48 protein-coding genes (1 of these 48 running past the window's edge) are annotated in these 57,671 nt (G+C 55.2%); 14 read left to right on the top strand and 34 right to left on the bottom strand.

The window, feature by feature from the left end; translation table 11 throughout:
- Window positions 1-327: 327 nt before the first annotated feature.
- The 3 genes from AACY52_RS16495 to AACY52_RS16485 are packed head-to-tail and all read right to left on the bottom strand — an operon-like array spanning window position 328 to window position 2,679.
- Window positions 328-771, bottom strand: coding sequence for a DUF6527 family protein (locus AACY52_RS16495; protein WP_130184104.1), 444 nt, complete (start codon window positions 769-771; stop codon window positions 328-330).
- A complete protein-coding gene (locus AACY52_RS16490; RefSeq protein ID WP_339418553.1) occupies window positions 768-1,955 on the bottom strand; it encodes a ThiF family adenylyltransferase in 1,188 nt (395 codons plus the stop codon). Before AACY52_RS16490 ends, AACY52_RS16495 begins: the two co-directional genes overlap by 4 nt.
- On the bottom strand, window positions 1,930-2,679 hold the full coding sequence (locus AACY52_RS16485; protein WP_339418552.1) for a multiubiquitin domain-containing protein: 750 nt from the start codon (window positions 2,677-2,679) through the stop codon (window positions 1,930-1,932). Before AACY52_RS16485 ends, AACY52_RS16490 begins: the two co-directional genes overlap by 26 nt.
- A 214-nt stretch (window positions 2,680-2,893) precedes the next feature.
- Between AACY52_RS16485 and AACY52_RS16480 the strand changes: the two genes are divergently transcribed.
- Together AACY52_RS16480 and AACY52_RS16475 are read left to right on the top strand one after the other, a co-directional pair.
- Window positions 2,894-3,268: a helix-turn-helix domain-containing protein gene (locus tag AACY52_RS16480; RefSeq protein ID WP_130184101.1), complete on the top strand. Its 375-nt coding sequence runs from the start codon at window positions 2,894-2,896 to the stop codon at window positions 3,266-3,268.
- A gap of 11 nt (window positions 3,269-3,279) precedes the next feature.
- Entirely contained in the window at window positions 3,280-4,146 is an 867-nt protein-coding gene (locus AACY52_RS16475; protein WP_339418549.1) for an ImmA/IrrE family metallo-endopeptidase, read from the top strand.
- A 398-nt stretch (window positions 4,147-4,544) separates the two neighbouring features.
- On the opposite strand, the gene AACY52_RS16470 is transcribed toward AACY52_RS16475, so the two are convergent.
- Both AACY52_RS16470 and AACY52_RS16465 read right to left on the bottom strand, forming a co-directional pair.
- A complete protein-coding gene (locus AACY52_RS16470; RefSeq protein WP_130184099.1) occupies window positions 4,545-4,973 on the bottom strand; it encodes a hypothetical protein in 429 nt (142 codons plus the stop codon).
- The gene (locus tag AACY52_RS16465; RefSeq protein WP_339418547.1) at window positions 4,970-6,823 is read right to left on the bottom strand and encodes a DEAD/DEAH box helicase family protein; all 1,854 of its coding nucleotides are present in this window, start codon (window positions 6,821-6,823) and stop codon (window positions 4,970-4,972) included. Before AACY52_RS16465 ends, AACY52_RS16470 begins: the two co-directional genes overlap by 4 nt.
- 647 nt (window positions 6,824-7,470) lie before the next feature.
- Between AACY52_RS16465 and AACY52_RS16460 the strand changes: the two genes are divergently transcribed.
- From AACY52_RS16460 to AACY52_RS16450, 3 genes are all read left to right on the top strand, one after another.
- Entirely contained in the window at window positions 7,471-9,546 is a 2,076-nt protein-coding gene (locus AACY52_RS16460; protein ID WP_339560622.1) for a DEAD/DEAH box helicase, read from the top strand.
- The gene (locus AACY52_RS16455) at window positions 9,546-10,913 is read left to right on the top strand and encodes a DNA-processing protein DprA (RefSeq protein WP_370468030.1); all 1,368 of its coding nucleotides are present in this window, start codon (window positions 9,546-9,548) and stop codon (window positions 10,911-10,913) included. The genes AACY52_RS16460 and AACY52_RS16455 overlap by 1 nt, the downstream gene beginning before the upstream one ends.
- A gap of 1,370 nt (window positions 10,914-12,283) precedes the next feature.
- Window positions 12,284-13,141: a TniQ family protein gene (locus tag AACY52_RS16450; RefSeq protein WP_339418541.1), complete on the top strand. Its 858-nt coding sequence runs from the start codon at window positions 12,284-12,286 to the stop codon at window positions 13,139-13,141.
- A 24-nt stretch (window positions 13,142-13,165) separates the two neighbouring features.
- Here the strand turns inward: AACY52_RS16450 and AACY52_RS16445 are convergent, their stop codons facing one another.
- The 20 genes from AACY52_RS16445 to mnmG form a co-directional block, all read right to left on the bottom strand.
- Window positions 13,166-14,638 (bottom strand): TnsD family Tn7-like transposition protein, encoded by a 1,473-nt coding sequence (locus AACY52_RS16445; protein WP_339418539.1) that lies wholly within the window; start codon window positions 14,636-14,638, stop codon window positions 13,166-13,168.
- 24 nt (window positions 14,639-14,662) lie between these two features.
- Window positions 14,663-16,108, bottom strand: coding sequence for an ATP-binding protein (locus AACY52_RS16440; protein ID WP_130184093.1), 1,446 nt, complete (start codon window positions 16,106-16,108; stop codon window positions 14,663-14,665).
- Window positions 16,101-18,272, bottom strand: a complete 2,172-nt coding sequence (locus AACY52_RS16435) for a Mu transposase C-terminal domain-containing protein (protein ID WP_130184092.1) — start codon at window positions 18,270-18,272, stop codon at window positions 16,101-16,103. The genes AACY52_RS16440 and AACY52_RS16435 overlap by 8 nt, the downstream gene beginning before the upstream one ends.
- The gene (locus AACY52_RS16430; protein WP_370468029.1) at window positions 18,265-19,164 is read right to left on the bottom strand and encodes a TnsA endonuclease N-terminal domain-containing protein; all 900 of its coding nucleotides are present in this window, start codon (window positions 19,162-19,164) and stop codon (window positions 18,265-18,267) included. The genes AACY52_RS16435 and AACY52_RS16430 overlap by 8 nt, the downstream gene beginning before the upstream one ends.
- A 266-nt stretch (window positions 19,165-19,430) precedes the next feature.
- Complete coding sequence (gene glmS / locus AACY52_RS16425) at window positions 19,431-21,263, bottom strand: glutamine--fructose-6-phosphate transaminase (isomerizing) (RefSeq protein ID WP_339418536.1); 1,833 nt, start codon at window positions 21,261-21,263, stop codon at window positions 19,431-19,433.
- Window positions 21,264-21,273: 10 nt separating this feature from the next.
- Complete coding sequence (locus tag AACY52_RS16420) at window positions 21,274-22,041, bottom strand: DeoR family transcriptional regulator (RefSeq protein ID WP_314562196.1); 768 nt, start codon at window positions 22,039-22,041, stop codon at window positions 21,274-21,276.
- A gap of 227 nt (window positions 22,042-22,268) precedes the next feature.
- Window positions 22,269-23,636 (bottom strand): bifunctional UDP-N-acetylglucosamine diphosphorylase/glucosamine-1-phosphate N-acetyltransferase GlmU, encoded by a 1,368-nt coding sequence (gene glmU / locus AACY52_RS16415; RefSeq protein WP_339418533.1) that lies wholly within the window; start codon window positions 23,634-23,636, stop codon window positions 22,269-22,271.
- Window positions 23,637-23,759: 123 nt separating this feature from the next.
- Window positions 23,760-24,176 (bottom strand): F0F1 ATP synthase subunit epsilon, encoded by a 417-nt coding sequence (locus tag AACY52_RS16410; RefSeq protein WP_003195825.1) that lies wholly within the window; start codon window positions 24,174-24,176, stop codon window positions 23,760-23,762.
- A 44-nt stretch (window positions 24,177-24,220) separates the two neighbouring features.
- Window positions 24,221-25,597, bottom strand: coding sequence for a F0F1 ATP synthase subunit beta (gene atpD, locus AACY52_RS16405; protein ID WP_003233564.1), 1,377 nt, complete (start codon window positions 25,595-25,597; stop codon window positions 24,221-24,223).
- 27 nt (window positions 25,598-25,624) lie between these two features.
- Entirely contained in the window at window positions 25,625-26,485 is an 861-nt protein-coding gene (atpG, locus tag AACY52_RS16400; protein ID WP_028618578.1) for a F0F1 ATP synthase subunit gamma, read from the bottom strand.
- A 50-nt stretch (window positions 26,486-26,535) separates the two neighbouring features.
- Window positions 26,536-28,080: a F0F1 ATP synthase subunit alpha gene (atpA, locus tag AACY52_RS16395; protein WP_003195831.1), complete on the bottom strand. Its 1,545-nt coding sequence runs from the start codon at window positions 28,078-28,080 to the stop codon at window positions 26,536-26,538.
- A gap of 21 nt (window positions 28,081-28,101) precedes the next feature.
- On the bottom strand, window positions 28,102-28,638 hold the full coding sequence (locus AACY52_RS16390) for a F0F1 ATP synthase subunit delta (RefSeq protein ID WP_049710821.1): 537 nt from the start codon (window positions 28,636-28,638) through the stop codon (window positions 28,102-28,104).
- 12 nt (window positions 28,639-28,650) lie between these two features.
- Window positions 28,651-29,121, bottom strand: coding sequence for a F0F1 ATP synthase subunit B (locus tag AACY52_RS16385; RefSeq protein ID WP_008439543.1), 471 nt, complete (start codon window positions 29,119-29,121; stop codon window positions 28,651-28,653).
- Between the two features lie 55 nt (window positions 29,122-29,176).
- Window positions 29,177-29,434 carry a F0F1 ATP synthase subunit C gene (gene atpE, locus AACY52_RS16380; RefSeq protein ID WP_002555987.1) on the bottom strand — a complete coding sequence of 86 codons (258 nt, stop codon included), beginning with the start codon at window positions 29,432-29,434 and terminating at the stop codon, window positions 29,177-29,179.
- A 133-nt stretch (window positions 29,435-29,567) separates the two neighbouring features.
- Entirely contained in the window at window positions 29,568-30,437 is an 870-nt protein-coding gene (gene atpB / locus AACY52_RS16375; protein WP_049710820.1) for a F0F1 ATP synthase subunit A, read from the bottom strand.
- Window positions 30,438-30,453: 16 nt separating this feature from the next.
- The gene (locus tag AACY52_RS16370; protein WP_003177069.1) at window positions 30,454-30,861 is read right to left on the bottom strand and encodes a F0F1 ATP synthase subunit I; all 408 of its coding nucleotides are present in this window, start codon (window positions 30,859-30,861) and stop codon (window positions 30,454-30,456) included.
- A gap of 148 nt (window positions 30,862-31,009) precedes the next feature.
- A complete protein-coding gene (locus AACY52_RS16365) occupies window positions 31,010-31,882 on the bottom strand; it encodes a ParB/RepB/Spo0J family partition protein (RefSeq protein ID WP_339418531.1) in 873 nt (290 codons plus the stop codon).
- Between the two features lie 9 nt (window positions 31,883-31,891).
- The gene (locus AACY52_RS16360) at window positions 31,892-32,689 is read right to left on the bottom strand and encodes a ParA family protein (RefSeq protein ID WP_339418530.1); all 798 of its coding nucleotides are present in this window, start codon (window positions 32,687-32,689) and stop codon (window positions 31,892-31,894) included.
- An 18-nt stretch (window positions 32,690-32,707) separates the two neighbouring features.
- Window positions 32,708-33,352: a 16S rRNA (guanine(527)-N(7))-methyltransferase RsmG gene (rsmG, locus tag AACY52_RS16355; protein ID WP_339418528.1), complete on the bottom strand. Its 645-nt coding sequence runs from the start codon at window positions 33,350-33,352 to the stop codon at window positions 32,708-32,710.
- The gene (gene mnmG, locus AACY52_RS16350; protein WP_339418526.1) at window positions 33,349-35,241 is read right to left on the bottom strand and encodes a tRNA uridine-5-carboxymethylaminomethyl(34) synthesis enzyme MnmG; all 1,893 of its coding nucleotides are present in this window, start codon (window positions 35,239-35,241) and stop codon (window positions 33,349-33,351) included. Before mnmG ends, rsmG begins: the two co-directional genes overlap by 4 nt.
- Window positions 35,242-35,804: 563 nt before the next feature.
- On the opposite strand from mnmG, the gene AACY52_RS16345 reads away from it, so the two are divergent.
- The 3 genes from AACY52_RS16345 (at window position 35,805) to AACY52_RS16335 (ending at window position 39,785) form a co-directional block, all read left to right on the top strand.
- Window positions 35,805-36,311, top strand: a complete 507-nt coding sequence (locus tag AACY52_RS16345) for a sigma-70 family RNA polymerase sigma factor (protein WP_339497225.1) — start codon at window positions 35,805-35,807, stop codon at window positions 36,309-36,311.
- Complete coding sequence (locus tag AACY52_RS16340; protein WP_339560621.1) at window positions 36,311-37,255, top strand: FecR domain-containing protein; 945 nt, start codon at window positions 36,311-36,313, stop codon at window positions 37,253-37,255. The genes AACY52_RS16345 and AACY52_RS16340 overlap by 1 nt, the downstream gene beginning before the upstream one ends.
- Window positions 37,256-37,346: 91 nt before the next feature.
- Window positions 37,347-39,785: a TonB-dependent siderophore receptor gene (locus AACY52_RS16335; protein ID WP_339560620.1), complete on the top strand. Its 2,439-nt coding sequence runs from the start codon at window positions 37,347-37,349 to the stop codon at window positions 39,783-39,785.
- Window positions 39,786-39,802: 17 nt separating this feature from the next.
- Here AACY52_RS16335 and mnmE read toward each other — a convergent pair whose 3' ends face one another.
- The 5 genes from mnmE to rpmH form a co-directional block, all read right to left on the bottom strand.
- On the bottom strand, window positions 39,803-41,173 hold the full coding sequence (gene mnmE, locus AACY52_RS16330) for a tRNA uridine-5-carboxymethylaminomethyl(34) synthesis GTPase MnmE (protein WP_339560619.1): 1,371 nt from the start codon (window positions 41,171-41,173) through the stop codon (window positions 39,803-39,805).
- A gap of 79 nt (window positions 41,174-41,252) precedes the next feature.
- On the bottom strand, window positions 41,253-42,956 hold the full coding sequence (gene yidC / locus AACY52_RS16325) for a membrane protein insertase YidC (RefSeq protein ID WP_339418520.1): 1,704 nt from the start codon (window positions 42,954-42,956) through the stop codon (window positions 41,253-41,255).
- Between the two features lie 2 nt (window positions 42,957-42,958).
- Window positions 42,959-43,204: a membrane protein insertion efficiency factor YidD gene (gene yidD / locus AACY52_RS16320; RefSeq protein ID WP_083207160.1), complete on the bottom strand. Its 246-nt coding sequence runs from the start codon at window positions 43,202-43,204 to the stop codon at window positions 42,959-42,961.
- Entirely contained in the window at window positions 43,197-43,601 is a 405-nt protein-coding gene (rnpA, locus tag AACY52_RS16315) for a ribonuclease P protein component (RefSeq protein WP_026083143.1), read from the bottom strand. Before rnpA ends, yidD begins: the two co-directional genes overlap by 8 nt.
- A 16-nt stretch (window positions 43,602-43,617) precedes the next feature.
- On the bottom strand, window positions 43,618-43,752 hold the full coding sequence (gene rpmH, locus AACY52_RS16310; protein WP_003213577.1) for a 50S ribosomal protein L34: 135 nt from the start codon (window positions 43,750-43,752) through the stop codon (window positions 43,618-43,620).
- Window positions 43,753-44,337: 585 nt separating this feature from the next.
- On the opposite strand from rpmH, the gene dnaA reads away from it, so the two are divergent.
- The 4 genes from dnaA to gyrB are packed head-to-tail and all read left to right on the top strand — an operon-like array spanning window position 44,338 to window position 50,537.
- Window positions 44,338-45,849, top strand: coding sequence for a chromosomal replication initiator protein DnaA (dnaA, locus tag AACY52_RS16305; RefSeq protein ID WP_339418519.1), 1,512 nt, complete (start codon window positions 44,338-44,340; stop codon window positions 45,847-45,849).
- Window positions 45,850-45,887: 38 nt separating this feature from the next.
- Complete coding sequence (gene dnaN / locus AACY52_RS16300; RefSeq protein ID WP_049710809.1) at window positions 45,888-46,991, top strand: DNA polymerase III subunit beta; 1,104 nt, start codon at window positions 45,888-45,890, stop codon at window positions 46,989-46,991.
- 20 nt (window positions 46,992-47,011) lie between these two features.
- The gene (gene recF, locus AACY52_RS16295; RefSeq protein ID WP_339418516.1) at window positions 47,012-48,115 is read left to right on the top strand and encodes a DNA replication/repair protein RecF; all 1,104 of its coding nucleotides are present in this window, start codon (window positions 47,012-47,014) and stop codon (window positions 48,113-48,115) included.
- A 4-nt stretch (window positions 48,116-48,119) separates the two neighbouring features.
- Entirely contained in the window at window positions 48,120-50,537 is a 2,418-nt protein-coding gene (gyrB, locus tag AACY52_RS16290) for a DNA topoisomerase (ATP-hydrolyzing) subunit B (RefSeq protein WP_339418515.1), read from the top strand.
- Window positions 50,538-50,642: 105 nt separating this feature from the next.
- Here gyrB and AACY52_RS16285 read toward each other — a convergent pair whose 3' ends face one another.
- Window positions 50,643-51,365 carry a response regulator transcription factor gene (locus AACY52_RS16285; RefSeq protein ID WP_049710807.1) on the bottom strand — a complete coding sequence of 241 codons (723 nt, stop codon included), beginning with the start codon at window positions 51,363-51,365 and terminating at the stop codon, window positions 50,643-50,645.
- Window positions 51,366-51,711: 346 nt separating this feature from the next.
- Here AACY52_RS16285 and AACY52_RS16280 point away from each other — a divergent pair, with 346 nt between their 5' ends.
- Complete coding sequence (locus AACY52_RS16280) at window positions 51,712-52,590, top strand: FecR domain-containing protein (RefSeq protein WP_339427761.1); 879 nt, start codon at window positions 51,712-51,714, stop codon at window positions 52,588-52,590.
- The gene (locus AACY52_RS16275; RefSeq protein ID WP_339436896.1) at window positions 52,587-54,866 is read left to right on the top strand and encodes a CHASE2 domain-containing protein; all 2,280 of its coding nucleotides are present in this window, start codon (window positions 52,587-52,589) and stop codon (window positions 54,864-54,866) included. The genes AACY52_RS16280 and AACY52_RS16275 overlap by 4 nt, the downstream gene beginning before the upstream one ends.
- A 182-nt stretch (window positions 54,867-55,048) precedes the next feature.
- Here the strand turns inward: AACY52_RS16275 and AACY52_RS16270 are convergent, their stop codons facing one another.
- From AACY52_RS16270 to glyS, 3 genes are all read right to left on the bottom strand, one after another.
- Window positions 55,049-55,819 (bottom strand): lysophospholipid acyltransferase family protein, encoded by a 771-nt coding sequence (locus tag AACY52_RS16270; RefSeq protein WP_339560618.1) that lies wholly within the window; start codon window positions 55,817-55,819, stop codon window positions 55,049-55,051.
- A gap of 81 nt (window positions 55,820-55,900) precedes the next feature.
- On the bottom strand, window positions 55,901-56,434 hold the full coding sequence (gene gmhB, locus AACY52_RS16265; RefSeq protein WP_339419284.1) for a D-glycero-beta-D-manno-heptose 1,7-bisphosphate 7-phosphatase: 534 nt from the start codon (window positions 56,432-56,434) through the stop codon (window positions 55,901-55,903).
- A 5-nt stretch (window positions 56,435-56,439) separates the two neighbouring features.
- Window positions 56,440-57,671, bottom strand: partial view of a glycine--tRNA ligase subunit beta gene (glyS, locus tag AACY52_RS16260; RefSeq protein ID WP_339560617.1) — the 3' portion only. The gene runs 823 nt beyond the window's last position; only the last 1,232 of its 2,055 coding nucleotides appear in the window; the start codon falls outside the window, past its right edge — the gene reads right to left on this strand; the stop codon is at window positions 56,440-56,442.

Raw genomic sequence — 57,671 nt, 5'->3', positions numbered from 1 at the left:
GATAGCCTGCTCGTTTCGAATGGGCGATACCAGTTGTCCTCGGGTAGAGCGCCGAGCGTACCTGCCACTGTGAGAGTTTGTCATCCAACATGTTGCGGCTTGGATACCCGGCTATGAAAGCCATTTAGCTGAGCTAGTTTGATTTTCGGGCACGGCATTCGTGACGACCAATGGAAAATAGTCCTGGCGTTGAGTCGGGCCTATTTTCACACCCCTCAACTCACTGTGTCGGCGTAGGCATGGCAAACGAGCTGTTAAAGGAATGGGGCTCACGCCTTATTGACTAAGCCCTCCTTAGTTATCAGATCGGGACGCTCGCTAAAATCATCAGATTCTCAGCCACTTCCTCAGCTTTCCGAGCAGCGATGGAGCTTGGAGTTGCGCTTGGACGACTGGAGTTGGTTGACGGATTGCATCATCACTAGGTCGATTTGCTTGCAGTCGTGCCTTCGCCTGCTTGTCACGTCTGCGCCCTGCATCGATTGCATCTTGGGACATATCACCTGACCACTCGATGCTGCCAGAGCGAACCCAGTAGTGTGAACGGCACTTGAACGTCCAATTGCCAATAGAAGGCTTGAGCGACACCGTTTGGCCATCAAATGACATCTGCCAGTCGGTTGGAGAGAACGGTGTGATCACCTTGTTGCCGCAACCACAGGCACACAGGTGTGCTGCAGTCGCGAACTCCATTGCCAAGTAGAGCTCACCCGGCTCTAGCCTCTCCGGGAAATGCTCAACGAATTGAGGCGTGAGGCTCTTAATGCTCATGGGCGCTCCTCGCTGTTGCCCATCTCGTTCAGGTTGGTCGAGTAGGTGAAGTGATCAGCCTGGACGTTGTCGACGTAGAAACCACACAGCCGTTTCCAGGTACCAATCGCCAGTACCGCGTTGAGGGCATTCAGATCAGCAATCTGAATGTTCGAGCGGTAGACATCCTCCCCAGCGTTCTCGGTCAGCGGCATGGTGCGATTGGCGTGGTCATGATGCCCAGGTGTGAGTGTCGTGACTCGGCAAGTGCCCCAAACCTGATGCGTTTCTCCTACCAAGTGAACGCCCATTCCAACGTCTAGCAGTGAGGTGCCAGTACCACGAAGCTCCCGCACCACCAGCTCACGAACCGCCGTGTTGTCGACGCTGAGGAACACGTAGTCGAAGGCTCTGAGCTCAGCGATATTTTCTGCTGTGATCATGCACACATGAGGAACGACATTGCGATGCATCTCACCGTACACCTCGTGCAGGTACTCTACCTTCATCATCCCCCGTTCGAGATGGGCGAAGGTGACAGCGCCTGGGTAGCGGAAAGCATTGTGCTGATGGAGTGCATCACCATCGAAGAGATGGATTTCTGCCACCGGCGTTTTCGCAACCTGATCCAGGATGTAAGCACCGGTACCTCCGAGTCCGACGATTGCGACCTTCAGTCCTTTGAACTTCTCAGTAGGCGTTCCGATGCCGGCACGTGCTGACGCCGTGTCGGTGTAAGTGAACACAGTCTCTTCAACCTCCGACCGAATAGGCGCGAAGGTTTTCGCGGTAACACAGTTATCGAGCGCTTCCGCCTGGCCACTCAGAATCGAAACGTAGATCGAGACCTTCTCGTAGTAATCGGCGTAGTTGCCACTGCGGGGCTTGGCCGAGAAATAATGGTTCACGACCAGATCTGGCAACAGCGAATTCAGATTGCTATTGTTGATAATTTGCTCGAGGGGATGCCCTTGCGAATCGCAAGGGCAGTCACCAATGAAATGTGCAGTATGGTCGCTCGGTTGGCCCGCAACATCAGCCACCAGATTCAGCGCCATGACCAACATGCCTTTGCAAACCTGGCGCTGAGCATTTACGTAGGGCACGTCCCGAACCAAGAGGTAACCCTCCTTGGTGTCCAAGTTGTACCCTTCATTGCGCAAGCGCAGGAGGTAAGGACTACGACTTATCAGTTGGTGTGACATTGAAGTGCATCCCCTTCTTGATACGGACGTGTTGGCCATCGACCAGGTTGGTGAGAGAATTCCCTTCGTGCCCCTTGGCAAAGGTCACGGTGAAATGGGCATTCGGGCCTGGCTCAGCTTCCGGGTAGGCAAGCCGCACTACTTCCCAGTAGGTGAGGCTGCGGGAGTGGATGAACACAGGCAGCGTGTTGACGAAGGCCTTGATGTTGATCTCCACCGCTGCGAAGTGCTCGACACCAGGGCGCGCCAAGTCGAACAGATCACGATCCTCAATCAGTTCATCGTCATCGCCCGGGATGACCAGGAAGATGTCGTATTTCTGAGCATCCACGCCTGCCAACTGCTTCAAGGTGCGACCAGAAATGCGCTGAGCGCCCCAGTCCTGCGCACGTCCATCGATGAAGAAGCGGAAGGTACGGTCGCTCTTGAATGCCAGGAACCTCTCGATGCCGGCCAGGCGCAAGTCACTGGTTTCACTAGGGCTGAGCAGCTCCAAGTGGCCGTTGGTGAGAACCTGAAACAGCAGGTACTCGTCCACCGGACGGAGCTCCGCAGCCTCCAATACTTGCTGCCCGGTTGGAACAGGATCAGCGATCACCAGTGGCCGGTATTCCAGAGCATCATTGCCGAGCTCGATTTTGTACGGGCCGTGATCCCGTACCGCGCGGCCCGCCAAGACGGCGGCGGCCACGTCCTCAACCTCAAAATCGTTCAACTGTGACATAGGGAAAAATCCTCGTATCCGAACCAAATGAGCTGTTGCCTAGGCAGACAACACCACCGATCTTAAAAAACGACCCGGGAGTCGTTGTCCAGCCAGACAACAGTGGACTTCAAAAAAAAGCCGCTTATCATGAGTGATGAATCGCGAGCTGTTGTCTGTCTAGGCAACAGACTACTCCCGCCCGTCTGGGCATTGCAATAGGTTGGAGAAAAAAATGGATTTGGCCGGGTTCATCGCTACCATGCGTGAACGAAAAGAGCTGAGTTTTCGGGACTTGGAAAAGCGTGCAGGCGACTTGGATCACGCTTACATCTGGAGATTGGAGAAAGGAGATCGGGCAGCGCCTTCAGATGAAGTCGTCGCGCGCCTGAGCCATGCGCTCGAGCTAGATGAGCGAGAGGGTGAGGTGTTTCGTCTCTTGGCTAAGTCAGTAACCGTCGACGATGCGCTCTATGACTTGATGACTTCCCGCGTAGATCTCCCGTGGGATGTCCTGGAGGACGCCGCATCAATGAGCTTCCGAGGCGAGCGCCCCACCACGAAAGAAGCCTGGCTCAAGCGAATCAATATGCTCTTGGAAATGGACTAGAGAGGGATTTCATGGACGAAACTGTTGTAGTGGCTCGAGCTCGTAAACTGCTTAGAGATGCGAGCGTCACTTCAGCGCCAGTAGATGTAGAGGCGCTCGCCCAATCCCTAGGCTTCAAAGTTTCTCGCAAAGACTTGGAGGATGGTGAAGCAGGTAGCACATTCAAGCGCGGCGAAAAGAAATTCATATGGGTAAACGAAAGAGACAGCTTACTGCGCCAGCGCTTCACTATCCTGCACGAGATCGCGCACCACGTTCTTGAGCTCCCATCCAAGCATGGCGAGAAAGTTCCAGCTGATGAATTGGAGCGCTTCACGGGGCGCCACGAGGAGGAGGTGCTCTGTGACATCTTCGCTGCGGAGTGCTTGGTTCCTTGGGGGTTGATCCAACCACTTGCGGAGGAAAAGGACTTCAGCTTGGAGCATCTTGCCGATTTGGCCGAGCAGTTCCAGGCCTCCCGATCATGCATTGCCTCCAGATTTGCTCAAGCCTCGAATGGTCACGTAGCATTCGTCGTCGCAGAAGATGGCGTGGTCAAATATTCCATCGGTTCGAAGGCGCTTCGTGAATCGAGAGTGTGGATCAACCGGGGTATTCCGCTTCCTCAAAATTCCGCCGCAGCCAAGGCGTTCAGAGCTGGGATCGGTGGCCTGTATGAGGCGGATACCGAGGGCACTGATTGGAGCCATAGTGATGATGCTCATCGGTTCGCTTGCTTCGAGCAAGCAACCTATCACCTACCGACCAAGCAAACTCAGTCCATCCTCATTTTCGATGAGCTTGATCACCGTCCAGTGTCGAGCGGCTATCGGGCGGTCCATGACGATGACGGGTTTCTGGAAGAACTTGATGGCCGCCCGGGTTGGTCTAAGTATTGATATTAGCTTGAACGCTTCCACAAGCTCTGCCTCGACAGCGACCGAGGGCTAGCAATCCACCTATGATAGCGCTACTAGTGCACGCCAATTGTGAGCCGATGCCCATCATCGCGTTATAGCTGATGCAGAATTGATCCATCTGCCGACTTGGCGTTGCCCCCATAAGTATTCAGCCCAAAGTCAGACTTGCTGATGCTTTACGAAGTAGACACTTAGGTCAGCGAAATTTCGGCAGCTGGGTCAGCTCAGCATCAGCGGCAACAATATGACAACTTCGGGCTGGTCACGAACGATGACTTTTCCGTGATGGCCCCTGCCTGGCGCCCTCGAAAGCGGACGTTCACTGCAGCGAGATCATGACCGGTGGAGTCAGCCGCAGTGAGAGGAAGGCAGGATGTTTACGCGACTAGTTGAAGCCGAGGGGCGAGCGCAAGGTAGTCTTTGGGTATAGTCGCCAGTATTCGAGCAACGCGGGCATGAAGAAGCTTGCCAGAAAGCAACACTTCCAGCTTCTCAATACGCTCTTGGACTGCCCGAGCCCGATCCCACTGAACGCAGAATCTCTTAGTCGCTACTTTCTGCTCTACGCGTACAAGATGACGGTTGCGGTCGTAGGTGTAGCGCATCGTGACCTTACTCGAGGACTCCTCCTCGGCTGTCTCCGTGAACGTCAGCTCGAAGATCAATCCGGCAGAGGTCTTCCGTGCGGAGGACTCGACATACTCATCCTCAAAGAGGTTGTCGACCAATTCGCTCGGCTGAACACCACGAGTTACGTGAAGTGTTGTGAGCTCGTCAACAAGCGTTTTGATGGTTTCGAGACTCATTTCAGCATACCCCTAAGTTCAGCCATGATTACTTCGACATGCTCAATAGACCTGGACAGCGCGTTAGTGTCCCGTTCAGTGACCTTACCGAATTTCTTCACGAGCTTTGCGTTGATAAATCTCACCAGTATACCGTCGTTGGGCATGGTTGACTGAATCCCCACCAGGTGTCGGCTGAATTTCGGATAGAGGGTAGACGCTTTCTCGTCGATCCCTAGGTCGCTAAGCAGCGTAGCGACCTCATCCTGAGCCTTTTTTGTGAGTATCTCACGTAGTTGCTTGCGGGCGATTTCAGGCCGTTTCGCTACAAGATTGGGATCGATCGCCTGAGCAGCTTTCCTGGTTTCAGCATTGATGATGAGGCTCTTGAACTGCGCCAACGTGGCTTCATCGTAATCTGCGAGCGCAGACATGGCCTGCAGCTTTTGAGTCGCTATAGAGTCGATTTCAGCCCGCTTTTCGGAAAATATTTTGTTGAAATCCAGGTCATCAAGGTAAGAGTCTTGGTCGCTCACGAACGCATCAGATGAGGTGACACCGGCTAAGGAATGTTCTTTCCTCGTGTACTCTGTGTCGGTGATGGTGTACTCGCGCGTTCGTTGATGCTGGGCACGGTCGACTTCTTTCTGGAAAGAGCCCCACATCGAATCCAGACCAGTTTCCTCGTGATAAATCACTACCGCATTGTTGTCCACCTCAAATGCTGTGATCTCTTCAGCCGGGATTGCACGAAGCACACGGCCGATGATCTGCGCAAACGCGTTGATGCTGCGATAGGGACGGAACAAGGCAAGCACTGTGAGGTAGCGATGGTCATAGCCCTCCATGAGCATGTTCACGGAAATGACAACGTCGCACTCGTGGTTATCGATCGCCCGGAAGGCTGCATCAAGATCTGACTGCTCCATATCGCTGTGCACGATAGCCGCAGTCAGGCTCTTGGACTCGTACCAGGTCTGGAGGTCTACCGCATGTGAAATGCTGCACCCAACAGCAAGGATCTTATGCGGCACTTTTGGCGATACCTTACGTAGCTCGCTAAGATTGGCTATGCTTCGCTCAATCACATCCATAGAGCATTCAGGTGAGAGCGCTACGCTTCGTTCTAGCCACTCCTTGTCCTTCAAGGCAAGAACCTCTTCCTTAGACAGGCGAACATCCGGCTGCTCTGCCAAGGTAAAGTAGAGTTCGTGCGCATTGACGGTCTCTTTCCTCAACCACTTGACGTACCGATCCCGCATGACTTCGGAGAGAGGCGTTTCGTGGATCAGCTTTCCTGGGACTTCTTGTTTGTCACCACGGAAAGGGGTGCCAGTGATGAAAATCTTTTTGGCCTTCGCGAAATATCCAAGCGTTCTTTGCCACGTCTCTGCCGGGGCATGGTGACCCTCATCGATGATGATGAGATCGAAGAAGTCTCGCGACACGCGCTTGGTTAAGCACCCCGCCCGCTCGCTATGGATCTGCTGAATGTTTGAGAAGATGAAATGGCTCTGCTCCAAGCTAGAGGAGAGAGTCTTGGAGTTATACTCACAGATAACTGGAAGATCATCAGCACTGAAAATAATGTCCTGATTGATCCAGAAATTGTCTTCCAGAAGCTCTTGGGTCTTGCGGATGCTCTGCTTCGTTACGAGATTAGGCGTTACGATCAATACCCTGCCGTTGGCCAGCCCAAAGGGTACGATGGAGATCAGCCCACTTTTCCCGGTTCCGGTGGGCAGCACAATCAGCGCATCTTCGCCAGAGCTAGCGAAGTGATCCTGCGCCTTGATGTATGCCTCAATTTGGGGCGTACGCAGTTTGGTGTTGCCAAGAATGTTAGCCGCCGTTTCGAAAAAGTAATTCATAGCCAGTCGCGATTCCTATCGGCGGCGCGCGCCAAAGTGCCCGCATACTGAGCAAATGCTCGGTGACAGGCGAACAGAGGTATGAGGGGTTTAGGTGCAACAGAGCAGAGCATTGAAATATCCATATTTCGAGCTCGCCGTCATCAGGCTTCTGACAGCAGAGCATTTGGGCTATTAAGCATTGTAACCGACTTCAGTGGTCACGCTACGGATGCCTTGCCGACCTCTATATACCAAGCCACAGAAATGCACAGCCATATCCCGAGGATCGCTTCGCGTCCCGTACCCAAGGCAGTAGCCGTTACGGTAGTTCCGCACGTTCGGATCTGTGCGGGGTGCGGCAGGTAACTGCCGTCCCTACCGCGACCCCTCCAATGAAAATTCCAGTGGTTGTGGGCTTTTTAGGGAGAGGTCAGACTCCTTCTACCATGTGTTCGGTACCGCATTCGGCATGCAGGCATTCCTCGCAAAAAAATGCTGCTCGAAGTGTCCTGCACCGTCCGACACGCTCTGATAGGGTATGCGAGGCGGTGAGGGGCTCCTGCCCTCCGTTCGTTGCGAGTTAGCGGATTGAGAAAAGTGGATGACTCGAACCTTGCTCAGCGGATCAGCAATCACCTATCTGACGGTAAATGGAGAGCAATACCATGGAATATAATGCAGCGCGTGCTTTGGAGCTCCTGCGTTTAGGTTCGGGACGACTCGATGCTACCTTCCGGGATGGCCAAGAAGAAGCTATACGCCACATCGTCGAAGGTAAGGAGCGCTTGTTAGTCGTTCAAAAAACCGGCTGGGGTAAGAGCTTCGTATATTTCATTGCTACTAAGCTGCTAAGGGAGGCTGGCGCTGGACCCGCGTTACTGATCTCGCCATTACTAGCTTTGATGCGAAATCAGGTTGTAGCGGCAGAGCGAATGGGTGTGCGAGCGGCCACGATTAACTCAGACAACAGGGAGGATTGGGGTGCGATTGAAGGCCAGCTTATTGCTGGTGGCATTGATATCCTCCTGATATCGCCCGAACGCCTCGCTAATGAGCGTTTCCGTACCCAGGTTCTGGCGCTGGTCGCTGCACGAATCTCCCTGCTAGTTATCGATGAGGCGCATTGCATCTCCGATTGGGGGCACGACTTCCGCCCACACTATCGATTGCTGGAGCGGATGGTCAAAATTATGCCCCCCAACCTTCGTTTGCTTGCTACCACCGCCACGGCAAACAATCGGGTTATGGATGACTTAAAGGCGGTGCTTGGTCCCAACATTGAGGTTGTCTGTGGAGATCTCAATCGTGCATCGCTTTCGTTACAAACCATCCGCCTTCCTCGCCAAGAAGAGCGTCTTGCATGGCTTGCTGAACGGTTGGCCGCATTGAATGGGCACGGCATTATTTACACATTGACCGTGCGAGATGCTCTGCTAGTAGCGGGATGGTTGAAATCTCAAGGCTTTAACGTCGAAGCCTATACAGGGCAGACTGGTGATCGTCGGGAGGAATTTGAGCTTGCCCTGTCTAACAATGAAGTCAAGGCTCTTGTCGCGACACAGGCGTTGGGCATGGGTTATGACAAGCCCGATCTAGCATTTGTGATCCATTATCAGATGCCAGGTTCCGTGGTCGCCTACTACCAGCAAGTTGGTCGTGCGGGGCGTGCGTTAGATGCTGCCTACGGTGTGCTACTCAGTGGTGAGGAGGAGACTGAAATCACCGATTGGTTTATCCGTAGCGCTTTCCCGACGCAAGAGGAGGTCGCGGAGGTTCTAGGTGCGCTTGAAGATGCACCTGATGGTTTATCTGTCCCGGAGCTGCTCAGCAAAGTCAATTTGAGTAAGGGCCGGGTCGAAAAAACTGTGGCGTTGCTTTCTCTGGAGGCGCCAGCGCCTATAGCTAAACAAGGTGCTAAGTGGCAGCTTACCGCGGCAAACCTTAATCAAAGCTTTTGGGATCGCGCAGAGCGGCTTACTTCGTTGCGACAGGGTGAGCACCAACAAATGAGGGACTATGTCGGATTACCATTCGGCCAACATATGGCGTTTTTGATTGATGCACTGGACGGAGTCCCCGGTACGGTCAAGAAGCCAGCTCTACCTCCATTGCCCAGTACAGTGAGCGTTGGTTTGGTCAAAGCTGCGGTCGCCTTCCTGCGGCGTACGAATCTTCCCATCGAGCCTCGCAAAAAGTGGCCTGACGGCGGAATGCCGCTGTATGGCGTAAGGGGGCTTATTCCGGCCAATCGTCAAGCCCAGCCCGGTAAGGCTCTTTGTATATGGGGAGACGCCGGTTGGGGCAGAATTGTGCGAGATAATAGATATCTTGACGGCTATTTTTCCGATGAGCTTGTTCAGGCATGTGTCGAAATGATTAAAAACTGGGGGCCAACTCCCGCTCCGGAATGGGTTGTTGCGATTCCGTCTCTGAAGCATCCAGAGATCGTACCCAATTTTGCAAAAAGGCTAGCCAGTGCGTTAGGCCTACCTTTTTACAATGTTCTCGCGAAGACGGAGGACAGGCCGGAGCAAAAAACCATGGCAAACTCTACTCAGCAGGCCCGCAACATTGATGGGTCGCTTAAAATCGATCAGATAATTCACGCGGGACCGGTGCTCTTGGTTGACGACATCGTCAATTCTCGATGGACTCTAACTGTCGCAGCTTGGCTGTTACGAGAAGCCGGTTGCGATGAGGTTTGGCCTATGGCCCTTTCACTAACTGGCCACGATGAATGATGTCACCTCTTTCACCCAATACGCAGGCGATACTGTTGCTTACGGCACCACTAATTGTTGGACGTGGCGTGCAATCGCCAGACCTACTATCGCCTGCCGAATACAAGCGTTTAGCTAGTCATTTACACCAGATCCAGAAACAACCTGCCGATCTTCTTACCGCGGAATCCACTGAGATTCTTCGTTTATGTCGGCCAATAGCAGATGAAAGTCGACTACAACGGCTGCTGGGACGGGGCTTCTTGTTGAGCCAGGTAGTCGAGCGGTGGCAGACACGGGCTATCTGGGTCATTAGTCGAGCTGACCCTGAGTATCCGCGACGTCTCAAAGCTCGTCTTCGTGCTGATGCGCCAGCAGTGCTCTACGGGTGTGGAGATATTTCGCTGCTTGAATCGGGTGGGCTCGCTGTCGTCGGGTCGAGGAAAATCGACGACGCATTAGTCGACTACACCATGTCCATCGGAGGGCTGGCAGCTTGTGCCAACAGAACACTTATATCGGGCGGGGCTAGGGGGGCTGATCTGGCTGCAATGCGGGGTGCATTGCAGTCGGGTGGCAAGGTCATTGGTGTTCTAGCGGAAAACTTAGAGCGAACTGCCATGAGTCGTGAGGAAAGGAATTCCTTGCGTGATGGAAAATTAGTTCTTGTTTCTGCTTATGATCCTAATGCCGGCTTCAACGTTGGTCATGCTATGCAGCGTAATAAACTCATTTATGCGCTGGCCGATGCATCCTTGGTCGTGAACACGGACCATAACAAAGGCGGGACATGGGCTGGTGCTGTGGAGCAGCTGGATAAGCTCCGGTATGTGCCTGTATTTATTCGATCAACGGGTGAGCCCTCTACCGGCCTTGATGCTTTGGGTAATCGGGGGGCTATACTTTGGCCGAATCCTCAGGATGTCGAAGCCTTTAACCAAATATTTGCGATCAAGGTTTCTAGCACAGACGCGCCTCAGCAACCAAAACTCTCAATATCGTCCGCTGATGAAATAGAGAGCTTGTCGGTGTCTGAGCCAATGACAGAGTCGCAGACTTCGTTAGAAGCGTCTTGTGAACCTCTACTTCCTATAAGTAATTGCGTCGGCAGAGATGCTGTTGAGCCAACGTTGAAAGTTGTGTCTGAAGTAATGGATTCCTTCCCAAGGGTACAAGTGGATCACGCGGATTTACTTTTTGCTACGGTAAGAGATCTGATTAAAAAGCTACTGTTAACCCCGACAAAAGATGCTGATATTGCTGCGGCTTTAGACGTGACGAATGGGCAGGCAAAGGCATGGCTTCAGCGCCTTGTTGAAGAGGGTGTTATCGAAAAGCAAAAAAAACCTGTGGGCTACGTGGTTAAGCGATCTGAGTTGTTTAAGTAGCGTTCTAGGTGGTTATGCACCCTAGCCAACTCGGTCTTTGTGCCGGCGAGCTTATCCATGGGCTCGATGGGGAACCAGATGGCGTCGATGCGGATCATTTGGCAAGCTCACGCACAAAGCGTGCGCATCACTCAGGATGGGAAATTGTCATTTGACCGTGATTGATAGTTCGCCAACGAGTATCTCAATGACCGCCAGTGCCCTAGTCCGCCATTTAGGCGAAGCCTTCAACGGAACAAACGCAGGCGATAAGGGCGATCGCGTCCGCGTAGAAATACGCGGACATCATCGTCCCTAATGCTGGAGTCCGGAAGGTGTGTTCCCGGAACGCCTGCGCATATCCAAATATATCCTGTCGACTATAATTTATAGTCAACAGGATATATTTGGATATTTCCGCTGGTAGCTAAGCATCAGCACTGCAACGCTACGCTTGCGTTCACAAGCCAAGGATCGCGCCACACCGTCATAGTGCGCTCGTGCAATCAACTCTGGTGGTAATGGCAGAGCAGTTTAGCGGCCAGCGTTTAATCCAGAGATGAAAGGCAGCAAGTCAGGTAGCTGCCGCGAGCGAGTTTGTGGTCATCGGGTAGCTCCGACATGCCCCGTATCTCGTCATAGCATGAAGACCTGAAACCTGAGGACAACTATTTCAGAACTGGACGCTCGGTAAAATAAGCTGCAATCAGCTGCTTGCGCATCCCTTTGAGATAGGAATTGAGGACCGCTAACCAGAATAGGTTTTTGGCTCGGGTAACTGCTACATCTCAGTTAACGAGCTAGTGTTTTTTTGTTGGAATTCCTTCCGGTGCCTCGAGGCTACCAGCAAGTAGTCCGACAGGCTCCTCAAGCTCCGTCTGCGCCGAGACACGCAGAAAACGCTGGCCGGCGTCCGGTTTTGAAGCCAGTATGGTCCGGGCCTCGCGAATGAACTGATCGCGCATACGCCATTTGTCAGTTTTAGCCTTACGACGTCCCTTCATTTGCATCCTCGCAAGTCAGGTTCACTGATGCCGCTTATCATCCGCCTAAGACATCCACCAGAGTCCTGAAGAAGCCATCTCTGACAACGATACCAAGATCGTTGAAGGATGAATTTTCAAAGGCATTCTAAACTCAAGAAGAAACCCAGAGCAGAACGGCGTCGTAGCCTAGAAATAGCGTGTATTGGCAGCCTCAAAATATGATGCGTACCAGAATCGCCATCTAAAAAACTCACCTCCGGCGGCATCATCCCAAAATGAGACCGCTGACCGACCGAGCAGTAGTCTAGTAAAATCAGGTAAATGAGCAAACGGATAACGATCAAGTTGAATAGCCGGCTTATGCGCCTGCAGCACTGACACGGAAGGCCGATTACGGAATATTTGATGAAGATTTTCACACCTTTCCCTGGAGAGTACGTAGCGTCGGCACTGCAGAGAGGGAATGAGATGCTGGGCCTCAAAAATCTGACTGAGAAAGATTTCTACATAAAACCAGTGCCGAGAAAAGGATTCGGTTACGCCCTTGGGGATAAATGTGAATGGCGAAACCATGCCATCTTTCAATTCCCTCACTTCTTCACAGAGCGGCACGTTTCTGAAGAAGTTCTTCAGAACTTCACTTTATACCCCCTGACTACAGCACTTGGGCGCACCAGAGCAGATATAGTTGTGACCCCACGGGAGTGGAAGAAAATTTGCCCAAGTTGCGTATTAGAGGATTTTGAAAGCTATGGCACAGCATACGTTCACCGTAGGCATGTCCCCGCGTCCGTTCGAGTCTGCAGCATTCATAATCTAAAACTGATGGATACATGTACCACATGCTCAATGCCTATGAATAAACATCAGCTTTCAAAACTCGGGGTGTGCAGCCGAAAATATCAGTTTAAGTTCGTGGAATCTGACTCGTTTAGCCTAGCTTACTCAAAGTTTATAGCCGATTTATTGAAATATGATGGACCCACCACTAAGTCGCATCAGGCCGACTGGGCGATTTTTAGCAGTATTCGTTTAAAATATGGAACCGAAATAAGACAAGATGATGAGTTCATCCCCAATTTTATAAAAAGTGAGTTTGGCGTAGACGTCAAACATCCTGCTAGGACCTATTCAGACAACAATTACACCATACTTGCATTTCTCGGCTGCGAGACTGCTGAAAGATATCTTAACCTGATTTTCAAGACGGAAGAATCTTCTCGACTGGGAAAAGATTTAAAATCTTTATATTATGGACTCTAACGCGCAGCATCAGTCACGAGAAATTCAAACGTGAGAGAGAATGTGTAGCACCTCCTCAACAGTAACATGAGGCACCCTGATTCCGGCACACCGGTATACAACGCTAACAGAGCTTTGCTCAGGTAGAAGATAACGCCTCACCGCCCAGTTGATTTTACGAATTTGATAGTCATGGTTCGATTCAAGCATATCCGTCATCAGAAAGGTGCTGATAGGAAATTTATTAGGTATTTTCAAAAACTCACGGCTACGAGCAACTTTCCTCCCCAAAGCCGCGCGGTTAATCTTTTGGGGCTTTTCTTGTGTAGAAAGAATCTGGTCCCTCGCTATTAGCAGCTCTCGAGCAAGAGCCAGGTCCCTCGCATCCCAATCGACTAATTCTGGCCTTGATCGGGTGAAAGGATGCGCAGACACGTACTCGGCTAACCATCCTCTATCATGACGGTACAGCCACATATAGCCAGGCTTTTCATGGCATTTCATGCTGAGGCTGCTTGAGAAAGCTGCCCGACGCGCCTGGACTTCGGCGTGATCAAAAGTGGCACCTGGGTCATCGCCTTTACGTGCTTCTTTGTTGCAAGTATGAGCTTGAGCATCGAAAGCTCTGAGCTGCTCAAGGTCTGCCTTAAGGAGCCAACAAAGAAAGTAAAATTTCAAAGGCTGTATGACCCTCTGTCGGGGGCGCAAGACTGTAAATACCCAGTCACAGGAGTGGCAGATCTCTTGAAACTCATTAGCGAGAGGGTTAAGTAAAAGAGTCGAATTCAAAAAAGCCCGTAAAGCCTGCTCTCTAATCCTGCCGGACTTGAGAAATCCCATCTCCTCCAACCGGTGTCCCAAGAAGTTACCAGCCAGGAGCCTCTGCATATCCGTAGGATGATTGAGAGCCCAGAACTGCATCTCACTTACGATATCAACTGCAGATGCGGCAGGAGTCTCCATGATCTGCGAACCTACTGCCTCTCCCGGAAGCAGCATGCAACGCCAATCGGCTCCATTCGGAAATGTAATCGCGCGGAGTGCCTTCCCATGAAGGGGGCAAACACAACTGCCCATCGCTTGGTGAATACGGTGCCAGTAGGCCGAGCCGCAATTGCGACGGTCTTCAGTAACGCAGCTTTCGCAATACCGGAAGGACGCATGCTTGAGGAAACCTGACGCTGTGAGGCCTAAGCTCATCTTCAGACCAGTTCCGGAATCACCAGCCATCGCGATTCGCGCGGCACTGCGCTTCGCTTCACTCAAAAAAGGTTCGTAGAGAGGGAAAAGCGTAAAATTATTAATTAGCTCGTGCACCGAATATGCCCAGGCTAACTCCTTAGATAAGGTTCCCAAGCAGCATGGCAGGATTGAGCCGCAAGTCCGAGAGTACACGCCAAATAAATCCTGGCTTGTCCGACGATAACTGTGGTTTGCCGATAGTCTGTGATAGCGCACCGCTAGGCTGTAGAGCAACTCATCGGGAAACGGCTGAGGAAAACAATGCAAGCGCTCCATTGACTTGGGCTCCCGCGATTCATATCACCAGGCAGAGTCCGGATCCACCCAGCCACGCTGTTTAAGTTGCGCCTCCACATCATCGCCTTTAGAAAAGTGGGCGCTTGGGAGTTTCTCGTTGGCAACTGGAACTACTGGCTTACGGACCGACTGCACAGCCTGTATTTCAATATGCTCGACGGGTGCAATCGCTGCTTGGGCAATGAGAGAAAGGTGAGTTCTATCGGCACGGCGCGCCAGATCGTAATTCATCATCTGCGCGATCTGGTCCTTTGTAGGCATCATGTCCTCGAAATCAGCGATCTGCAATGGGTCACCGCTCCGGAGTGCCTCAACGGGCTTATGGAGGAGCCTCATCTGATTGTCGTACACCTGCTGAAGTAACGCTGGTGAGATAGAGTCGATGCCCTCCCAGATTGCGTGACGCTGAGAAAGCATTAGGAGTTTGGCTAAAAAGTCAGTGTTTCCTTGGGTGAGATCGTAGATTTTGGAAAGCAGCCGCCCCGTCAACGGGGCGGGATTTTTGGTCCAGTCGTAAGCCCAGAGTTGGGACACCAAGTGCGCCCAAAATGGATCATCCTCGGAGAATCTGTCAAAAGCGATCGGCCCCATTCCCGCCGCACGGCGAGCATTTCGTAATACACCCGAAAACAGCGGAAGCATTGCATTTGTGCCGACATAGACCAGTGGGACGCCCGCGTCATTCGATAGTGTCACGAAGAAATTGAGCAGCTTTTCACGATCCTGGCCGCCTCGAGACGAGCAAAGGTGCTGCATTTCATCAATGATAAGCGCGCCAATAGAAAAGGTTTTGCACAGTTGACTGATGTTTTGAAGCATGACACTGATGCTGCGACCAGTAGAGCCTCTGCTGGAATATTTCTCGACGCCTAATGCCGCATCCAACGAAGAGAAGAAAGCCGCACAAAACCCCCGTAACGAGCCATCGTGCGGACATTCGATCTTGAGCCACACCACCTGCGTCTCAATGAATATCTGCTCCTTGTATTTACTATGGCTGATCACCTGTGGATAAAGTTTGGCAATGGCGTTGAGTGCGGTCGTTTTGCCCATTCCGCTCAACCCGATCAGGGTCATTGTTTCTGCGGTGGACATAAATCCGTGCCCTTTGATTTCCGCAGAAGAAGGCAATCGGTGCCTTACGGTGGACGCATGCAAAGGATTGCGTCCGGTGTACCCGTACCGAATCAACTGACTGAACAAATCCTCCAGTCGCAGGTGGATTTCAAATGGTACGACGACGTCCTTCAGCCTGTTAATCCCATGGCCACGAAGTTTCGGGTCCATCGCCCTTTCCGTCTCATTAGGCCGTGCAGGGGTGTTTCCGATGCGTCTGACGACATCAACATCCGACAGAATCTTGGGGAGGCACTCAATCAGGGGATTACCATCGTATTGAGGCATGCCAGTCGAGACGTACTCAGCAGGCGCAAAACTGAAGTCACTCATGATTGGCCTCGTTATCCGCGTTGATCACCAGTTTCAGAAAAGCAGCGCTCCTGCCCGAAACAGGTTTCTCGACTACTGGATTTGAAATTTCAACTGCGTCTGGCGAGTTATTTACAAGTCGGAGTTGATTTAGATCAGCGGTATGCAAGTCACGCTCATTCTGAGTTTCTGTGGCACGCTTCGAACGCTTGTCACGCTTAAACTCAGCGTCTGATTCTGGGTTGCCTTGGGCCCTCCGTTTAGCTTTCGCCCGGTTAAGGATTTCCTCCTGACGACTCTGGAGGAGTGCTCCAGTGGCAGCATCTTCATATCGGGCGTCAGGCGAGACTTGGTTCAAAATCTTGATCATATCGAGGACCTCCTCCATCCGAAGCCCAGCATACTTAGCACGGTGCTGCGGTACGATGGTCAACGGCTCGAAACCGGCCTCAGATTTGATCCAGCAATTCTCGATCGAGTTTGGATCGTAAAAAACCCTGACGTACCTGGTTTTGAAATTGTGAGAGCGTTCCAACCACTCTGAACGGATAGCCGTTTCACACGTGTACTGCACGCCTTGAAAACTGATACCGCCTCGGCCGATGCGACACTCCTGCGAGGGCAACAACGCAATCTTCAGCTCCGCAGGCGACACGACTTTCGAATTCAGAAGATTGTTTGCCATAGACCAGTTCCACATAGCTATCGGAGTGGGCTCTACTTCCGCAGCGATCATCTCCCGGCTCAGAAGATGAGGGACGCGAAGGCTCTTGTTGTGAGCCAGAACACCGACGATGACCATTTCAGTAAACTCATCGATATCGAAGATGGCGTCCAGCTGGTAGTCACGATCACCACGCTCCATTTTGCGAGCATCTACGCCGCCCGGGGAAAATTTCAAGTCCAGCTTTTCGTTGATCAGGCGAAACCGGCTCTCAATGATACTTTTCCAGTCCGGCCGAAACGGTGGCAAAATCTTGAGGACCGTACCTAAGGTCTTTGTCATCGTCTCCCCAGCTTCACTGAGCAGCTCGGCTCGATCTGCGACAATTTCAACTGGCAGGTGGGCGCACGGCCAGTCACCCTCATCAATCTCAATGTTGTAGCGCTTGCAAAAATCTTTCTTGGCAGTGCAGGCGTTGTAGATGGCATGCCTAGCGCCATTCCAACTGGGTCCCTCAAGACCGACATGAACGCCTACAATCATCCTGGTGAACGTATCGACCACTACATACAACACTGGCCTGCCAATAAGCCACAGCCGATTGACTCGATGGACCAGATATACATCAGCAATGGTCGAGTCGATTTCGTACCGATGGCCGGCACCGACCAAACCCTCCGAGGCAGACCCGACTAGCGGACGATGGTCTTTGTTGTAACGGATTGCACCGCCACGAGTCTTCAACCTATAGAGTTCATCAAAAAACAGTTTTCCATGATGATTCAGTTGGTGGATGGAGGGATAGCTGCCGCGTATCAGGTTTCCTTTTGAACCATCGGACTTGATCGACCTATAAAATTTATCGAGCATCCATTCATGCGCTCTCTTTAGGCTGCCACACCTGCCACTGGCAACGCGACCATAAGCCAGGCGGATATGCCCCATGTGTCGCGCTTCGAGCAAAATTGCGCCACCATCGTCCACTACTACGCCACGATATTTAAGCGGTCGGCCAGGAACTATACCGGAGGCACGGTTTTTTGATTTCCCAGGCCCTCCACATGCACTTGTATTCCATAAAAAAGCGTTACGTGTCTGCCCCATGCTCCAATACCGATAAAGCAGGCGATAAATTTGTTTTCGGTCTACCCCCATCACCAGCGCATGATTAGCAACGAGAGCTCCAAAGTTAGACGTTAAAATATCGAGTGGAACCTGACCCTCCACTAAACCACGTACCAGTCCCCAATTCTTTTCCCTGCTTATTTTTTCATTCTCTCCAATCTCATCATCGCTTCGAAGCAGATGCATGGGCACCATTTCAAGATTGAGCACCGCCGCACCATTATTTATCTCTTCAACTAAAAGCGACCTTTCAACGCGCCAAGGCTTAGATGGATTCGTTCCCAATTCAATAACTAAAACAAAATCATCCCTTATGCCTAAAACCCTAACTGGTTTCTTCAGAAGCCCAGAGCTCTCACCTGGAGAAACAATACTGTTAACGCCCAGACTAAGCATGGCGGGGTACCTCAATTTTTGGTGTAACGGAAAAGGACGACTCACTAACCCAGACGCGCAAAGGCTCGGATAAGCTTATCAACCTAGTAGTTAGGTCCGTCTTAAGCCTACCCGTCCATAAAAGATGATGGAACAGCCGCTTAACACCCATATATTCGATAAAAATTGACCTTGAAGCTTTTTCTAACAGTGCTTTTAAGGGCAATTGATCAGTCGCACATCCAGCTATATATTCTAACAGGCTATTGACATTCTTATCCGTAGGCAAAGAAGGATTGATATGTGCATAACTTCTAAGAATAGTTAAGTTTTTTATTTTTATTTGCGAAAGATTTTCATGGAAAACAAGTTTCCATTCTACCTTCCTCATAGCCCAGTACTTTGCTTCGATTTCAAGCTTTTCTGCCATCCGATTCCGCTCCCTGATACCGGCTTCCTCAAACTCCTTTCGATACTTTACAGAACGCGCGGCCAGCCTTTCTTCGCCCTCTGAATCTATGAAAGTGATAAGAAAGTCTGTAGTCATAACGACAGGGACCTGAGTACCCGGGTAGACAGGGTGACGGAAGTTCAGACTCGAAGCGATCGCTTGAGTTTCAGCTTGTGTTAAAAGCGGAAATTGCTCGCGAACGTCGATGATAGAGGGATCCTGCTCAAGGATCAGATGATAGTCACGCTCAGCGTTGGATAGCAGGTGATGGCTGCGATGGAATTTCACTCCCGGCACAAGGTGAGACACGCCCCTCGATTGTATATCCCAAATCTTGATCCAGGGTTCATAGGATTCTCTTACGCCGGAGCCACGGCCTGATTTGATTTTTCTATCAATCTTCCGCTGAGTCATCAGTCTGGATGCAGCAGGTTTTCTTGGTGCAACGGGCGCAGATGTCATTTCACGAGTCGCTCATTGTTAGGCGACCCCCTCGATCAGAACGGCACAGGGCATGTGGCGTGGGGAACTCATGAGCGGGTTTAGCCAGGACAGAAGTGACAGTGGCGAGGTAGATAATGAGCCGTTATTCCTGAACCTGCCACTACCCCGGCAAAAGCGCCGGGATAGAGCCTTGTGACACACTTTAACGACTTGTGACAACCTTTATTATTGTGTGACAACCTTTATTCTTTGGAAACAGAAGGGCGCTCAAGGCGCGTGCCGTATTACTCCACCGTCACCGACTTCGCCAGGTTGCGCGGCTGGTCAACGTCAGTGCCCTTGAGCACGGCGACGTAGTAAGACAGCAGTTGCAGCGGGATGGTGTAGAGAATCGGCGACAGGGTGTCGTTGATGTGCGGCATGTTGATGACGTGAGTGCCTTCACCATTGGTCATGCCTGCTTTCTCGTCGGCGAATACCACCAACTGGCCGCCACGGGCACGTACTTCCTGCAGGTTGGACTTGAGCTTTTCCAGCAGTTCGTTGTTTGGCGCGACCGTGACGACTGGCATGTCGTCATCCACCAGGGCCAATGGACCGTGCTTGAGCTCGCCGGCCGGGTAGGCTTCGGCGTGGATGTACGAGATTTCCTTGAGTTTGAGCGAGCCTTCCATTGCCACCGGGTATTGCGCGCCACGGCCGAGGAACAGGGTGTGGTTTTTGTCGGCGAACAGCTCGGCGACTTTTTCCACGATACTGTCCATGGCCAGGGCCTCACCCAGGCGGGTTGGCAGGCGGCGCAGTTCTTCGACCAGGGTGGCTTCAACACCTGCGGCGAGGGTGCCACGTACTTGGCCCAGGGACAGGGTGAGCAACAACAGGCCGACCAGCTGGGTGGTGAAGGCTTTGGTGGAGGCCACGCCGATTTCGCGACCGGCCTGGGTCAGCAGGGTCAGGTCGGATTCGCGCACCAGGGAACTGATGCTGACGTTGCAGATCGCCAGGCTGGCGAGGAAGCCCAGCTCCTTGGCGTTACGCAAGGCGGCCAAGGTATCGGCGGTTTCTCCCGACTGCGAGATGGTCACGAACAGGGTGTCAGGCTGGACCACAACTTTGCGGTAGCGGAACTCGCTGGCCACTTCGACCTGGCATGGGATGCCGGCCAGTTCTTCCAGCCAGTAACGGGCAACCATGCCGGCGTGGTAGCTGGTGCCGCAAGCCACGATCTGCACATTGCGCACTTTGGCGAACAACTCGGCGGCTTGTGGGCCAAAGGCGTTGACCAACACTTGCTTGTCGCCCAGACGACCCTCCAGGGTGCGCTGCACCACGGCCGGTTGCTCGTGGATTTCCTTGAGCATGAAGTGGCGGTATTCGCCTTTGTCGGCGGCTTCGGCGCCGTCGCGGTATTGCACAGCTTCACGCTCGACAGACTGACCGTTAACGTCCCAGATCTGCACGCTTTCACGGCGGATGTCGGCAATATCGCCTTCTTCCAGGTACATGAAGCGGTCGGTGACCTGGCGCAGGGCCAACTGGTCGGAGGCGAGGAAGTTTTCCCCCAGCCCCAGGCCGATCACCAACGGGCTGCCACTGCGGGCGGCAACCACGCGATCGGGCTGGGTGGCGCTGACCACGGCCAGACCGTATGCGCCGTGCAGTTCTTTTACGGTGGCTTTGAGGGCGACCGTCAGGTCGCCCAGGTCTTTGAGCTTGTGATTCAGCAGGTGGGCGATGACTTCGGTGTCGGTGTCCGACGTGAATACGTAGCCCAGGCCCTTGAGTTGCTCACGCAGCACTTCATGGTTTTCGATGATGCCGTTGTGCACCACCGCCAGGTCGCCGGAAAAGTGTGGGTGGGCGTTGCGTTCGCACGGCGCACCGTGGGTAGCCCAACGGGTGTGGGCGATGCCCAGACGGCCAACCAACGGCTCACCGGCCAGGGCTTGCTCCAGTTCACTGACCTTGCCCGGGCGACGCATGCGCTCAAGCTTGCCGGCGTTGGAGAAGACGGCCACACCGGCGCTGTCGTAGCCACGGTATTCCAGGCGTTTGAGGCCTTCGAGCAGGATGGGAGTGATGTTGCGTTCAGCGACTGCGCCTACGATGCCACACATGGTGTTTCTCCTAGATGATTGCCGCGCATATAAGCGTAATGCCGCGGGCTTGGATCTGGTCGCGGGCCTCAAGCGGCAGGCGATCATCGGTGATAAGGGTATGGACGCTGCTCCAGGGCAGTTCCAGGTTGGGAATCTTGCGACCGATCTTGTCGGATTCGACCATCACCACCACTTCACGGGCGACCTCGGCCATTACGCGGCTAAGGCCCAGCAGTTCGTTGAAGGTGGTGGTACCGCGCTGCAGATCGATGCCGTCGGCGCCGATAAACAGTTGATCAAAATCATAGGAACGCAGCACTTGCTCGGCGACCTGGCCTTGGAACGAGTCCGAATGCGGGTCCCAGGTGCCGCCGGTCATCAACAGCACCGGCTCGTGCTCCAGCTCGCTCAAGGCGCGGGCCACGTGCAGGGAGTTGGTCATCACCACCAGGCCTGGCTGGTGGCCCAGTTCGGGGATCATCGCGGCGGTGGTGCTGCCGCTGTCGATGATGATGCGCGCGTGTTCGCGCAGGCGCATCACGGCGGCACGGGCGATGGCGCGCTTGTAGATCGAGATGGGTTGGGCGGCGTCGCCGACCAGTTCCTGGGGCATGGTAATTGCGCCACCGTAACGGCGTAGCAGCAGGCCGTTGCTTTCGAGGGCAGCCAAGTCCTTGCGGATGGTCACTTCCGACGTTTCGAAACGCTTGGCCAATTCGTCCACGCTGACTTCGCCCTGTTCATTGAGCAAGGTCAGGATGTTGTGGCGCCGTTGAGGGGTATTTCGTTTCGACATGGTGATGGTAAGTTTCGTTTCGAAAGATAACGAAGGCAATCAAAACCTATTGGCGAAACGTCGTCAAGTGGGGCGTACACAATTTTTAGATCAACACAAAACCAATGTGGGAGCGGGCTTGCTTGCGAATGCGGAGTGTCAGTCACGGGAGATGTTGACTGAACGACCGCATTCGCGAGCAAGCCCGCGCACATTGGATATTTATCGCTGATCAGCGTGTGGATAACTCAGGTCTTTTTGATTTTGACCGGGCGTTTCCAGCCATCAATGTTGCGCTGGCGGGCACGTGCGACAGCCAGTTGGGACTTATCCACATCCTGGTTGATGGTTGAGCCCGCGGCTGTGCTGGCGCCATCGTCGAGGGTAACCGGAGCGACCAACGAATTATTTGAACCGATAAATACATCCGCACCAATGCTGGTCTGGTGCTTATTGGCGCCATCGTAGTTGCAGGTGATGGTGCCGGCACCGATGTTAGTTCGCGCACCTACGGTGGCATCACCTAAGTAGGTCAGGTGTCCGACTTTGGCTTCGTCGTCCAACTTGGCGTTTTTCAATTCAACAAAGTTACCCACATGGGCTTTAACTCCCAATACGCTTCCTGGACGTAACCGCGCAAACGGCCCAGCATCGCTGCCCTCGCCCATCAAAGCGCCGTCGATATGGCTGTTGGCCTTGACCACCGCGCCTTTGCGCAGGGTGCTGTCCTTGATCACGCAGTTCGGGCCAATCACCACCTCGTCTTCGATGATCACTCGGCCTTCGAGGATCACGTTGATGTCGATCAGCACGTCACGGCCGACAGTGACTTCGCCACGCACATCAAAGCGCGCCGGGTCGCGCAGGGTCACACCCTGGGCCATCAGGCGGCGGCCTTCGCGCAGTTGATAGTGACGTTCAAGCTCTGCAAGCTGCTTGCGGTCATTGGCGCCCTGCACTTCCATCGGGTCGTGGGGCTGTTCGGTAGCCACCAGCAGGCCATCGCTCACGGCCATCTCGATGACGTCGGTGAGGTAGTACTCGCCCTGGGCGTTGTTGTTCGACAGACGGCTCATCCAGTCGGCGAGCTTATTGGCAGGGACCGCCAGAATCCCGGTATTGCCTTCGGTAATGGCGCGCTGAGTTTCGCTGGCATCCTTGTGCTCAACGATAGCCGCGACCTTACCGTCGGCATTGCGCACGATGCGCCCGTAGCCGGTAGGGTCATCCAGTTCAACGGTCAGCAGACCCATCTGGCCTGGCACGACATGCTTGAGCAGGCGTTGCAGGGTTTCCACTTCAATCAACGGTACGTCGCCGTACAGGATCAGCACGGTGTCGGCACTGATGAAGGGCACGGCTTGTGCGGTGGCATGGCCGGTGCCGAGTTGTTTGTCCTGCAAAACGAAATTCAGGTCATCCGCGGCCAGGCGTTCACGGACCACATCGGCACCGTGGCCAATCACCACGTGGATGCGTTGCGGGTCGAGTTGCCGGGCGCTGTGGATAACATGGCCAAGCATGGAATTGCCGGCCACCGGGTGCAGCACTTTGGGCAAGGCCGAACGCATACGGGTGCCCTGGCCAGCGGCGAGAATGACGATTTCAAGAGACATGAGTGGCTACCAATCCTGGGCGGTCCGACTTCAGACCAGAGAAGTGTTTTGCAAAAAAAGAAAAAGGGTAGCCGAGGCTACCCTTTTTAATCAATCGCGCATAAAGCATGACGGCATGGCCGCTTACTTCTTGCGGATCTGCTGGAGCGTGCGCAGCTGAGCTGCAGCCTCGGCCAGACGTACAGCAGCAGCGCTGTAGTCGAAGTCGGCACCCTTTTCGTTCAGGGCCTTCTCGGCAGCCTTGACGGCTTCCTGAGCGGAGGCTTCATCCAGGTCGCCAGCACGTTGCACGGTGTCGGCAAGTACCTTGACCATGTTCGGCTGAACCTCGAGGAAACCACCGGAGATGTAAAACACCTCACGTTCCCCGCCTTGCTTGGTCAGCGTGATCGGACCTGGTTTCAAGCTTGTGATCAGCGGGGCATGACCCATGGCGATACCAAGATCACCCAGGTCGCCGTGCGCTGTAACAAACTCGACCAGACCGGAGAAAATTTCCCCTTCCGCGCTGACGATATCGCAATGGACTGTCATAGCCATCTGATTGCCTCAACCTGATGAGCGCCCGTTTCCGGGCGCCTGGATTACAGTTTCTTGGCTTTCTCGATCGCTTCTTCGATGCCGCCGACCATGTAGAACGCTTGTTCTGGCAGGTGGTCGTAGTCACCGTTGAGGATGCCTTTGAAGCCAGCAATGGTGTCTTTCAGGGAAACGTATTTACCCGAAGCACCGGTGAAGACTTCAGCCACGAAGAACGGCTGCGACAAGAAGCGTTGGATCTTACGAGCACGGTTTACCAACTGCTTATCGGTTTCCGACAGCTCGTCCATACCCAGGATCGCAATGATGTCCTTCAGTTCTTTGTAACGCTGCAGCACGTACTGAACGCCGCGAGCGGTATCGTAGTGCTCCTGGCCGATCACGTTCGGGTCCAGCTGGCGCGAAGTCGAGTCGAGTGGATCGACCGCTGGGTAGATACCCAGGGAAGCGATGTCACGGGACAGAACGACGGTGGCGTCCAAGTGGGCGAAGGTGGTCGCAGGCGACGGGTCGGTCAAGTCATCCGCAGGTACGTATACCGCTTGGATCGAAGTGATCGAACCTTCCTTGGTCGAAGTGATACGTTCTTGCAGAACGCCCATCTCTTCAGCCAGGGTCGGCTGGTAGCCTACTGCGGAAGGCATACGGCCCAGCAGTGCGGATACTTCAGTACCGGCCAAGGTGTAACGGTAGATGTTGTCGACGAACAGCAGAACGTCGTTACCTTCGTCACGGAACTTCTCGGCCATGGTCAGGCCAGTCAGTGCTACGCGCAGACGGTTACCCGGCGGCTCGTTCATCTGACCGTAAACCAGTGCCACTTTGTCCAGAACGTTGGAGTCCTTCATCTCGTGGTAGAAGTCGTTACCCTCACGGGTACGCTCACCCACACCGGCGAACACGGAATAACCGCTGTGCTCGATGGCGATGTTACGGATCAGTTCCATCATGTTTACGGTCTTGCCTACACCGGCACCACCGAACAGACCGACTTTACCGCCTTTGGCGAACGGGCAAACCAGGTCGATAACCTTGATGCCGGTTTCCAGCAGGTCGTTGCCGCCAGCTTGTTCGGCGAACGAAGGTGCTGGACGGTGAATGCCCCAACGCTCTTCGGTGTCGATCGGGCCAGCTTCGTCAATCGGGTTGCCCAGTACGTCCATGATCCGGCCCAGGGTCGCTTTACCGACCGGTACGGAGATGGCTGCGCCAGAGTCGATTACGTCCAGACCGCGCTTCAAGCCTTCGGTGGAACCCATCGCAATGGTACGAACTACGCCGTCGCCCAGCTGCTGCTGAACTTCCAGAGTAGTTTCCGCGCCTTGTACTTTCAGCGCGTTGTAGATGCTCGGTACGCTGTCGCGTGGAAATTCCACGTCGATAACGGCGCCGATGATTTGAACGATACGTCCGCTACTCATAGCTGGATCCTCTGAATATTTGAACCGTTAAACCGCGGCAGCGCCGCCGACGATTTCCGAGATCTCTTGGGTGATCGCAGCCTGACGCGCCTTGTTGTAGATCAGCTGCAAATCGCTGATCAGATCACCGGCGTTATCGGTAGCGTTTTTCATCGCGATCATCCGCGCTGCTTGTTCAGCTGCGTTGTTCTCGACCACCGCCTGGTACACCTGCGACTCCACGTAGCGCACCATCAAGCCGTCAAGCAGCTCTTTGGCGTCTGGTTCGTAGAGGTAGTCCCAGTGGTGCTTGAGTTCCTGATCCGGAGTCGCCACCAGTGGAATCAATTGCTCCACGGTTGGCTGCTGGGTCATGGTGTTGATGAACTTGTTGGATACCACGGAGAGGCGGTCAATCCGGCCTTCCAGGTATGCATCCAGCATCACCTTCACACTGCCGATCAAATCATTGATCGACGGCTCTTCACCCAGGTGGCTGATAGCTGCAACGACGTTACCGCCGAAGTTGCGGAAAAAGGCCGCACCCTTGCTACCAACAACACACAGATCGATCTCGACGCCGTTTTCGCGGTTTACCGCCATGTCCTTGACCAGGGCCTTGAACAGGTTGGTATTCAGACCACCGCACAAACCACGGTCACTGCTCACAACCACATAACCGACGCGCTTGACTTCACGCTCGATCATGAATGGGTGGCGGTATTCCGGGTTGGCGTTGGCCAAATGCCCAATTACCTGGCGGATACGCTCCGCATAAGGACGGCTAGCAGCCATACGCATTTGTGCCTTGCGCATTTTGCTGACCGCCACTTTTTCCATGGCGCTGGTAATCTTTTGCGTGCTTTTGATGCTCGCAATCTTACTGCGAATCTCTTTTGCGCCTGCCATGTAACACCTATCAGGTTAGCAAGCGGGAGCCTTGCGGCTCCCGCTGCGGCTTACCAGGTTTGGGTGGCCTTGAACTTCTCGATACCGGCTTTCATGCCAGCGTCGATATCGTCATTGAAGTCACCCTTCACGTTGATCTTCGCCATCAATTCGGCGTGATCGCGGTTGAAGTAAGCAATCAGCGCTTGTTCAAAGCTGCCAACTTTGGCGATTTCAACGTCGGTCAGGAACCCACGCTCAGCGGCATACAGCGACAACGCCATGTCAGCGATCGACATTGGGGCGTATTGCTTCTGCTTCATCAGCTCGGTAACGCGCTGACCATGCTCAAGTTGCTTACGGGTCGCTTCGTCCAGGTCAGAAGCGAACTGGGCGAATGCCGCCAGTTCACGGTACTGAGCCAGAGCGGTACGGATACCACCGGAGAGCTTCTTGATGATCTTGGTCTGAGCGGCACCACCCACACGGGATACCGAAACACCGGCGTTCACAGCAGGACGGATCCCGGAGTTGAACATGGCCGATTCCAGGAAGATCTGACCGTCGGTGATGGAAATCACGTTGGTCGGAACGAACGCGGAAACGTCGCCAGCCTGGGTTTCGATGATCGGCAGTGCGGTCAGGGAACCGGTTTTGCCGGTCACTGCGCCGTTGGTGAACTTCTCTACGTATTCTTCCGAAACGCGGGATGCACGCTCCAGCAGACGGGAGTGGAGATAGAACACGTCGCCTGGGTAAGCTTCACGGCCTGGTGGACGGCGCAGCAGCAGGGAAATCTGGCGGTAAGCCACTGCTTGCTTGGACAGATCGTCATAAACGATCAGCGCGTCTTCACCGCGGTCGCGGAAGAATTCACCCATGGTGCAACCGGAGTACGGTGCCAGGAATTGCAGCGCAGGAGATTCCGAAGCACTGGCAGCCACGATGATCGTGTTGGCCAGGGCGCCGTTTTCTTCCAGCTTGCGAACCACGTTGGCGATGGTCGATTGCTTCTGACCGATCGCTACGTAGACGCAGAAAATGCCGCTGTCTTTCTGGTTGATGATCGCGTCGATGGCCAGAGCGGTTTTACCGATCTGACGGTCACCGATGATCAGCTCACGCTGGCCACGGCCGACTGGGATCATGGCATCGACAGCCTTGTAGCCAGTCTGTACAGGCTGGTCTACCGACTTACGCCAGATCACGCCTGGAGCAACTTTCTCGACCGCGTCGGTCTCGGTGTTGCCCAGTGGACCTTTACCGTCAACAGGGTTACCCAGTGCGTCGACTACGCGACCCAGCAGTTCCTTACCCACCGGAACTTCCAGGATGCGGCCTGTGCACTTGGCGCTCATGCCTTCAGCCAGACTGGTGTACGCGCCCAATACAACGGCACCTACGGAGTCTTGCTCCAGGTTGAGGGCCATACCGTAGACGCCGCCCGGAAACTCGATCATCTCGCCGTACATTACGTCGGCCAGACCGTGAATCCGCACGATGCCGTCAGATACGCTGACGACAGTGCCTTCGTTACGGGCTTGGGAGGTCACATCGAGCTTGTCGATGCGGCCCTTGATAATTTCACTTATTTCGGAAGGATTGAGTTGCTGCATTGCTCTGCTGCCCCTTCAAACTCAAGATTTCAATGCTTCGGCAAGATTCGCGAGTTTGCCGCGAATCGAACCATCGATAACCAGGTCGCCGGCGCGAATGATGACACCACCAATCAGGGTGGCATCCTCCGCAACTTGCAGGCGCACTTCCCGGTCGAGTCGTGCACTGAGAACCTTGGCGAGTTTGTCTTGCTGTTCTTGGTTCAATGCGAAAGCACTGGTCACTTCAACGTCTACCGACTTCTCTTGCTCGGCCTTGTACAGGTCGAACAGAGCGGCAATCTCCGGCAAAAGCAGGAGACGGTCGTTTTCGGCAACGACGTGCAAGAAGTTCTGCACTTTCACATCAAACTTGTCGCCGCACACGTCAATAAACGTGGCGGCCTTGTCTGCGCTCGTCAGTCGCGGGGCCTTGAGCACGCGCTGCATTGTGTCGTCTTGCGACACTGCTGCAGCCAGGCCGAGCATGGCTGACCAAGAGGCCAGCTGCTGGTGGGCCTGGGCGTGCTCGAAGGCTGCCTTAGCGTAAGGTCGGGCCAACGTGGTCAATTCTGCCATGATCGCCCTCGCTTAAATTTCAGCAGCCAGTTTGTTAACCAGCTCCGCGTGCGCGTTTTGATCGATTGTGGCGCCCAGGATCTTCTCAGCACCGCCGACGGCCAGAGCACCCAGTTGGGCACGCAGCGCATCTTTGACACCGTTCAGTTCCTGCTCGATCTCGGCCTGAGCCTGAACCTTCACACGGTCAGCGTCGATACGGGCTTTTTCAACAGCCTCTTCAACAATCTGGTTACCGCGTTTCTTGGCTTGCTCAATGATCTCGGCTGCTTGGGCTTTCGCTTCGCGCAGTTGCTGACCCGCTTTATCTTGGGCCAACTCCAGGTCGCGAGCTGCTCGGGCTGCAGCGTCCAGTCCATCCGCGATCTTCTTCTGACGTTCGTGCAGAGCTGCGATGACCGGAGGCCATACGAACTTCATGCAGAAAACGACAAAAATCAAGAACGCTAAGGACTGACCAATAATGGTTGCATTAATGTTCACGCCAATACCTCGCTCATTCGTTGCACAACACACCAATCACTCGAAAAACGAGTGATTAACCGGCGAGTTGACCAACGAAAGGGTTCGCGAAGGTGAAGAACAGAGCGATACCAACACCGATCATGGTCACGGCGTCGAGCAGGCCGGCGACGATGAACATTTTAACTTGCAGCATTGGAACCATTTCTGGTTGACGCGCGGCGCCTTCCAGGAATTTGCCGCCCAGCAGGCCGAAACCAATGGCAGTACCCAGGGCGCCCAGGCCGATCAACAGTGCAACAGCGATAGCGGTTAGACCAACTACAGTTTCCATCTTTCCTCCCGACTTTTACGTCGTATGGTTTAGGTTTTTTAGATTTTAAAGCGGTAAAACAAATCGTTTCATAGCCCTGGTGGGCCACCTTCCCGTTTCACCGGGAAGGACATCAGACTAGTCGAGACTGGCCTTAATGGTTCTCTTCGTGCGCCATCGATAGGTAGACGATGGTCAGCATCATGAAGATGAAGGCCTGCAGGGTGATGATCAGGATGTGGAACACAGCCCACGCCCACTGCAGAACGATGCCCAGGCCGCTAAGCCAGAGCAGGCCGCTGCCGAACATCACAGCGATCAGAATGAACACCAACTCGCCGGCATACATGTTGCCGAACAGTCGCAGAGCCAGGGAAATCGGCTTGGCGATCAGGGTCACGAATTCCAGCAGGAAGTTCACCGGGATCAGCAGGGCTTGAACAAAGATGTTCTTGCTGCCGAACGGGTGCAGGGTCAGTTCGCCGATGAAGCCGCCGATGCCCTTGATCTTGATGCTGTAGAAAATGATCAGCGCGAACACCGACAGGGCCATGCCCAGGGTAGCGTTCGGGTCAGTGGTCGATACCGCGCGAAATGGGATGTGCGGATCGCCCGAGATCAGGATGGCCAACTGAGGAATCCAGTCAACCGGGATCAGGTCGACGGCGTTCATCAGGAACACCCAGACGAAGATGGTCAGTGCCAACGGTGCAATCACCGGGCTACGACCATGGAAGCTGTCTTTCACGCTGCCATCGACGAATTCGACCAATACTTCAACGAAGTTCTGCAAAGCACCTGGCTGACCGGAAGTTGCCTTCTTTGCCGCCATGCGGAAAATCAGAACGAAGATCAGACCCAATGCGACCGACCAGCCCAGAGTATCCAGGTGGAAAGCCCAGAAACCCATTTCTTTGGCTTCTGCTGCGGAGTGGGCAAAGCCCCAGCCGCCATTAGGAAGCTGACCGAAGGTCAGGTTCTGCAAGTGGTGCTGGATATAGCCCGAAGCGGTTGTTTCTGCCATGGTTGCCTCAAACGCCCTAAGGTTTCGAAAGTCTTGTTTTCATTAGCAGGGGAGCGAACCAGCTGACCAGTTGGGTCAACACGAAGACGCCGAATACAGCCAGCGGCGCCAATGGCTTCACACCTGCAAAGGTCAGTGCAAACAGCACTGCCGTCAAAATCAGTTTCCCCGCCTCGCCAGCATAAAAAGACCGGACGATAGCCTGGGCTGCTCGGGCGCCGGAAAACCGAAAGGCCCTGTGAGCAAAATACATATTGGGCAGCAAGGCTATCAGGCCTCCGCAGAGTCCTGAATATCCGGCTACGACTCCATGCCCGTACCAAAGCGCCAAAGCGGCGATCAGTAAAATCACGAATTGAGCCAATAAAACCGGAAAAACGGCCAAGCGATGGAACGGCAACGTGTTTGGCGTGCGGGTTTCCATCACTTTTGCTCCTCAATGGTCGGCTGCCGGAAATCAATAACTTGGCATAATTTGTGCCGACAAAATGCGCGCAGAGTATAGGGGCGGTTCAGCCCCTATTCAACTGCCGGGTAGTGATTTCCGATCGCGCGCTACATGAGCAAATGTTTCAGCGGATGTGAGCAAGAACACCCTGAAGCTCATCCAGCGAGTTATACCCGATAACCAGTTGCCCTTTGCCCTTCTTGCCGTGACGAATTTGCACCGAAGAGCCTAGCCGCTCGGCCAGGCGCTGCTCAAGACGCGCGATATCCGGATCAGGTTTGGCCGTTTCGACCGGTGCAGGTTTGCCGCTGAGCCACTGTCGAACCAGCGCCTCGGTCTGACGAACGGTGAGCCCGCGTGCGACAACGTGTCGCGCCCCCTCAACCTGTTGATTTTCCGGCAAACCGAGCAAGGCACGCGCGTGGCCCATCTCAAGGTCGCCATGGGACAACATGGTCTTGATGACTTCCGGCAATGCGATCAGGCGCAGCAAGTTGGACACGGTCACGCGGGACTTACCCACCGCGTCCGCGACTTGTTGCTGGGTCAACTGGAATTCCTGCTGCAGACGCTGCAAAGCGATCGCTTCTTCGATCGGGTTGAGGTCTTCACGCTGGATGTTCTCGATCAACGCCATGGCGATAGCGGTTTCATCCGGCACATCGCGCACCATCGCCGGGATGGTTTCCTTGCCTGCCTGCTGGCTCGCGCGCCAGCGGCGTTCACCGGCGATGATTTCAAAACGGCCGTCACCAATCGGGCGCACCACGATTGGCTGCATCACGCCCTGGGATTTGATCGAATTAGCCAACTCCTCTAGCGCCTGGGGGTCCATGTCCCGGCGTGGCTGGTATTTGCCGCGCTGGATCAGGTCCAGGGGCAGGTGTTGCAGCTCGCGCTCGTCGGCCTGCACCGCTTGTTCTTCAAGCGATGTGACGGTCGGACCACTCAGCAGTGCATCCAGTCCACGTCCGAGACCTCGTTTCTTGACGGCCATGGGGATTCCTTAAGTTGGCTGGGCTGCAGCTGTGCGTGAGTTGCGGCGTTGGCGACGAACCATCTCGCCGGCCAGTGCCAGGTAAGCAATGGCACCGCGCGACGTTTTGTCATAGGCCAACGCGGGCATGCCATAGCTTGGCGCTTCGGCCAGGCGGATGTTGCGTGGAATCACGGTGTCGTACAACTGCTCGCCGAAGTGTTCCTTGAGCTGCGCGGACACATCGTTCATGAGGCTCAGGCGCGGATCGTACATCGTGCGCAGCAAGCCTTCGATCTGCAGGTTCGGGTTGAGCAACTCGGCGATACGCTTGATGTTATCCACAAGGTCGCTCAAACCTTCCAGTGCGAAGTATTCGCACTGCATGGGGATAATCACCCCATCGGCGGCCACCAACGCGTTGAGCGTGAGCATCGAAAGCGACGGTGGGCAGTCAATCAAAATGTAGTCGTAGTTATCGCGGATCGGCGCCAAGGCGCTGCGCAGACGGCTTTCTTTCATCTGCATTTCAAGCAGCACCACTTCCGCCGCGGTCAAATCGCGGTTCGCCGGCAGCAGTTGATAACCGCCGTGTTCGGAGTAGTGCATGGCCTGGCCCAGGTCGCACTCGCCAATCAGCAAGTCGTAGACTGAGTTCTCCAGGCCGTGTTTATCCACACCGCTACCCATTGTGGCGTTGCCCTGTGGATCGAGATCGATCAACAGCACCCGGCGCTTGGTTGCGACCAGGGATGCTGCGAGGTTGATACAGGTGGTGGTTTTACCCACGCCACCTTTCTGGTTCGCTATCGCGAATACCTTAGCCATTCTTGCTTGTGTTCCCAATCATGCCGTGCGGCGCAGTATCAGCAGATGGCGTTGGCCTTGGCAACCGGGTACGGCCAAGGCGTGTTCGCCATCGAGGTGGAAGTCTGCCGGCAATGCTAACAGCTCGTCGCTGGGATGAACGCCCTTCATTGCCAACCAGCGCGTGTCACGGTCGCCAAGGTGGCGGGTCCAGTTACTGAAGTTCTCCATGCTGCTGAACGCCCTGGAAACAATTCCGTTGAAGGGCTGCTCAGGCGTGAAGTCTTCGACGCGGCTGTGGATAACCTGCAGGTTGTCCAGTTTGAGTTCAAGTTTGACCTGGGTCAGGAAGCGGGTTTTCTTGCCGTTGCTGTCAAGGCAGGTCACTTGCGACTCTGGAAACAGGATGGCTAGCGGGATGCCAGGCATGCCGCCGCCACTGCCCACGTCCAACCAGCGACCGTTTTCGATGAATGGCATCACGCTCAAGCTATCGAGCAAGTGACGCGAAACCATTTCATCAGGATCACGCACGGCAGTCAGGTTGTAAGCCTTGTTCCACTTGATCAACAGGGCCAGGTAGCCCAGCAGCAATTCGTGCTGGGCCGGGGTCAGGTCGATGCTCAACTGGAGCGCACCTGTGGATAACTCTTCGGCGTGTTGCGAGGTAACAGACGAACTCAAGCGCTTTGCTCCAACTGACGGCCCGCGCCGCGTTTTTTCAAATGAATCATCAACAGCGAAATGGCTGCCGGGGTGACACCGGGGATACGTGACGCCTGCCCCAAGGTTTCTGGCCGAGTTATCCCCAGCTTGCTTTGAATTTCTTTCGACAGCCCGGAAATCCCGGTGTAGTCGATATCCACAGGTAGCTTGGTGTTTTCACTGGCGCGCAGCCGAGCGATCTCGTCCTGCTGGCGGTCAATGTAACCGGCGTATTTGGTCTTGATTTCGACCTGCTCGGCAACCTGCGGGTCTTGCGCGCCTTGGCCAGTCACTTCGACCAAGCCTGCGTAGTCGATTTCCGGGCGCGATAGCAGGTTCAGCAAGTTGTATTCGTGGGTCAGCGGCGTGCCGAATTTTTCGGCGATCGCGTCGCCCTGCTCGGTGCCCGGGCGAACCCAAGTGCTTTTCAAGCGCTGCTCTTCAAGCGTAATGCTTTCGCGTTTTTTGCAGAAAGACTCCCAGCGTGCATCATCGACCAGGCCCAGCTCACGGCCTTTTTCGGTCAGGCGCAGGTCGGCGTTGTCTTCGCGCAGGATCAATCGGTATTCCGCCCGGGAAGTGAACATTCGGTACGGTTCCTGGGTACCCAGGGTAATCAGGTCGTCGACCAATACGCCGATGTACGCCTCATCGCGGCGCGGGCACCAGCTGTCTTTGCCTTGCGCGCGCAGTGCCGCGTTTGTCCCGGCCAGCAAACCTTGGGCGCCGGCTTCTTCGTAACCGGTGGTGCCGTTGATTTGCCCGGCGAAAAACAAACCGCCGATGACTTTGGTTTCCAGGCTGTACTTCAGGTCACGCGGGTCGAAGTAGTCGTACTCGATGGCGTAGCCCGGACGCACGATGTGTGCGTTTTCCATACCGCGAATCGACTGCACTATCTGGATCTGTACGTCGAATGGCAGTGAGGTGGAAATCCCGTTCGGGTAAAGCTCGTGAGTGGTCAAGCCTTCGGGCTCGATGAAGACCTGGTGGCTTTCCTTGTCGGCAAAGCGGTGGATCTTGTCTTCAATAGACGGGCAATAACGCGGGCCGATGCCTTCGATCACCCCGGAATACATCGGCGAACGGTCGAGGTTCGCCGCGATGATTTCGTGGGTGCGCGCATTGGTGTGGGTGATCCAGCAGCTGACCTGTTTGGGGTGCTGTTCTTTAGAGCCCATGAACGACATGACAGGGATCGGTGTATCGCCGGCTTGCTCGGTCATCACCGAGAAATCCACCGAACGCCCGTCGATACGCGGCGGTGTCCCGGTTTTCAAACGGCCGACGCGCAGCGGCAATTCACGCAGGCGTTTAGCCAGTGCGATCGAGGGTGGGTCACCCGCACGACCGCCGGAATAGTTCTGCATACCGATGTGGATAAGTCCGCCGAGGAACGTACCGGTGGTCAACACCACGGATTCTGCGTGAAAACGCAGGCCCATCTGCGTGACAACACCGCGTACCTGGTCTTGCTCGACGATCAGGTCATCCGCTGCCTGCTGAAATATCCACAGGTTCGGCTGGTTTTCCAGGGTTTCGCGTACGGCCGCCTTGTACAGGATGCGGTCGGCTTGAGCCCGGGTAGCGCGTACGGCCGGGCCTTTGCGGCTGTTGAGCACGCGAAATTGAATGCCACCTTTGTCAGTAGCCATGGCCATCACGCCCCCAAGGGCGTCGATTTCCTTGACCAGATGGCTTTTACCGATCCCACCAATGGCGGGGTTACAGCTCATGGCGCCGAGGGTTTCCACGTTATGCGTCAACAACAGGGTTTTGACACCCATGCGTGCTGACGCCAGTGCTGCCTCGGTACCGGCATGACCGCCGCCGATGACGATCACTTCAAAACGGGAAGGGAAATCCACCACGCACCTCGTGCCTGCTTATGTAGGTAATCAGGAATTGTCTGTTGAAAGAGATTGGAGCAATGCCGGCAAGTATAGGGACTTAGCCCTTGCTAAAGAACCCTTTGCACAAAATTTAACCAGCTGTGGATGAATCACAGACAATAGAAATTAAAAGAGAGAGATTTATTAAATCTTTGTTTTTATGTTTATTTCTACTGAGCACCTTTTCTGTGGATAGATCTCTATAAGCCTTTATTTACAGTATGTACAGAGATTCAAAAGTCTGTGGTCATGTGCCAGTGAGGCCCTTGGATAAGCGGCTTAAGCCTGTGGATTAAACAGGTGGTTATCCACAGGCAAGTTTTTACTCAGGTTTCAGGCCTGGTTATCAACTGGGCACAAGGGCGGTTATTCACAGGGCTTAATCCACAGAAATCGGAGCAACAGTTTGAATTTCGCCCATACGGAGGCCAACCCAATCCTCAAATTCGTTGGTAAGCGCAGAAAGTAGAGATCTATTGTGAGAACACCGCAGAGCAGTTAATAATAGCGATTATCATTAACCTACTTCGTCATGCCCTATGTCCCCTTCTTCACACACGGTTGCAGTCCAGCACGTCTATGAGCAGCACCATTCCTGGTTGCACGGGTGGCTCAAAGGGAAGTTGCATAACGCGTGCGATGCCGCCGATGTGGCGCACGATACGTTCGTGCGGATACTAGGCGGACGGCATGCGTCGCAGATCGTTGAACCACGGGACTATCTGGCGACCATCGCCAGGGGCCTAGTGATTGATCGTTATCGCCGGCACGCCATCGAACAGGCCTACAGACAAACACTGGCTGAACGGCCTGAAGCCACCGCCATCAGTGAAGAAGACAAGGCCATCATCATCGAGACGCTGGTGGCTGTGGATAAAGCCCTGTCCAGACTCGGCGAGCGGGCGCGGCGGATTTTCATGTTGTCGCAGATCGAGGGGCTGACTTATCAACAGATCGCCAATCAACTGCAGGTGTCACTGACGACAGTGAAGAAGCACATGATCCGGGCATTGACTGAGTGTTCGCTGATCATGGCCAGCTTGTAATGGCTATTCCCGATCGCAAGACCTTCGAGTCCGCAGCCCGTTGGTATGTGCAATTTCAATCCCAACCGGCTACACCCGCAGAACGCCAGGCCTGGCAGCAATGGCTTAACGATGATCCGGCCCATCAGGCGGCCTGGAACCAGATAGAACAGTTACAGCGCAGTCTTGGCGCCCTGCCCCAGGATTTAACCCGCCGTGCATTGTCGACCACGCAGCAACGTCGCCAGGTACTGAAGTGGATGTTGGTGTTGGGCGGTACCGGGTACTTGGGCTGGAATGTTCAGCCACACACGTCTCTGGGCTATGTATTGGCCGACTACAGGACCTCCGTGGGTGAACGCCGGCGTATCGAATTGGCCGATGGCACGCGGCTTGATCTCAACACCGGCACGGCGATTGATGTGGTGTTCGACGGGCGTCAGCGTTTGATCCGCCTGCGCGAAGGTGAAGTACTTATCCACACGGGAAAATTCGGCGGGCACACGCCCTTTTATGTCGAAACCCGCCAAGGGCGAGTCCAGGCATTAGGTACCCGATTTACCGTGCGCCAGCTGTCGGACACCACACGTGTCGGAGTTCTAGAGGATCGCGTGAGCGTGTCGCCAGGTGACCAGCCCAATCACGGCCGATTGCTCGGAGCAGGTGAAAGCGCTGACTTTGATCGCCAAAACGTAGGGCCAAACAGTGCGTATCGCGGCTCCCAGGCTGCCTGGGTGGATGGCCAGTTGATCGTATTGGATGCTCGGCTCGGGGATGTACTCGACGAGCTCGCGCGTTATCGACCCGGCGTATTGCAATGCGACCTGGCTTCGGCACGTCTGCGCGTTTCCGGTACTTTTCGCCTGGATTCAACGGAAGCGGTACTGGCCAATCTGCAAGCGACCTTGCCGATCAAAGTGAAGTATTTCACTCGCTATTGGGTTTCGGTGAAGCGAATCGGCTAACGGGAAAAATTATCCGTAAGGGGGTTATCTTTTTTTTGCCTGGCGCGGCCCTTCAGGTAATCACGACGCAACCTTCAGGGCTAACCCACCTATGCGCCTCCCTACCAAGTTTCGCCAGCGGCTCTCCTACCACAGTTTGACCGGCAGCCTACTGCTGAGTACTGCAGCCACGGCCGGTGTTTTGCTATCAACCGGCGCCATGGCCGCCAGCGCGGTGCAACACTACGCTATTGCGGCAGGCCCGCTGGATAATGCCTTGAGCCAATTTGCAGCCAGGGCGAATGTGATTCTGTCTTTTTCGCCCCAGCAAACCATACGTTTGAACACGCCGGGGTTGGAAGGTGACTATTCGGTGGATCAAGGCTTTGCGCTGCTGCTGCAAAACTCAGGATTGCAGGCGGTAGTCCAGGCGCCAGGCAGTTATGTTCTGCAGGCCATACCTGCTGGTGAACTCACACTGGCGCCCACCACGGTAAGCACTTATCAACAGGCTGGTTTCAATCAGGAGAACGCCGGTGACGTGGGCTACAAGGCGCAAAACAGTCGTATCGGCACCAAGACCAGCACGCCTTTGTCAGAAACACCGCGTTCGGTTTCGGTTGTCACCGGCCAACGCATCAAGGACCAGAAGTCGCAGACGCTGACTGAAGTATTGGGCTATGTGCCTGGCATCTTCGCCCCCCCTTTTGCGGCCGGCGATGGCTTGGCAGGTGACCTGTTCTTCATCCGCGGTTTCAACGCCACGGATTACGGCTATGGCCTACTGCGAGACGGCCTACGCGTACAAGGCAACCGGTACGACACCACTAGCGAGCCTTACGGCCTAGAACGAGTCGAAGTATTCCGCGGCCCTTCTTCTCTGCTCTACGGTGAAAACGCACCAGGTGGCTTGGTGAACCTGGTCAGTAAACACCCGACCGCCACGCCGCAAGGTGAGGTGCAACTGGGTTACGGCTCAAATAACCGACGCCAAGTGGGTGTGGATATCTCTGGCCCTCTCAATGACAGCGACAACATTCTTGGACGGGTGGTGATGCTTGGCCGCAAGTCCGATACACAGACCGATCACGTCCCGGACGATCGACTCTACATTGCGCCTTCACTGACCCTTAATTTCGACGACTACAACACCCTCACCCTGTTGGCGAATTACCAGAAGGACCACACCAACCTCGAACTTGGCCTACCAGCCGCAGGTACCTTGCTTACAAACCCCAATGGCAAGCTGTCCAAGCACACCATGCTCGGTAACACGGACTGGAACACCTTTGAACGCGAATCCTGGAGTACTGGCTACGAATTCAGCCACAGCTTCAACAACGATTGGCAGTTCCGCCAGAATTCGCGTTATATGCAGTCGCGCATAAACCGTCATGAAACCTGGCCTGGTGCGTTGAATAACCGTGGCTTCGGCACTCAACTGAACATGACCGCCTACGACCGCTACAACAAGTCGATGGTCTACTCCCTGGATAACCAACTGGAAGGCAAATTCCAGGTCGGCGGGCTGGAAAATACCGTGCTGTTCGGCGCGAGCTATGACCGCACCTCGTTCAACCAGGACTGGGACGCGGGCTTTGCCGGGACCATCAATGTGTATAACCCGGTGTACCTGCGGGACCCGCTGACCCCTGTGGCTGTGCAAAACACCTTGCTCGAACAACAGATGAAAGGGGTTTATGCACAGATCCAGAGCAAGTATGACCGCTGGTTATTCTTGCTCGGCGGCCGTCAGGACTGGGTCGACAGCGATTTTCGCGACAAGGTGAACAAGGCAAGCAACACAGGCTCCGAGGACCGCAAGTTCACCTACCAGGGTGGGGTGATGTACCAGTTCGACAATGGGCTGACGCCCTATGTCAGCTACTCCACGGCGTTCGTCCCGGTGCAGCAGATTTCCAACGAGGGTTCACCGTTAAAACCGATCACCAGCAGCCAATACGAAGTGGGCGTGAAATACGAGCCGATCGGATGGGATACGGCGATGACGGTTTCGGTGTATGACTTGCGCAAGCAGGACGACACTTACCTCGATGCCACCACCAACAGCTATCGCCAAGTCGGCGAAAGCCAGGCCAAGGGCGTGGAAGTTGAAGTGAACAGCGCCATCACGCCTAACCTGAATGTGACTGCTGCCTACACTTACACTGACGCGCGGATTACCAAGGATTCGGCCACCTCTCTGGTTGAGGGGCGCCAGATGACTGGCGTGCCACGTAACCAAGCGTCGATTTGGGGCAAGTATCGATTCCTCGACAATCAACTCAAAGGTCTGTCCCTGGGGGGTGGTGTGCGCTACTTCGACAGTACGTTTTCCTACACGGCACCCAGCCTTTACGGAAAACTGGATGCCGGCAGCGTGACGCTCGTAGATGCTGCAGTTGGCTATCAAATCGACAAAAACTGGTCAGTCGATTTAAACGCCAAGAACCTGTTCGACAAGGAATATGTGTCTGGTTGCAACGATGCAGGGCGTTGCTATTGGGGGGACAGCCGTACCTTGCTCGGTACGGTGTCTTACACTTGGTAAGGTTGTGGATAACTCGGTTATTTACCGATGCAGAAACTGGAGAAGATCCGGCCCAACAAATCATCGGAACTGAATGCGCCGGTGATTTGCCCCAACAGCTGCTGCGCCTGACGTAAATCCTCAGCCAGCAACTCCCCTGCGCCCGCCAGGGTTAATTGTGCCCGACCGTGTTCCAAGGCTGCGCTCGCGTGGCGCAACGCCTCCATGTGCCTGCGGCGCGCACTGAAGCTGCTTTCCGAGGTCTGCTCGTAGCCCATGCAGGCCTTGAGGTGATCACGCAGCAATTCCAAGCCATCACCTGCTGACTTTGCGCTGAGGCTGATAGTGACATGGCCATCCGCGCTGGTTTCCAGCGCTATGGCTTCACCCGTCAAATCGGCTTTGTTGCGAATCAACGTGACCTTGGCTGGGTCTGGGCGTTGCTCGAGGAATTCCGGCCATAGGGCGAAAGGGTCCACAGCTTCGGGCGCCGTCGCATCCACCACCAGCAACACCCGATCCGCTTCGCTGATGGCCTTAAGGGCGCGTTCCACACCGATCTTTTCGACCTGGTCCTCGGTATCGCGCAAACCCGCAGTGTCAACCACGTGCAGTGGCATGCCGTCGATGTGGATATGTTCGCGCAGGATATCCCGGGTCGTGCCGGCGATCTCAGTGACGATGGCTGCTTCACGTCCCGCCAGTGCGTTGAGCAGGCTGGATTTGCCCGCATTGGGCCGTCCAGCGATCACTACCGTCATTCCATCACGCAACAAAGCGCCCTGCCCGGCTTCGCGCAGCACTGTGGATAACTCGTCGCGAACCTTATCCAGCATCGCCAATACGTGGCCATCGGCAAGAAAGTCAATTTCTTCCTCGGGAAAATCAATCGCCGCCTCGACGTAGATACGCAGGCTGATCAATTGCTCGGTCAAGTGATGCACACGCAGGGAAAACGCTCCCTGCAGCGAGCGCAATGCATTGCGCGCCGCTTGTGCAGAACTGGCTTCGATTAAGTCAGCGATCGCTTCGGCCTGAGCTAGGTCGAGCTTGTCGTTCAAAAACGCGCGTTCGCTGAATTCTCCTGGGCGGGCCAATCGGCAGCCCAATTGCAGGCAGCGCTGCAACAACATATCCAACACGACGGGGCCGCCATGGCCCTGCAACTCGAGGACGTCTTCGCCGGTGAAGGAATTTGGGCCCGGGAAATAAATTGCCAGGCCTTCGTCCAATACGCTTTCGTCAGCATCCAGGAACGCGCCGTAATGCGCATAGCGCGGCTTCAACTCACGACCGCTGATGGCCTTCGCTGCCAAGCCCGCGAGCGGCCCGGAAATTCGAACGATACCGACACCGCCGCGACCTTGAGCGGTAGCGACAGCAGCGATGGTTTCACGAGGAGCGCTCATCAGCAGGTTCCAGAACAAAAGTGACGGAAAGCAAAACGCCCCACTAGGGGGCGTCTTGAGTGGTTATCCACAGAGTAAATTACGCCTCGGCTTTTTTGGTAGCCGCTTCGATTTTACGTGTGATGTACCACTGTTGAGAGATCGACAACACGTTGTTGACTACCCAGTACAGCACCAGACCCGCTGGGAACCATAGGAAGAAGAAGGTGAAGATGATTGGCATCATTTTCATTACCTTGGCCTGCATCGGGTCCGGCGGAGTCGGGTTCAGACGCTGCTGGATAAACATGGTTGCGCCCATGATGATCGGCAGGATAAAGAACGGGTCTTTGATCGACAGGTCAGTTATCCACAGCATGAACGGTGCTTGGCGCATTTCCACGCTTTCTAAGAGTACCCAGTAAAGCGACAGGAATACCGGCATCTGTACCAGAATCGGCAAGCATCCACCCAGCGGGTTGATCTTCTCTTTCTTGTACAGCTCCATCATGGCCTGCGACATTTTCTGCCGGTCATCGCCATGTTGCTCTTTCAGTGCCGCCAGTTTCGGAGCCACGGCACGCATGCGCGCCATCGACTTGTAGCTGGCTGCCGACAGAGGGAAGAAGATCCCTTTGATCAGCATGGTCAGGAAGATAATCGACCAGCCCCAGTTACCGACGATGCTGTGGATATGTTGCAGCAGCCAGAAAATCGGCTGGGCAATGAACCACAGGAAGCCGTAATCCACAGTCAGTTCGAGACCTGGGGACAACTCTTTCAGTACAGCCTGACTTTTAGGACCCGCGTACAGGGTAGCGCTGGTTTCTGCCTTGGCACCTGGAGCAACGGTCAATGCCGGGCCAGTGTAGCCAATGATGTAATTACCTTTGGTGTCCTTGCGAGCCGCAACCACATTGTTCTGGCCAGGCTGAGGAATCCAAGCGGTCACAAAGTAGTGTTGCAACCAAGCAACCCAGCCGCCATTCACGTTATAGGTGATCGGCGCCTTTTGTTTGTCTTCGTTGACCTTGTCGATATCTTTCATCGACACTTTTTTGTACGGCTCCGAACTCGTCCACAGGGCAGCGCCCAGGTAAGTGGCGGTGCCAGTGGCGGTGCTGGAAGACGGATCGGAGCTGGCATCACGCTTGAGCTGCGCAAACATCGCGCCGGTCCATGGCTGAGCGCTCTGATTGTCGATCAAATAGGTGACGACAACGTCGTACAGTCCACGTTTGAGGGTGAACCGCTTGATGTAGTTGACACCGTCCTTGCTGAACTTCAAGTCAACAACCAGTTGGTCTTGGCCGTCGGCCAGTTGGTAACTCTTCTTCTCCGAAGAGAAAACCGGACGACCGGTAGCGCTTGCATCGGGACCGTTGGTGCCGATCAGGCCACTTTGAGCCAGGTAAACACGCTCGCCACCGTTATCGAACAGCTGGAATGGAATTTCCGGGTGATCCTGACGGCGCGGATACAGCGGAAGCGTCAGCTTGGCAACATCGCCACCTTGCGGGTCGATAGCCAGGTCCAATACATCCGTCTTGATCTGGATGAGGTCCGTGCTGGCGGCAACTGGAACTTCGGCAGGTGCGTTTGTCTCGCCCGGTGCACGTGGAATGTCGTCACTGGCGGCAGTTTTGTTGCCACTTACTGTGTCGGGAAGCCCCGCAGGAACAGCATTGGCAGCAACATTCTGAGTCGGCAGGGCAGCTTGGCCGTAGTCCTGGTTCCACTTAAGAACCATGACGTAGGACACGATTGCCAGGGCGACGATCAGGATCGTGCGTTTAATATCCATGATTACTCGGCCATCGAAGAAGAACGGGAGGTAGGGATAGATGGAACCGGGTCATAACCACCGGGATTCCACGGATGACAGCGACCTAAACGACGAAAGGTCAGCCAGCCACCGCGCAGAAGACCATGATTTTCTATGGCCTCTAACGCGTAGCAGGAACAACTGGGGTAGAAACGACAGTGGCTGGCCATCAGAGGACTAATGGCATAGCGATAAAACTGGATCGGAACGATTGCCAGTTTACGCATCAAGGCTGTCTACCCCTACAGTTTCGGTGCTGACTTCTGGTGCTGGCTTGTGGGTACGCGCCAAACGTTTCCATAGCTTGCCGAAATGCTGAATCAATTCGGGGTTTTCTACGTCCCCCAAGCCTTTGCGCGCGACGATAACAATATCCCAACCAACCAGAGTGTCCTGGTGGAGGCGAAACGATTCGCGCATCAGACGCTTGAGGCGATTGCGCTCAACGGAGAGCTTTACGCTCTTCTTGCCGATCACCAACCCAAGACGGGGGTGATCAAGATCGTTGTTACGCGCAAGGAGCAGGAGATTTTTCCCCGGAACCTTGCCGGTGGGGGAGTCAAAGACTGCCTTGAAATGCCGGGGGGTCAGCAAACGCTTTTCCCGACTGAAGTCCTGACTCACCACCAGTACCGGATTATCAAACTGCCAGACGCGCACGACCTTTGGCGCGACGACGCGACAGGACAGCACGGCCGTTCTTGGTAGCCATGCGAGCACGGAAGCCGTGAGTGCGGGCGCGTTTGATGGTGCTTGGTTGGAAAGTACGTTTCATGGCGTTGTTACCTGGTTCGTCCACAACGGGCCGGAATGGCCCCCGTTTTAAGAGACCGGCGATTCTAGAGAAAGCAAGCCTCTAGGTCAATTTCCAACCAGCTTTTCCTTCAATTAGATCTCTAGGCGCCATTTGGCCTTTTCTGTCTGCTTGGCCTTCAAGGGCAGTGGCATAGATATAAAAATAAAGAAGGAAGTTATTTAAAGCTTTTCTGTAAAGCTTATAAAAGCTAGGCAGGCCATCCTCTGTGGATAAGTACCTTTAGCCCACATTCCACGTGATGTACAGAGAATGACAACACGGGGGAGAAACGGTGCTCTGCCTGTGCTGCGCTGTCGGATAAGCTGTGTGTGGAATGGCTTGTTATCCACAGGGCAGTTACCCACAGACTTTAGCCCCCACTTGTACAACGACCTTAGGTACGCTTATCCACAGAGCTTATGCACAGACCATTGGTCGACTTTTTTACCGTTAAGACGTTGATTTTGGCTGGCCTCTGATCAACCTACATGTGGATAAGTGGGCGGCTCGCCGCTACAATGGCGGCTGTTTTTGCCTCACCGGCTTTCAACTTAGGGGATATCCGTGTCAGTGGAACTTTGGCAGCAGTGCGTGGAGCTTTTGCGCGATGAGCTGCCTGCCCAGCAATTCAACACCTGGATCCGTCCGCTACAGGTCGAAGCCGAAGGCGACGAGTTGCGTGTCTACGCGCCCAATCGTTTTGTCCTCGACTGGGTCAACGAGAAGTACCTGAGCCGCGTTCTCGAATTGCTCGACGAACAGGGTAATGGCGTTGCGCCTGTGCTTTCCTTATTAATAGGCAGCAAACGTAGCTCCGCACCTCGTGCTGCGCCGAATGCGCCGTTGGCCGCTGCTGCGTCGCACGCTCAGGCCGCTGCTGCACCGGCCCCCAGTGCACCTGCGCCGACAGCCTCCAAGTCCTCTGCGCAAAAGAATGCAGCACAGCATGAAGAGCCGTCCCGTGACAGTTTTGACCCTATGGCCGGTGCCGCCTCTCAGCAAGCACCGGTTCGCGCTGAGCAGCGCACCGTGCAGGTCGAAGGTGCGCTCAAGCATACGAGTTACCTGAACCGCACATTTACCTTCGAGAACTTCGTTGAGGGTAAATCCAACCAATTGGCTCGTGCAGCTGCCTGGCAGGTAGCCGATAACCCCAAGCACGGCTACAACCCGCTCTTCCTTTATGGCGGCGTTGGCTTGGGTAAGACTCACTTGATGCACGCTGTGGGTAACCACCTATTAAAGAAGAACCCGAATGCCAAGGTCGTGTACCTGCACTCGGAGCGCTTCGTGGCTGACATGGTCAAGGCCTTGCAGCTAAATGCCATCAACGAATTCAAGCGGTTCTACCGGTCGGTTGATGCCTTGCTGATCGATGACATTCAGTTCTTCGCCCGCAAGGAACGTTCCCAGGAAGAGTTTTTCCACACCTTCAACGCCCTGCTAGAAGGCGGCCAACAGGTCATCTTGACCAGTGACCGTTATCCGAAAGAAATCGAAGGCCTGGAAGAACGCCTGAAGTCGCGCTTTGGCTGGGGCCTGACCGTAGCTGTAGAGCCGCCGGAACTGGAAACCCGTGTCGCGATCCTGATGAAAAAGGCCGACCAGGCCAAGGTCGACTTGCCCCACGACGCGGCGTTCTTCATCGCCCAACGCATTCGTTCCAACGTACGTGAGCTGGAAGGCGCGCTCAAGCGGGTTATCGCGCACTCGCACTTCATGGGCCGCGACATCACCATCGAGCTGATTCGCGAATCCCTCAAAGACTTGTTGGCATTGCAGGACAAACTGGTGAGTGTGGATAACATCCAGCGCACTGTGGCCGAGTACTACAAGATCAAGATTTCCGACCTGCTGTCCAAGCGCCGTTCGCGTTCGGTAGCACGTCCCCGTCAGGTGGCCATGGCGCTCTCCAAGGAGCTGACCAACCACAGCCTGCCGGAAATCGGTGATGTGTTTGGCGGGCGTGACCACACGACGGTCTTGCACGCATGCCGCAAGATCAATGAACTTAAGGAATCCGACGCGGATATTCGCGAGGACTACAAGAACCTGCTGCGTACACTGACAACTTGATGACACCAGCGCAGCTTATTAAGGCAAGGGACTAGACCATGCATTTCACCATTCAACGCGAAGCCCTGTTGAAACCCCTGCAACTGGTCGCAGGCGTCGTCGAGCGCCGACAGACCTTGCCGGTGCTTTCCAACGTATTGTTGGTCGTCGAAGGCCAGCAGTTGTCCCTGACCGGTACCGACCTGGAAGTCGAGCTGGTCGGTCGTGTGCAGCTGGAAGAGCCTGCCGAACCTGGCGAGATCACTGTGCCTGCGCGCAAACTGATGGATATCTGCAAAAGCCTGCCGAACGATGCGCTGATCGACATCAAGGTTGATGACGCGAAGTTGGTGGTCAAAGCGGGTCGTAGCCGTTTCACCCTCTCTACTTTGCCAGCCAATGATTTCCCGACCGTAGAAGAAGGCCCTGGTTCGCTGACCTGCAGCCTGGAGCAGAGCAAACTGCGTCGCTTGATCGAGCGCACCAGTTTCGCCATGGCGCAGCAGGATGTGCGTTACTACCTCAACGGCATGCTGCTGGAAGTGTCTGAAGGCATCATCCGCGCCGTAGCGACCGACGGTCACCGCCTGGCGATGTGCTCGATGCGCGCCGATATCGGTCAGCCAGACCGTCACCAGGTGATCGTGCCGCGTAAAGGTATCCTCGAACTGGCGCGCCTGCTCACTGAGCCAGAAGGTAATGTCAGCATCGTGCTGGGCCAGCACCATATTCGTGCGACCACCGGCGAGTTCACCTTCACTTCCAAACTGGTCGACGGCAAATTCCCGGACTACGAGCGTGTGCTGCCCAAAGGTGGCGACAAGCTGGTGATCGGTGACCGTCAGGCCCTGCGTGAAGCCTTCAGCCGCACCGCGATTCTTTCCAACGAAAAGTACCGTGGTATTCGTCTGCAACTGGCCAATGGTCAGCTGAAAATCCAGGCCAACAACCCAGAGCAGGAAGAAGCGGAAGAAGAAGTGGGCGTCGACTACAACGGCGGTTCGCTGGAAATTGGCTTCAACGTGAGCTACCTGTTGGATGTGCTGGGTGTGATGACCACTGAACAGGTTCGCCTGATCTTGTCGGACTCCAACAGCAGCGCCCTGGTGCAGGAATCCGATAACGACGACTCGGCTTACGTTGTCATGCCGATGCGCCTGTAATCATGCTCAGCAGAAGCTAGATGTCCCTCAGTCGCGTCTCGGTCACCGCGGTGCGCAATCTGCACCCGGTGACCTTCTCCCCTTCTCCCCGCATCAATATCCTCCACGGCGCCAATGGCAGTGGCAAAACCAGCGTGCTGGAAGCCATTCACTTGTTGGGGCTTGCCCGTTCCTTTCGCAGTGCCCGCCTATTACCGGTCATCCAGTATGAACAATTGGCGTGCACGGTGTTTGGCCAGGTCGAACTGGCTGAGGGTGGGCACAGCAGTCTTGGGATATCCCGTGATCGCGGCGGAGAGTTCCAGATTCGCATTGATGGGCAAAATGCTCGCAGTGCTGCGCAGTTGGCGGAAATCCTACCACTGCAACTGATCAACCCTGACAGCTTTCGTCTGTTGGAAGGCGCGCCGAAAATCCGTAGGCAATTCCTCGATTGGGGAGTGTTCCACGTGGAACCGCGTTTCATGGCCACTTGGCAGCGCCTGCAGAAGGCCCTGCGGCAGCGGAACTCATGGCTGCGGCATGGTACACTTGACGCCGCTTCGCAAGCGGCCTGGGACCGGGAACTGTGCCTGGCCAGCGACGAAATAGATGAATACCGCCGTGCCTATATCAAAGCCTTGAAACCAGTCTTTGAGCAGACCTTGAGTGAGTTGTTGGACCTCGATGGCCTGACGTTGAGTTACTACCGTGGTTGGGACAGAGAGCGTGAGCTGAGTGCTGTGCTCGCGACGTCCTTGCAGCGGGATCAGCAAATTGGGCATACCCAGGCTGGACCCCAACGGGCTGACTTGCGTCTTAGATTAGGCGCTCACAATGCTGCGGACATTTTGTCCCGTGGTCAGCAAAAGTTGGTGGTGTGTGCACTGCGGATCGCCCAGGGCCATTTGGTTAGCCAGGCCCGGCGCGGTCAGTGTATTTATCTGGTGGATGACTTGCCGTCCGAACTCGACGAGCAACATCGCCGCGCGTTATGCCGCTTGTTGGAAGAATTACGCTGCCAGGTGTTTATCACCTGTGTAGACCACGAATTATTGAGGGAAGGCTGGCAGACGGAAACGCCAGTCGCTTTGTTCCACGTGGAACAAGGCCGTATCACCCAGACCCACGACCATCGGGAGTGAAGGCATGAGCGAAGAAAACACGTACGACTCGACCAGCATTAAAGTGCTGAAAGGTTTGGATGCCGTACGCAAACGTCCCGGTATGTACATTGGCGACACTGATGACGGTAGCGGTCTGCACCACATGGTGTTCGAGGTGGTCGACAACTCCATCGACGAAGCTCTGGCCGGTCACTGCGACGACATCAGCATCATTATCCACCCGGATGAGTCTATTACCGTGCGCGACAACGGTCGCGGCATTCCGGTAGATGTGCACAAAGAAGAAGGCGTTTCGGCGGCAGAGGTCATCATGACTGTGCTCCACGCCGGCGGTAAGTTTGACGATAACTCCTATAAAGTCTCCGGTGGTTTGCACGGTGTAGGTGTGTCAGTCGTGAACGCGCTGTCCGAAGAGCTGATCCTGACTGTTCGCCGTAGCGGCAAGATCTGGGAACAGACCTACGTGCACGGCGTTCCAAAAGAACCGATGAAAATTGTCGGTGACAGCGAAACTACCGGTACGCAGATTCACTTCAAACCGTCTGACGAAACCTTCAAGAATATCCACTTCAGCTGGGACATCCTGGCTAAGCGTATTCGCGAACTGTCCTTCCTTAACTCGGGTGTGGGTATCGTCCTCAAGGACGAGCGCAGCGGCAAGGAAGAGCTATTCAAATACGAAGGCGGTCTGCGTGCGTTCGTTGAATACCTGAACACCAACAAGACTGCGGTCAACCAGGTGTTCCACTTCAACATCCAGCGTGAAGACGGCATCGGCGTGGAAATCGCCCTGCAGTGGAACGACAGCTTCAACGAGAACCTGTTGTGCTTCACCAATAACATTCCTCAGCGCGACGGTGGTACTCACCTGGTGGGTTTCCGGTCCGCACTGACGCGTAACCTCAACACCTATATCGAAGCCGAAGGTTTGGCCAAGAAGCATAAAGTCGCCACTACCGGTGACGATGCTCGCGAAGGCCTGACGGCGATCATTTCGGTGAAAGTGCCAGATCCTAAGTTCAGTTCCCAGACTAAAGACAAGCTGGTGTCTTCCGAAGTGAAGACCGCAGTGGAACAGGAGATGGGTAAGTACTTTTCCGACTTCCTGCTGGAAAACCCGAACGAAGCCAAGCTGGTTGTCGGCAAGATGATCGATGCTGCACGCGCCCGTGAAGCCGCGCGTAAAGCCCGTGAGATGACCCGTCGTAAAGGTGCGCTGGATATCGCCGGCCTGCCGGGCAAACTGGCTGACTGCCAGGAGAAAGACCCTGCCCTCTCCGAACTGTATCTAGTGGAAGGTGACTCTGCTGGCGGCTCCGCCAAGCAGGGTCGTAACCGCCGTACCCAGGCCATCCTGCCGTTGAAGGGTAAGATCCTCAACGTCGAGAAGGCTCGCTTCGACAAGATGATTTCCTCTCAGGAAGTCGGCACCTTGATCACGGCGTTGGGCTGCGGTATTGGCCGTGACGAGTACAACATCGACAAACTGCGCTATCACAACATCATCATCATGACCGATGCTGACGTCGACGGTTCGCACATCCGTACCTTGCTACTGACCTTCTTCTTCCGTCAGTTGCCGGAGTTGATCGAGCGTGGCTATATCTACATCGCCCAACCGCCGTTGTACAAAGTGAAAAAGGGCAAGCAAGAGCAATACATTAAAGACGACGACGCCATGGAAGAGTACATGACGCAGTCGGCTCTGGAAGATGCCAGCTTGCACTTGAACGACGAAGCGCCGGGCATCTCCGGTGAGGGGTTGGAGCGTCTGGTTAACGACTTCCGCATGGTGATGAAGACCCTCAAGCGTTTGTCGCGCCTGTACCCTCAGGAGCTGACCGAGCACTTCATCTACCTGCCAGCCGTGAGCTTGGAACAGTTGGGCGACCATGCGCACATGCAGGATTGGCTGGCCCAGTACGAAGTGCGCCTGCGCACCGTCGAGAAGTCTGGCCTGGTGTACAAAGCCAGCCTGCGTGAAGACCGTGAACGTAACGTGTGGCTGCCGGAGGTCGAGTTGATCTCCCACGGCCTTTCCAACTACGTCACTTTCAACCGCGACTTCTTCGGCAGCAATGACTACAAGACAGTGGTTACTCTGGGCGCGCAGTTGAGCACTCTGCTGGATGACGGCGCTTATATTCAGCGTGGCGAACGCAAGAAGCAGGTCAAGGAATTCAAGGAAGCCCTTGACTGGCTGATGGCTGAAAGCACCAAGCGCCACACCATCCAGCGATACAAAGGTTTGGGCGAGATGAACCCCGATCAGCTGTGGGAAACCACCATGGATCCCGCCCAGCGTCGTATGCTGCGTGTGACCATCGAAGACGCGATTGGCGCAGACCAGATCTTCAACACCCTGATGGGTGATGCGGTCGAACCTCGTCGTGACTTCATCGAGAGCAACGCGTTGGCGGTTTCTAACCTGGACTTCTGATTCAGATAATCGCAAACACAAAAAAGGCCAACCCTAAGCGTTGGCCTTTTTTATTAAGTGCAGATTGGTGACTTTCCAAATGCTCCACGTGGAACACCATCATTTTCAGTCTTGAGATGCCGCTGCCACACTCTCCAACCGATACCCATACCCGTAGATCGTCAGCAACTGCCAACCTCGATCTGCGGTCAACCCCAGCTTGTTGCGCAGCCGATAGATATGGGTATCGAGCGGCCGCGACGAGACCATTTCTTCATGGGTCCAGAACCGCTCGTAGAGATACTCTCGGGACAGTGGCCGCGCCAGGTTGGCAAACAAGCAGCTAGCCAGACGATACTCACGTTCGGTGAGGTTGATCGGTTTACCCGCGCGCGTCACGGTCAGTTCAGCATCGTCAAAGGTCAGGTCATTAAAGCTCTGTACTTCGTGAGTTGCTGACTTCTGCAGGCCGTGGCGACGTAGAACCGCGGTGACCCGTGCTTTCAACTCATTGGGACGAAAGGGTTTGCTGACGTAATCATCGGCGCCACTGTTCAGTGCGGTTACGATATCGCTCTCGGCATCACGGCTGGTGAGCATGATTACCGCTGGTGGCGACTCCATGTGTTCACGGGTCCAACGCAGCAGCGCGATACCGGTGATGTCCGGCAGTTGCCAGTCGAGTATCAACAGGTCGAAGGTTTCCCGACGCAGTTGGCGTAACAGGTCTTCACCGCGTTCGAAGCAATGCAGGGTCCAGGGCTGTTCGGCGGTACTGGGGATCTGTCGCAGTGTCTGTTCCACCCGTCGCAATTCCGCGGGCTCGTCATCCAGTATTGCGACACGCATGGGTGGGTCCTTTCTTCTTGAAGAGTACAGCAGCCGTTGGCCAGTTTATTTACAGGCACATACAGCGCAGATGCCGGTCTTTGAATCTGAATAATTGTGCTCAGATTCGTCGACCCCTTGGATCTCTCGGTACGCTGACATCAATGAGCGATTAACCCATTGAACGTCTTCAATCCGATGGGGAAAGATACCGGCTCCCGACCGTAAGGAAAAGGATCAGCCGACGCATGCGCTGTCGTAAACTTGCGTGTGCTGATGTCAGATGCCCTCTGGAATCCCAAGCGTGATGAGCACCATGATTCTTTCCCCCAACTGCTTGCGCCTCGCCCTCCCCTCATTGTTGATCATGGCGGTCGGTTCTGTGGATGCTGCCGCCAAGATTCGCTCGCCTTACATTGATGACAACCAACTGTGCCGCGCCCAGCCGTTGCCTGCAGTCGTGCTGCACCTCACCGGGGGCGCCTGGAAGCTCGATTCCAAGGGCAACGCGAGCCCTTTGCTTGAAGGCATGACCATTGATGAACAGGAAGGCGTAAAGACGTCGGCGACGGCGTTTGTCAGCCTGTTGCTCGGCGATGGTTCCCGGGTGGTGTTGCCCGCCAGCTCTCAAGTGCGATTGCATCTGGATGAAAAGCTGTCGATTCCCCAGGTCGTGCTTGAACAGGGCCAAGCCGAGGCCTATGTGATCAAGCGCGCCAGTGACCACGACCGCTTTCAGATCGTGACGCCGGTGGGTGTACTGGGCGTGCGAGGTACGCACTTTCGGGTGCGCAATGATGCGGAGCAATCGGTGCTTGAGGTGTTGGAAGGCCAGGTAGCAGTCAAGCGCGAGATGAAAACCAAGACAGTGGAAAACGAGGTAAAAGTGGGCGCCCGGCAAGGTCTGCTTTTCAAGACACAGGGTGAACTGAAACCCATGGAACTGCTCGCCGCACCGAAGCTTGTTGGGCAGGACGGTCAGAAAGGCGAGGCTCCCGTCTGGAGTTTGTACCTTCGGCCTTTGCCCGGTGCCCAGCGATACCGTGCCCAGGTCGCCACCGATAAAGCCTTTATGAACATCAAGCAGGAAAATTTTTCCAGCGTGCCGAAAATGAGCTTCACTGGGCTTAAAGCGTCGTTTTATCACGTGCGCCTGTCGGCATACGATGAAAACGGCCTGGAGGGAGAAACCGGGGTCTATGACATCTTTTACTACCCGCCCACCCCTCAGGCACATAACCAATGATGCTCTGGCACAAGACCGAGAAACGTCAACCTACCCATGCTCAACGCCTGTTCCATGGCTTGGTGCGTGAGTGGTTATGGATTGGTTTGCTGCTGCTGCCCTTCACCGCTTACCTGTCATTGAGCCCAGGCCTGGCTCTGAATAACCCGTTGTACGACAGCCTGCGCCGTCTCACTCCCCTGCCGGTCGACCCGCGTATCCTGCTGGTGACCATCAATGATCCCAGCCTGAAAAAGCTTGGCCAATGGCCCTGGCCGCGAAGCCTGCACGCGGATCTGATCGACCGCCTGAGTGCCGCCCAGCCCATGGGTATTCTGTTCGATGTGATCTTCAGTGAACCCGGCGATCCCACACAGGACAAGCGCCTGGCCGAGTCGGTCTGCAACGCCGGCAATGTCTTGTTGCCGCTGGTGCGAGAGGGTACGGCGAGCTACAGCCAACCCGGCGCGCAGATGCTGCCGTTGCTCAAATGTGCCAAGGGCTTGGGCCATATCAATGTGGAGGCGGACAGTGATGGCGTAGTCCGCAGGTTGTATATGCGTGAAGGCCCACCCGATGCCACGGCGCCGCAACTGGCCTGGCTGGCCTACGAGATGAGCGGCGAGTTATCAGAGATGCCGGGTGAACCTCTGCGCTCGACCACCCAACACTGGCATCGTGAACATGCAATCCGTATCCCGTTTATCGCGTCACATGCGCGTTTTCCCCGTGTGTCCTATGTCAGTGTCCTGCGCGGTGAAGTACCTCCTGAGCAGTTGCGCAATCGCCTGATCCTTGTCGGCTCGACGGCTTCCGGGATGGGCGATCGGTTCGTCACGCCACTCTCCTCCACGGTCGGCAACACGGCGGGCGTGGAGATCCAGGCCAACGTGCTGAATGGCTTGCTGCAAGGCCGCAGCATCGTTGATCTGCCGTGCTGGCTCGCGGCGCTGATGGCGACCGCCCTGGTGGCATTGCTGCTAGGCCTGCTGCTCTACCGACCGCGCTATGCGCTCTGGATGACCCTGGGCTGCATGGCCACCTCACTGCTGGGTTCCTGGGCATTGTTGCGCCTCGGCCATTGGTGGTCGCCCGCTGCCTGTTTGATCGGCTTGTTGCTCAGCTACCTCATCTGGAACTGGCGTCGTCTCAGCGTGATCATCGCCTACTTCGGCTGGGAATTCACACGCCTTGATAACGAACCCAAAGTATTGCCCGAACGCCGCCGTGCGCCCGCCAGCAAAGGCGACGTATTACAGGCGCGTATCTTTGCCCTGGAACAAGCCGTAAGCCGCACTCGCGACACACGACGCTTCATGTCCGATGGTCTGGAGTGTTTGCCGGTAGCGACGCTGATTACCGATCCCAAGGGCAATATCCTGCTGGCCAACCGCATCGCCCGGGAAGTGTTCGGTAATGTTCTGGTCAATGAAAACCTGTTGGAGCAACTGGCAGATCTCGGCTACCCGCCGCTGCACAATGGCGTCCGCCCTGCCCTCCCAATGCTGGAGCTCGTCGAGTTCCGGGATATCCACCAGCGCAGCCTGCGCATGGAGCTTGCGCCGTTGCTACCGGCCGAGGGCGATGTTGCACTTGGATGGCTGCTTAGCCTGACGGACTTGAGTAAAGAACGCGAAGCCCAGCAACACCGCGAGACCATGTTGCGGTTCCTCTCCCACGACCTGCGCGCACCGCATTCGGCAATCCTCGCGCTGCTGGATGTGCATAACGGCGAGTCACCGGTTTTCGCTCAGATCGAACAACAAGTTCGTCGCGCCTTGAGCCTCACCGAATCCTTCGTGCAACTGGCGAAAGCCGAAGCTGACGGTTACCAGTTCCAGCCAACGTTGTTCGCCATGTTGGTAATGGATGCCTTTGATCAAGTCGCAGTGATCGCCCAACTGAAGGGGATCCATCTGGTTCACGACCTGGATGAAGCCGATGAGGGTATGGTCTCGGCTGACCAGTCACTGCTTACTCGTGCGTTGTTCAACGTGCTTGAGAACGCCATCAAGTACTCGTCCTCCGGTACGACCGTGAGGTTGAGGCACAGCAGTGAGCAAGGCTGGTTGGAATGTCGCATCAGTGACCAAGGTCCAGGGATTGCCGAACAGGACTTGCCGGAACTGTTCAGCCAATACCGTCGCTTCGATTCAGCCCAGGGCAGCGAGGGATTAGGATTGGGACTGACCATGGTCAAAGCCGTGGTGGAGCGCCACGGTGGGCGCATCCGTTGCGAAAGCGTGGTGGGTAAAGGCAGCACTTTCAGCCTGCAACTGCCGCTGCTGGAAGACTGAAAAATTCGACTTTACCGCTGTGCATAAAAAACCGGTCACAAGGACCGGTTTTTTTATGCTGAAAAAACTTATGCACGTTTTTGGTGATTTTATGAGCTCTGGAAATATCTAATAAAATCAGATTCTTATAAGACAAAAATGGCAATTCACCAACAATCCGTGCACAGCTTATCCACAGATACTCAGGTCACGGGTGTTTCGACCACAATCGGCTCCGGCGGCAGCGAACCCATCGCCCGTTGCTGCGCTTGATTCCATGCCTGGGCACGGTCATTCAACGCGGCAATTGCACGTGGTCCTTCACCTTCGGCGTACATCGGTTCGCCAATGACCACCGTGATAGTCCCCGCGCGTTTGGCCCAGCCAGTCTTAGGCCAAAACTTGCCAGCGTTATGGGCAATCGGCAGCACTGGCAGGTTGGCGTTGACCGCCAAAGCCGTACCTCCGCGTGAGAACTTGCCTACGGTGCCGAAGGGCACACGTGTACCTTCGGGGAAGATCAGTACCCAAACGCCATCCTTGAGCAGCTCGTCGCCCTTCTTGGCCACATGCTTGAGCGCTGCCTTGGGGTTGTCACGGTCAATTGCGATCGGACGCAACATGGCCATCGCCCAGCCGAAGAACGGCACGTACAGCAGCTCACGCTTGAGCACCTGGCTCAACGGCGAGAAGTACGCCGAAAGAAAGAACGTCTCCCAGGTGCTCTGGTGGTTCGACAGAATCACGCAGGGCTGATCCGGGACATTTTCCGCGCCTTTTATCTCGAAGCGAATGCCCAGGAACACCTTGGTCAACCACAACGCGCAACGGCACCAATAGACATTGATAAAGCGATAACGCGCTTTGAATGGCAGGAACGGTGCAATAAAAAAGCTCAGGGTGCACCAGAGAAACGAACTGGTGCCCAGCAGCAGGTAAAAGAAAAAGGTTCTGATGGCCTGCAAAATCGACATGGCGGCATTTACCGTTGCGGGACAACGCCCGCCTGTTAAAAGCGCTCTCCCGAACATCCTTGGTCAGGAAGTCGAGGGCGGCTAGTTGTTGATAAGTTCTGCGGCCACGGCCGCCAGATCGTCAAAAATCAAAGTGCCTACCGGCAGGTTTTTCGCCTGGGTCTTTTCGCCTTTTCCGGTCTTAACCAAAACTGGCTGAGAGTCGACGGCTTTGGCCGCCTCCAGGTCACCGAGGCTGTCCCCGACGAACCATATCCCAGCCAAGGGCACCTTGTAATGTTCTGCAATGATTTTCAACATGCCGGGCTTGGGTTTGCGGCAATCGCAGCCCTCATCCGGCCCGTGGGGGCAATACACCACCAACCCCACCTCGCCACCCTGCTCGGCCACCATGGTGCGCAGGCGCGCGTGCATGGCGTCCAGGGTTGCGATGTCGTAGTAGCCACGGGCGATGCCGGACTGGTTGGTGGCGATGGCCACCGTCCAGCCGGCTTTGCTCAACTGCGCGATGGCCTCGATCGAGCCGGGCAGTGGAACCCATTCCTCCACCGACTTGATGTAAGCGTCGGAGTCGTAATTGATCACCCCGTCCCGATCGAGAATCAGAAGTTTCAACAGGGTCAGCTCAGCGTCGAAATGTCAGCGATGTTGACGAACAATCCACGCAGACGCGCGAGCATGGCGTAGCGGTTTTTCCGCACGCCTGCATCTTCGGCATTGATCATCACCGCTTCAAAGAACGCATCCACCGGCTCGCGCAAGGTCGCCAGGCGCGCCAGTGCTTCGGCATAGTTACGCTCAGCGATCAGCGGTTTCACTGCGTTTTCAGCCTTGGCGATGGCCGAGTTCAGCGAGAACTCCTTGGCATCGGCGAACAGGCCAGGGTCGACGTCAGCGTTGCCCAGGCCTTCGGCCTTGCTCAGCAGGTTCGACACACGCTTGTTCACGGCGGCCAATGCGTCGGCTTCCGGCAGTTTGCGGAAGGCCTGCACGGCTTGTACGCGCTGGTCAAAGTCCAACGCCGACCCCGGTTGCAGGGCACGCACCGACAGGTACACGGACACGTCCACGCCTTCATCTTCATAGCGCGCGCGCAGGCGGTCGAACACGAATTCCAGCACTTGCTCGGCGAGGCCCGCTTGCTTGACCTTGGCACCGAACTGGCCGACCGCAAACGACACGGCCTGGGTCAGGTCGAGGTCCAGCTTCTTGTCGATCAGGATGCGCAACACGCCCAGGGCCGCACGGCGCAAGGCATACGGGTCTTTGCTGCCGGTGGGCAGCATGCCGATACCGAAGATGCCAACGAGCGTGTCGAGCTTATCAGCGATGGCCACGGCTGCACCGGTCAGGGTGCTTGGCAATTCAGCGCCAGCACCGCGCGGCATGTACTGCTCGTTCAGCGCCAAGGCAACGTCATCCGGCTCGCCGTCGTTGAGAGCGTAGTAGTAGCCGGCAACACCTTGCATCTCCGGGAACTCGCCGACCATCTCGGTGGCCAGGTCGCACTTGGACAGCATGCCCGCACGCGCAGCCCAGGTAGCATCGCCGCCAATGCGTGGCGCAATATAAGCGGCAAGCTTGGAAACCCGCACGGCCTTATCGTAGACACTGCCGAGTTTTTCCTGGAACACCACGTTTTGCAGGCGCAGGTTGAAGTCTTCGAGCTTCTGCTTTTTGTCTTGCTTGAAGAAGAACTCGGCGTCGGTCAGGCGCGGGCGAACGACTTTCTCGTTACCGGCGATGATCTGCTGCGGGTCTTTGCTCTCGATGTTGGCCACGGTAATAAAGCGCGGCAGCAACTTACCCTCCACGTCCAGCAGGCAGAAATACTTCTGGTTGTCCTGCATGG

Origin of the sequence: Pseudomonas sp. EA_65y_Pfl1_P113, assembly GCF_963970525.1 — a bacterium.
Taxonomy (GTDB): Bacteria; Pseudomonadota; Gammaproteobacteria; order Pseudomonadales; family Pseudomonadaceae; genus Aquipseudomonas; species Aquipseudomonas tritici.
The sequence above is the reverse complement of the archived record's forward strand: the minus strand, read 5'-3'. Positions and strand labels throughout refer to the sequence as shown.

Coding starts and splice junctions, on each gene's coding strand:
- AACY52_RS16495 (WP_130184104.1), bottom strand. CDS start 771: ATGAGCATTAAGAGCCTCACGCCTCAATTCGTTGAGCATTTCCCGGAG.
- AACY52_RS16490 (WP_339418553.1), bottom strand. CDS start 1,955: ATGTCACACCAACTGATAAGTCGTAGTCCTTACCTCCTGCGCTTGCGC.
- AACY52_RS16485 (WP_339418552.1), bottom strand. CDS start 2,679: ATGTCACAGTTGAACGATTTTGAGGTTGAGGACGTGGCCGCCGCCGTC.
- AACY52_RS16480 (WP_130184101.1), top strand. CDS start 2,894: ATGGATTTGGCCGGGTTCATCGCTACCATGCGTGAACGAAAAGAGCTG.
- AACY52_RS16475 (WP_339418549.1), top strand. CDS start 3,280: ATGGACGAAACTGTTGTAGTGGCTCGAGCTCGTAAACTGCTTAGAGAT.
- AACY52_RS16470 (WP_130184099.1), bottom strand. CDS start 4,973: ATGAGTCTCGAAACCATCAAAACGCTTGTTGACGAGCTCACAACACTT.
- AACY52_RS16465 (WP_339418547.1), bottom strand. CDS start 6,823: ATGAATTACTTTTTCGAAACGGCGGCTAACATTCTTGGCAACACCAAA.
- AACY52_RS16460 (WP_339560622.1), top strand. CDS start 7,471: ATGGAATATAATGCAGCGCGTGCTTTGGAGCTCCTGCGTTTAGGTTCG.
- AACY52_RS16455 (WP_370468030.1), top strand. CDS start 9,546: ATGTCACCTCTTTCACCCAATACGCAGGCGATACTGTTGCTTACGGCA.
- AACY52_RS16450 (WP_339418541.1), top strand. CDS start 12,284: ATGAAGATTTTCACACCTTTCCCTGGAGAGTACGTAGCGTCGGCACTG.
- AACY52_RS16445 (WP_339418539.1), bottom strand. CDS start 14,638: ATGGAGCGCTTGCATTGTTTTCCTCAGCCGTTTCCCGATGAGTTGCTC.
- AACY52_RS16440 (WP_130184093.1), bottom strand. CDS start 16,108: ATGAGTGACTTCAGTTTTGCGCCTGCTGAGTACGTCTCGACTGGCATG.
- AACY52_RS16435 (WP_130184092.1), bottom strand. CDS start 18,272: ATGCTTAGTCTGGGCGTTAACAGTATTGTTTCTCCAGGTGAGAGCTCT.
- AACY52_RS16430 (WP_370468029.1), bottom strand. CDS start 19,164: ATGACATCTGCGCCCGTTGCACCAAGAAAACCTGCTGCATCCAGACTG.
- glmS (WP_339418536.1), bottom strand. CDS start 21,263: ATGTGTGGCATCGTAGGCGCAGTCGCTGAACGCAACATCACTCCCATC.
- AACY52_RS16420 (WP_314562196.1), bottom strand. CDS start 22,041: ATGTCGAAACGAAATACCCCTCAACGGCGCCACAACATCCTGACCTTG.
- glmU (WP_339418533.1), bottom strand. CDS start 23,636: ATGTCTCTTGAAATCGTCATTCTCGCCGCTGGCCAGGGCACCCGTATG.
- AACY52_RS16410 (WP_003195825.1), bottom strand. CDS start 24,176: ATGGCTATGACAGTCCATTGCGATATCGTCAGCGCGGAAGGGGAAATT.
- atpD (WP_003233564.1), bottom strand. CDS start 25,597: ATGAGTAGCGGACGTATCGTTCAAATCATCGGCGCCGTTATCGACGTG.
- atpG (WP_028618578.1), bottom strand. CDS start 26,485: ATGGCAGGCGCAAAAGAGATTCGCAGTAAGATTGCGAGCATCAAAAGC.
- atpA (WP_003195831.1), bottom strand. CDS start 28,080: ATGCAGCAACTCAATCCTTCCGAAATAAGTGAAATTATCAAGGGCCGC.
- AACY52_RS16390 (WP_049710821.1), bottom strand. CDS start 28,638: ATGGCAGAATTGACCACGTTGGCCCGACCTTACGCTAAGGCAGCCTTC.
- atpE (WP_002555987.1), bottom strand. CDS start 29,434: ATGGAAACTGTAGTTGGTCTAACCGCTATCGCTGTTGCACTGTTGATC.
- atpB (WP_049710820.1), bottom strand. CDS start 30,437: ATGGCAGAAACAACCGCTTCGGGCTATATCCAGCACCACTTGCAGAAC.
- AACY52_RS16370 (WP_003177069.1), bottom strand. CDS start 30,861: ATGGAAACCCGCACGCCAAACACGTTGCCGTTCCATCGCTTGGCCGTT.
- AACY52_RS16365 (WP_339418531.1), bottom strand. CDS start 31,882: ATGGCCGTCAAGAAACGAGGTCTCGGACGTGGACTGGATGCACTGCTG.
- AACY52_RS16360 (WP_339418530.1), bottom strand. CDS start 32,689: ATGGCTAAGGTATTCGCGATAGCGAACCAGAAAGGTGGCGTGGGTAAA.
- AACY52_RS16345 (WP_339497225.1), top strand. CDS start 35,805: ATGTCCCCTTCTTCACACACGGTTGCAGTCCAGCACGTCTATGAGCAG.
- AACY52_RS16340 (WP_339560621.1), top strand. CDS start 36,311: ATGGCTATTCCCGATCGCAAGACCTTCGAGTCCGCAGCCCGTTGGTAT.
- AACY52_RS16335 (WP_339560620.1), top strand. CDS start 37,347: ATGCGCCTCCCTACCAAGTTTCGCCAGCGGCTCTCCTACCACAGTTTG.
- mnmE (WP_339560619.1), bottom strand. CDS start 41,173: ATGAGCGCTCCTCGTGAAACCATCGCTGCTGTCGCTACCGCTCAAGGT.
- yidC (WP_339418520.1), bottom strand. CDS start 42,956: ATGGATATTAAACGCACGATCCTGATCGTCGCCCTGGCAATCGTGTCC.
- yidD (WP_083207160.1), bottom strand. CDS start 43,204: ATGCGTAAACTGGCAATCGTTCCGATCCAGTTTTATCGCTATGCCATT.
- rpmH (WP_003213577.1), bottom strand. CDS start 43,752: ATGAAACGTACTTTCCAACCAAGCACCATCAAACGCGCCCGCACTCAC.
- dnaN (WP_049710809.1), top strand. CDS start 45,888: ATGCATTTCACCATTCAACGCGAAGCCCTGTTGAAACCCCTGCAACTG.
- recF (WP_339418516.1), top strand. CDS start 47,012: ATGTCCCTCAGTCGCGTCTCGGTCACCGCGGTGCGCAATCTGCACCCG.
- gyrB (WP_339418515.1), top strand. CDS start 48,120: ATGAGCGAAGAAAACACGTACGACTCGACCAGCATTAAAGTGCTGAAA.
- AACY52_RS16285 (WP_049710807.1), bottom strand. CDS start 51,365: ATGCGTGTCGCAATACTGGATGACGAGCCCGCGGAATTGCGACGGGTG.
- AACY52_RS16280 (WP_339427761.1), top strand. CDS start 51,712: ATGGCGGTCGGTTCTGTGGATGCTGCCGCCAAGATTCGCTCGCCTTAC.
- AACY52_RS16275 (WP_339436896.1), top strand. CDS start 52,587: ATGATGCTCTGGCACAAGACCGAGAAACGTCAACCTACCCATGCTCAA.
- AACY52_RS16270 (WP_339560618.1), bottom strand. CDS start 55,819: ATGTCGATTTTGCAGGCCATCAGAACCTTTTTCTTTTACCTGCTGCTG.